Here is a 57,671-nt window from a genome sequence, read left to right as displayed (position 1 = left end):
GCCAATCGTGCTTCGGCAGATACCGAAGCCAAAAGAGAAAGACCGTGAGCGGCACCAGCACCCAGGCGAACACGATCGAGATCCCCACCTGGAGCCACCAGAGGGGCGGGCGATTTTCAGTGAGGCGGAACACATAGAGACGCACCAGGCTGTTCAAAAGCCAGGGATAGGCCTTTTCATCCAGTGAGAAGGCGTCGGGAAAGATGGCGGGCAGCTTGGCCAGGCCACGCCAGAGACGCTGCAGATACATATGCAGATATACATAGAGGCCCAGGAGCAAGACAGGCGCGGCCAAAAAGAACCCGGCGATCGGAACCTCTGTCTGAATGATCGGCAGAGGCGTCGAAACGGCGTTCACCACTAACGCCAGATCGGAGGTCGTCGCGAGCGCCAGCCATGCATAAACGCAGCCACCTACCACACCCAGAAAAACGCCGCGGGCATGCTTGGAGATTTCCGCAACATGCGCGAGCCCCTCGAACTTCGCGACCTGTGGTTCGAGTGACGCATCGGTCAGATCCGCGCCCGCGAGCTGTTGCACCTGAAGGCCCTTGACCGGGGCGAGGGTCGCGCCGCGCAGGTCGGCACCACGGAGATCAGCCCCCGTGAGATCCGCATTAAGGAGGTTGGCGTCGCTTAACAGCGCGCGCCGCAGATCAGCCCCGACAAGGCTGACCTCGGGCAGCCACGCATTGCTGAGCTTCGCCCGCTCTCCTTCACGGCCATCGGTTTCGAGCCAGCGCTTGTGAGACGCAAGGATTTGACCCAGTTCTTCGGCGGAAAACTGGATCTCCTGATCCCCTTGCCGCGCGGCGGCAGGAGATTGATCTGCTGCGGCTTCACCCGGTCGATGAAGTTGTTCGGCCACTCTTCGCCCCCCGATGAAAGAGACTGACAAGACCTCTCGACGGTACAAAGACTAGACTATCCCGGCAAAACCCGCAGCAATCTTCGTGTTACGCGTGACGGAGGAGCGTAATTTCGAGCGCTAGCGCTGCGCCAGATCCGGCATCACCTGCCCCATACGTGCGAAGGGCGATGTGTCCCCTGCAAGCTTCAGATCCCCTGCACGCCGCAAGCCGTCACGTCCGAAGCGTTCACGGACCGCAGCCCGCAGCCAGAGTTCGGCCTGCGCGTGACGCGCCGCTTTCAACCGCCCCGTCTCCTCCAGCCAGGCCATGTGCCGATCCAGGGTCTCGATAAAGCTGGTGATACCCTCGCGTTCCGTCGCGGCGACCGACATGACCGCCACCGGCCAGTGCTCCTTCGCCTGTTCCGTAAGCGACAAAGCGCCCTTCAAGTCTGCGAGGGCACGCTGTGCCGCTTTGCCCATATCGGCCTTGGTCACGAGGGCAATATGCGGAATCTCGACGATCCCGGCCTTCATGAATTGCAGAGAGTCGCCGGAGCCTGGCTGGACACAGAAAACCACCGTATCGGCCACACTGGCCACGTCGGTTTCCGATTGCCCCACGCCTACCGTTTCGATCAGAACCACGTCGAACACCGCGCGCATCAGAACCATGGCTGCAATGGTCAGATCGGCTAGTCCGCCAAGACGGTCACGGGCGGCCATGGAACGCACGAAGACACCGTCATCGACGGTTTCACGCGACAGCCGGACCCGGTCGCCCAGCAGCGCCCCGCCTGAGCGCGCCGAGGAAGGATCGACAGCGATGACGCCCAGCGTTCTCCCCTCCGCGCGCAGGGCGTCGATGAGAGCCCCCATGAGGGTTGACTTTCCAACACCCGGCGGTCCCGTCAAACCAATAACATGGGCCCGGGGCGCCCGATAGGCATCACTCAAGAGAGCCAGCGTTTCAGGTGCGTCGGGTCGCCGCTCAAGCTGCGACAGGGCGCGGGCCAGGGCAGCCTTCCCGCCCGACGCGACCTCTCGTAGAGACAAGGTTCCAGCACTTGAATTCATAGGGCCTGATCGTTTTTCGAAAACCAAAGACAACGGCGAATCAGGTCTTCATTCAGCACCGGAAGATGCGCGGTTTCAATCGCCAAGCACAAGCCCCTCACGTCTGGGGTCCGCGCCGCCGGTCAATTTGTCCTTTGCGATGACAATACCATGCAGACCGCTGTTCAGATCCCGAACCGCGACTTCGTGACCAAGCGCCTCGAGTGCCGCTTGATAGCCAGCAGCCTCAGTGCCTTGTTCCAGATCCGTCGCGCCGTTCCGGTTGACGAAGTGGCCGAGATCAATGGCTTTTTGGATATCCATCTCCCAATCCAGCACCGCGACCAAGGTCTTGGCGACGTAGTTGATGATCCGGCTGCCGCCGGGTGATCCGATCAGCAGAACCGGTTCACCCTGACCATCGAAAACAATCGTCGGCGCCATGGAGCTGCGCGGACGTTTACCGCCTTCCACACGGTTCGCAATGGGCTTGCCGTCCTTCTCGGGCACACGGGAAAAATCGGTCAGCTCGTTGTTGAGCAAAAAGCCGTTGACCATGACGCGGCTGCCGAACCCGGTCTCGATGGTCGTGGTCATGGAGACCGCGTTTCCATAGCTGTCGCGGATCACGAAGTGACTGGTCCCCGGCCGCTCCAGATCCTCGTCCGGCGAGCGCAGCGCGGCGTCTTTCCAGGGTGGCGTTCCTGGCTCGGCTTTGCCCATCGCACCATCGCGCTTGATCAGACTTGCGCGTTCGGAGAGGTAATCCCCGTCCAGCAAACCTTTGGTCGGCATGCGCACGAAATCGCTATCGGCCATGTATAGCCCACGGTCGGCATAGGCGAGCTTAGCGGCCTCGGCGAAAAGATGCGCGGCCTCCGGCCCCGGCCCCATGGCCGGCAGGTCGAAATGGCTGAGCACACTGAGGATCTGCCCCACAGTGAGACCGCCAGAGGTCGGTGGCCCCATGCCGCAGACCCTGTGCGACCGATAGTTCATGCAAACCGGTTCACGCTCTTTAACCTCGTAGTTCGCGAAGTCCTCGAGCGTCAGAATCCCAGGGTTTTCGGTCGTGGCACGAACCGCCTCGACGATGTTCTTTGCAACATCGCCTTTGTAGAAGACGTCGGCGCCGCCCTCAGCAATCGCACGCAGCGTGGCTGCAAATTCGGGGTTCTTCAGAACCGTGCCTGCCGCTTTTGGCGTGCCGTCCGCATTGAAGAAGTAGGCCCTAGCTGCCGGGAATTTATCCAGTCCCCGTTCCTGGGCTCCCGCAATCGATTTGGCCATGCGCGGCGAAATCTCGAAACCGGCATCTGCCAGGCTGATCGCCGGTTGGAAGAGATCGCTCCAGTTGGACGTCCCGTGCTTGCCGTGCGCGACTTCTAACAGGCGCAGGGTCCCCGGAACGCCGACAGACCGGCCGCCGACCACAGCTTCCCAGAAACCCTTCGGCGTGCCGTCTTCCTTCAGAAAATACCCGGGCGTCGCAGCAGCCGGCGCGGTCTCACGACCGTCGTAGGTTTCCAGTATCTTCGAGTCAGCATCCCAGTACAGCAGGAAAGCGCCGCCGCCGATTCCCGAGGACTGGGGTTCGACCAGATTGAGCAACATCTGCACGGCAACCGCTGCGTCGATCGCTGTACCGCCGGCCTTGAGCACATCGTAACCGGCCTGAGCCGCGAGCGGATTGGCAGCGGAGACCATGAAAGTCTCGGAACTCACCGACTCTTTGGAGAGGCGTCCCGTGCCGCTCTCGGGCTGTGGATCCTGAGCAAGAGCGTTCCCAAAACCCAGAGAGGCAACAAGGCCAAGCGCGACGATGGCCCGGCAACCAGACGACCAGCGCGCAGAGATCGTGAAGTGGTGTTCCGTCATAGTCATCACCTCCAGAGAACAGCCGCTTTTTGCGGCCTTTTGACGCCGAAGCGTCAGTTTTTCATAGTTGAGCGAACTTGTCAGTTTAAGGTTTCGCCCGGCGCGTGCAGCAACTTAAAGAACCACCGCCGCCCCGCCGCGGCGGGGGTCGCCAGCCGCGGACAGAACCCCATTGGCCGCAAGGGAAACCGAATGAACGCCGCCAAAAAAGAGGTTGTGCGCCGGCCAGTTCAGCATCTCTCCAGCCGCCTCTCCGATCGCGGACGCGTCGGGAACTGCGGAACCGCCTTCGATGTTGAGCACGCCACCCTCGACATGAATGCGCGCGGCTTCGACCGCTTCTCTCAAATCCAGACTACGATCGATCAGGTTCAATAGAACCTGCAGGATCGCCGTGCGGATACGGTTGGACCCTCCTGAGCCAAGCCCGATCAGGCTGCCGTCTATCCGGCAGGCCACGGTAGGGGCCATCATGGATGACATTCTCACACCTTCGCGCCACCCGGTCATGCCACCGGGGTTAAGATCCTCTTCCCCCAACATATTGTTAGGCATCACCCCCGTCCCCGGAAGGACATGGCCACAGCCCTCCCCGTTCGAGAGCGACATGGCGGCGACATTGCCCTGTGCATCCACCACGCTGATATGCGTGGTGCCCCGGTCGGCGCGTGGCGCATGCGCGACTTCATCGCGATAGCGCGCAAGCAACTCCGGCGCGTAAAGCCGCGCCGCCGCTTCATCGTCTTTATCCAGACTTTGATCGAGTGCCACTTCGACTCTGGCGCGATTGGTGAGAGCCATCACCCGCCCCAAGGCGGTGAGCCTGGAGCTGTCATCTCTGTTGTCTGCGTCAATAGATGCCATGAGTTCGAGCGCAAAGCCGATCAGGATTCCACCGGCAGAGGGCGGCGGGTTCGTGAAGATCTCGGTGTCGCGGTAACGCCGCAATATCGGCTTGCGCTTTCTAACTTCGTAACTCTGCAGATCCTCTCGGGTCAGATGCCCGCCCCGGTCCCGGCAAGCCGACAGCAAGAGTTCGCCCAATGCACCGCCTCCGTAAAGCAGGCGCTCGCCCTCCCTCTGCAAAGCTTCGAAACTGTTGGCCAGGTGTGGTTGGTGCAGACGGTCTCCGGCACCAAGGAGCGTTCCGTCGGACCGGCTGTAAACCGCCTTCGCTTCCGGGCCGGCCGTCAGGATCGGTGACACGACCTCGATCAGATAGGCGTCAACCGGGCGTAAGACGACGCCATCACGGGCGAGCCGGATGGCCGGGGCCATAATGCGCTCGAGCGGCAAGCTGCAGAGATCCTTGTGGATTCGGAACAAACCCTTGATTTGCCCTGGCACCGCCGAAGCGCCGAGCCCGATATGGAATTCCTGCGTCGCTGTCCCGAAGTCCGCATGGATGGGATAGAAGGAGGTCTCATCGACCGGGCGCCGCCGTTTCGGTGTATCGACAAAGAAGTCGTACACCGTTGCATCGCCGTCAGCGTCTCTCGCCAAGAGAAACCCGCCGCCACCGAGAGATGACAGGATGGGTTCGGCGACACAGGACGCGCAGAGACCTGCGAGAACTGCGTCAAATGCATTGCCGCCGTCACGCAGAATTTCCTCGACCGCGGCAGCCGTGGCTGGATGTCCGCAGGCGACGGCACCGTGATTCTTCATACTTCAACCCTGTTTCCCGATCACTCAGGCTCTACACCCGGCCTGAGGTGGGCGGTTTTCTGGCATGTCCGACTGTGGATGTCGAGCCTTCGGCGCCTCTTTCCATCGTCCGTAACCGGGGCAGATAGGGGAAACTACTGACCTTGACGCCCCAATACTGCCATGTTTGATAGCTATCTGTAGTTCACGGTTCAGTCTGGCGTAAAAGCTGAACCGCAATCGGCTCTCATTCAGGAAAGGGTGTCTTCGCCATGCGTCGCGGACTTTTTGTACTCGGTTTGACGGCTTGCATGCTCCTGACCGCAACACCGTCGCTAAAGGCGGAAGAAGAAAACGGCGATCCGGGCGAACTCGCGCGCGAGAGCATTGAATTGATGATGCGCTCGCTGAACCTGCTGATGGACAGCATTCCGCAGTATGAACTTCCGGAAATCAACGAAGACGGGGACATCATCATCCGTCGCAAACGCAATACCGTTGAGCCGGAGGACGAGCCCGAAGAAAAACCCGACACCGAACTTGAAAAAACGCGCACTTAAAGCGAGCTGACGGTGCGTCGGTCATCTTGAAATACGGATTTCCGCCGTCAATTCGGCACGTCGATCAGCGGCTTGGGCCGGCATACGTCAGGCCTTGACAGTGATCGCGAAAGTCCCAAGCTGTCGCCCTTGCACACGGCAAGACCCTCTTACACCTCAAAAAAGAGCGGGATATGATCGATAGTCTGGGCGCTTTTATTCCTGAGAGCGACGTCAACATCGCTGGCGCGGCGGACGGTCCGCTGCGCGGTGTCACCTTCGCGGCAAAGGACATTTACGACATCGCCGGCCATGTTACGGGCTGCGGCAACCCCGACTGGGCACGCAGTCATGAGGCGGCGACTGCAACTGCACCGACCGTGCAACGCCTTCTGGATGCAGGCGCCTATCTGGTCGGGAAGACGATCACCGACGAGCTGGCTTATAGTCTGAACGGCCAGAACCATCACTATGGCACCCCCTCGAACATTAACGCGCCCGGCCGGATCCCAGGGGGGTCCTCAAGTGGGTCCGCTTCTGCCGTTGCCGGCGGATTGGTCGATACGGCTCTGGGAAGCGATACGGGCGGATCGATCCGAACCCCCGCCAGCTACTGCGGGCTCTTCGGACTTCGTCCAACGCACGGCCGGATCAGCCTTGAGAACGTGATGCCCTTGGCACCGAGTTTCGACACGGTCGGCTGGTTCGCCCGCGACGCCGAGTTACTGCGCAGAGTTGGCGAGGTGCTGTTCCAGGAATCCGCCGCCCACAGCCCGCCGCCGACAAAACTCGTCATTGTGGAGGATGCCTTCGAGCTTGCTGAAGATGCGGTTCGGTCCGCACTGGCACCCTTTGTCACAAGGCTTGAGGCCCGCCTGACAGCTGGAGATCCTGTTCTGGCCGGCGAGCCCGGCGGAGGCTTGAGCGAATGGATGTGGCGCTTTCGCAAGATTCAGGCGAGCGAAATCTGGAAGGTGCATGGCGCGTGGATCGAGGCACAGAGCCCGGCCTTCGGCGCGGAAGTCGCTGAACGCTTCGCCTGGGCGAAAGACGTTGACCCCGGCGAAGTCGAGGAAGCCAGCGCGGCCCGGATCGACTACACCAGGCGCCTCGAAGCATTGGTACCTGAGGGTACGCTGCTCTGTTTGCCCAGCACCCCTGGGATCGCGCCTCTGGTTTCTGCAAGCGCCGAGTCCCTGTTGGAGCACCGCGGAAGTGTCCTCAGCCTGAACTCCATCGCGGGTCTGAGCGGGCTGCCGCAGATCACCATGCCTCTGGCAACGGTCTCGGGTTGCCCGGTCGGCCTTTCGTTGATCGCCGGGCGCAACGCGGATATGGCACTGCTCGCTTTTGCGGAGAGCTTCACCCGCGAGGCAGCGGATGGCGCTTTCGAGTCGCAGTTCGGGATCTAACTTTGGTGCCTGCGACGTTGCTGATCAGTCGTCGTACTGAATCAGTGTCGTAACGGGAATGTCCAGGCCTTCCCTCCCCTTCAGGAAGGTCAGTTCAATGATGCAGGCGGCGGCCCGCACGTCGGCACCGCTCTGGCGCAACAGCTCAGCCGCCGCCTTCATGGTGCCACCTGTTGCCAGGAGGTCGTCGAGCAAAACCACCCGCTGCCCCTCGTGAAAAGCATCCGCCTGAACTTCAATGGTGTCCGAACCGTATTCGAGGTCGTAAGTGTAGGGAATGGTCTTGCCGGGCAGCTTGCCCTTTTTGCGAACCATTGCGAAGCCCAGACCAAGTTTCAGCGCAAGCGGCGCGGCAACCAGGAACCCCCGGGACTCGATCCCGGCGAGAATATCCGGCTTGTGTTCCATGACAGCCTCCGCGAGGCGATCGACCGTCGCCTGCCAGGCCTGGGGATGGGCGAGCAAGGTAGAAATGTCGTAGAACAGAATGCCGGGTTTCGGAAAATCCGGGATAGAGCGGATGTGTTGTTTAAGATCCATAGTATGAGTTAGCCCCCTGTACCCCTTATCGAAAACCGCGGTGTAACCTGTGTTGCACAGTGAATGACCATATCGCTGTCGCCCCCCGCCGACGATCATGCCAATTGCAAATACCTCCGGCAGCCTCCGCAAGACGCCGCTCGCCATACCTACAGAGGAGCCTCTTGACTGGCAATGGCGACGTTACCCCTGGCGCAAAAATGCCCGGAAAGGATGCGCTTTCGCATGAGGCGAAAAAATCGCTACGGAAAATCATTCAGGTAGCACAACGATCCCAGGTAGGCCGAATGCACCGCAGCATACTTAAGGCTAGCGTCCCGACGGGTAAGTATGTTCAAATCGGCGGCTAAGCGCACCGAAACAAGATGCGCTACAAACCAAAACGGTTCAGGGAATGCAGAAAAATCAAGAACTTGCCCAGGCTCGAAATCCGTCCAGTGGTGACGCGATTCAGCATGGCGATTCTGCAGGTCTGGGCAGGCACAATCAAACTACAAGGTCATAAACGGGAGAAAGACTCCATGAAGAAGTTTGCGTTAAGGACAGCCGTCACCGGCGTTGCTATGGGCGCGCTGCTCAGTCTTGGCATGGGCGCATCGACGGCATCCGCGGAAGACAAATTCGTCACTATCGGTACCGGCGGACAGACCGGCGTATATTACGTGGTCGGCGGTTCGATTTGCCGTCTGGTCAATCGCGGTACCAAGAACCACAACATCAAGTGCACCCACACAACGGGCGGGTCCGTGGCCAACATCAACGGCGTGCGTGCCGGCGATTTGAACATGGGCGTTGCACAGTCCGACTGGCAGTACCACGCCTACAACGGAACCGCTCCGGACAAGTTCCCCGACGGTGCCTTTAAAGAACTCCGGGCCGTCTTCTCGGTTCATCCGGAGCCCTTCACCGTCGTTGCCAGGGCCGACTCCGGCATCAAGACCTTTGAGGATCTCAAAGGCAAACGTGTCAATGTCGGCAACCCCGGCTCCGGGCAGCGCGGCACCATGGAAGTCGTCATGGAGAAAATGGGATGGACGATGGACGACTTTAAGCTTGCCTCCGAGTTGAAGTCCGCCGAGCAGTCTCAGGCCCTCTGCGACAACAAGATCGATGCGATGGTCTTCACGGTCGGCCACCCGAGCGGTTCGATCAAGGAAGCGACGACATCTTGCGAGTCCGTCATCGTGCCCGTGACCGGAACAGCCATCGATTCGCTGGTCAACGATAACGCTTACTACGCCACGGCAACGATTCCCGGCGGCATGTATACGGGTACCGACAGTGAAACGCAGACCTTCGGCGTCGGCGCGACCTTCGTTGCCTCCACGGCAACCGACGAAGAGACCGTTTATCAGATGGTCAAGGCTGTGTTCGACAACTTCGATCGTTTCAAGAAACTGCATCCGGCTTTCGCAAACCTGGAGCAGGAAAAGATGATCAAGAACAACCTCTCCGCACCGCTTCATGATGGCGCGGTCCGGTACTACAAGGAAAAGGGCTGGATGTAGTCCAACCCGAACGGGCGGAGCTTTGGCTCCGCCCGTTTTTTCTCTATCATAATAATTTGGCGCTTTTTCAAGCCATTACACTGTAAACGACAGAGCTATAAGCCTCATTCTCAGGCAAACAAAAACAGCTCGTCGAAATACGATAAAGAATACCGGGGGACGATATGAGCGATCAAAACACGGGAAAACCGGCTTCCGAGGCTGAGCTCCAGGATATGGTGGCTGCGGCGGATACCGGCGCCCGAAACCCGTCAGGCTACGCAGCCAGAACTATTCTCGGCGCGGCCCTGGTCTGGTCCCTGTTCCAACTCTGGATCGCATCTCCGCTGCCTTTCATTTTCGGCGGCGTATTCAACACCACGGAATCCAGAGCGATCCACCTGGCCCTCTCGGTCTTTCTGGCCTTCCTGGCCTATCCGGCCCTCAAGCGCTCGCCGCGCGACCACATTCCGATCCAGGACTGGATTCTCGCCATCGTCGCGGCTTTCGCGGCGGCCTACAACTTCCTGTTCTACACAGAGATCTCCAGTCGTCCCAACAATCCGAACACGATGGACATCATCATTGCCTGCATCGGCATCGTGACGCTGCTGGAAGCAACACGGCGCGCGCTCGGACCACCCCTGATGATCGTCGCAATCGTATTCCTGATCTACACTTTTGGCGGCCCGAACATGCCCGGGATCCTGGCGTGGAAAGGCGCGAGCTTCGGCGCCGTCGCCTACCATCAGTGGCTCTCTTCTGAAGGTGTCTTCGGCATCGCGCTGGGCGTCTCGACCAGCTTCGTATTCCTCTTCGTCCTCTTCGGTGCGCTGCTGGATAAGGCCGGCGCAGGCAATTACTTCATCAAGGTCGCTTTCTCTCTGCTTGGTCACTATCGCGGCGGCCCGGCGAAGGCCGCTGTCGTTGCATCCGCGATGACCGGTTTGATTTCCGGTTCCTCGATCGCCAACGTGGTGACGACCGGCACCTTTACGATCCCCATGATGAAACGTGTCGGGTTCTCACCGGAAAAGGCCGGCGCGGTCGAAGTCGCCTCATCGGTCAACGGCCAGATCATGCCACCGGTTATGGGCGCGGCAGCCTTTCTGATGGTCGAATACGTCGGCATCTCCTACTTCGAGGTCGTAAAACACGCCTTTATCCCGGCGCTGATCTCCTACATCGCGCTGGTTTACATCGTGCACCTCGAAGCCATGAAGGCTGACATGCAGGGCCTGCCCCGCCGCGGCGAACCCACACCTCTACTGAAGTTCCTAACCATGACGGCGTTCGGTATCGCCCTGGTCTGCGGCCTGTCCTTTGCGGTTTACTATGGGCTTGGCTGGATCAAACCCGCCGCAGGGGATGCGGCCGGTTTCGTGATTGCGGCCCTTCTGGCCGTCGTTTATCTCGGCCTGATCCGCTTTTGCGCGCGCTATCCGGAACTGGAACTGGACGATCCCAATTCACCAGTCGTGGAGCTTCCTGAAGTCGGTCCCACCGTAAAGTCGGGACTGCACTACATCCTGCCGGTGATCGTTTTGATCTGGTGCCTTATGGTCGAACGGCTCTCGCCGGGCCTCTCGGCCTTCTGGGCGACGGCCTTCATGATCTTCATCATGATCACCCAGCGCCCTCTGTTCGCCATGTTCCGGAGCTTGGGTAATGCGGGCGTGTATCTCAAGCAGGGCTGGGATGAGCTGATTGACGGCCTGATTGCCGGTGCGCGCAATATGATCGGTATCGGTATCGCCACCGCAACAGCTGGCATTATCGTCGGTGCCGTCTCGCAGACCGGCGTCGGTCTGGTGCTGGCGGAACTGGTGGAGATCCTATCACTCGGCAACATCATGCTGATGCTGCTGTTGACCGCCATTCTCAGCCTGATTCTCGGTATGGGACTTCCGACCACGGCCAACTACATCGTGGTCTCTTCCCTTCTGGCGCCGGTTATCGTCCAGCTCGGTCAGGATTCGGGTCTGATTGTCCCGCTTATTGCCGTGCACCTTTTCGTCTTCTATTTCGGCATCATGGCGGACGTAACCCCACCGGTCGGTCTTGCTTCCTTCGCGGCCGCGGCCGTCTCGGGTGGAGATCCCATCAAAACCGGCTTCGTGGCTTTCTTCTACAGCCTCCGGACGGCAGCCCTGCCGTTCCTCTTCATTTTCAACACAGATCTCCTTCTGATCGATGTGAGTCTGGTGGAGGGTATTATCGTCTTCATTGTCGCAACAGCGGCGATGCTGATTTTTGCAGCCGCAACACAGGGCTACTTCCTTGCGCGGAACCGGTCCTATGAAACGGTGTTGCTGCTGCTGATCGCCTTTACTCTGTTCCGCCCCGGTTTCTGGATGGACATGATTTCACCCCCGAGCATCGAAACGGCGCCGAATCAGATCGTTCAAGTTGCCGATGCCATGGAACCGGGACAGCAGCTGCGCCTGCGGATTGACGGTGAGGACGCGGTCGGAGAACCCCGCAGTTTCGTAGCACTGCTCGAACTGGGTGAAGGTGAAACGGGCGAAGACCGCCTCTTTAATGCCGGTCTTGAACTCCTGATCGACGGCGAAGACGTCGAGGTCGATAACGCTGGTTTCGACAGCCCGGCCCAGGCTGCTGGCCTTGATTTCGGCCAGAAGATCGTCATTGTTTTCGCCCCGGTCGAGCAGCCCGCCAAGCAACTGATGTATATCCCGGCATTGATCGTGCTGGGCCTGATCATCATGATGCAGCGCGGCCGCCGGAAGAAAGAACCTTCGCTGGCCGCGGCGTAACTGGAGTAGTTAGCTATGTTTAAAGACATCCTGTTGGCTGTCGACCTGAATAATGTCGAGAGCCAGGAAAAAGCCCTGAAAGCCGCTGTACAGCAGGCAGAGTCATCGGGCGGTACGCTCCATGTCATGACTGTGATTCCGGACTTCGGCATGAGCATGGTCGGCTCGTTCTTCCCTAAAGACTACGAGGCCAAGGCCCGAGAGACCATCACTGAAAAGCTCCACGCCTATGTCTCGGAAAAGGTGCCGAAAGACCTCACGGTCCAGCACATTGTCGGCCATGGGACAATCTACGAGGAAATTCTTCGGATTGCGGGCGAATGCAAAGCCGATCTGATCGTGATGTCGTCGCACCGTCCTGAGCTCAAGGACTACCTGCTCGGACCGAATGCGGCCCGGGTTGTCCGCCACGCAAAAATGTCGGTGATGGTGGTACGCGGCGAATAAGGGCACCGGCTCAGACCACATTGGAAAAATTTTAATAAAAACAAATGCATAGTTGTTAAAAATCAACTGTGCCGTGGCGTTTGTCAGATTTTCGTCGATTCGCCGGAAAACCTGAATGTGGTCACAGATCATAGGTTTAGAGGGTGAATCACACGCCCGACCACCGGCTCGAGGCGCAATCCTCCTCTGGTGTTAAACATGCCTTAACTGACCCATCGCTATAGTCAAACTGGATTTTCGCACCGAGGTACAGAACCGGTCGAGCGACCGCTTCCACTCACAAGCGAAGTGATGATTACAGGTATCGGGCCTATGACAAATAGCTTATCGCAAGCAGACGTCGCCAAGTTGATGGCGGATCCTTCTCCGAAGGTCCGTGCCGAGACGACTGAAAAAATCGCCAGCCAGTTCGCAAGCCAGGAACTTGGCGACGCGGAACGTGAGATCGCGGAAGAGATTTTCCGCTCGCTCGTAAAAGACGTCGAACTCTCGGTCCGTGAGACCTTGGCGAATCACCTGAAAACGAGCCGCGATCTGCCTCACGATGTCGCCCTGGCCATGGCCAACGATGTCGACTCGGTGGCCCTGCCGGTGCTGAAGTTCTCGGACGTGCTGACGGATGAAGACCTGGTTGAAATCGTTGCCAGCGACGACTCTTCCAAACAGATGGCGGTCGCCCAGCGTCCGACAGTGTCTTCCAAGGTCGCAGATGCCCTGATCGATACGGGCAACGAAAAGGCTGTGGCACGTCTGGTTTCGAACGAGGGCGCCGATCTCAACGAAAAAGCGCTTACCCGTGTCATGGACAATTACAAGAACAGCGACGCTGTTTCGGACTCCATGGCACGCCGCCCGACCCTGCCCGCCGCAATCGCGGAACAGCTCGTCTCGGCACTGACCGAGCAGCTTCAGGACTACATGGTCAAGAACCACGACCTGCCGTCGGATAAAGCTCACAATCTCATTCTGCAGGCCCGCGAGCGCGCTACCGTCACACTTCTGAAGGAAGGCTCCAGCGACGCCGAACTGATCCAACTGGTTCGACAGCTCCACCGGAGCCAGCGCCTGTCCTCCTCGCTCGTACTCCGAGCCCTCTGCACGGGTGACATCAAATTCTTCGAGTATGCCATGGCTGAGCTGGCCAACATACCGATCCAGAATGCCCGTCAGCTTATTCACGACGGCGGCAAACTGGGGCTGGAATCGATCCATAAGAAGGCCCAACTTCCCATCGTTCTTCTGCCTGCCGTTCGGGCCTGCGTCGAACTCGTAAATGAGACCGATTATGATGGCCTCAGCAACGACAGGTTCCGCTTTACCAACAAGATCCTCGAGCGGGTCCTCACACAGTTTGAAGATCCCTCGAGCCAGATGACCGAAGACGATCTCGAGTATCTCATGTCCAAACTGGACCAATTCGCGGCGTAACATCCCTCCTCTCGGTAAAACCTGGCGAAACGGAAACGGCGCAACCCAAATAGGTTGCGCCGTTTTCTTTTGTCGTTAGATGAGCCTGTCGTCGACAGGCGCGCTCACGTGATGCCGCTATGACGGAGGTCCGTGACACCTTCCCGATCGTTCAATTCAACATGACCCTCGGCAGCCAGAGCGCCAGGTCCGGAAAGGCCATCACCAGCCCCAGACCTACCAATTGAATCATCACGAAGGGGATAATGCCGCGGTAGATATTCTGAATTTTGATGCTCGGAGGCGCGACCCCTTTCATGTAGAACAGCGCAAAACCGAAGGGTGGGGTCAGGAACGAGGTTTGCAAATTGACCGCCAGTAAGATGGCGAACCAGTAAACCACCTCGAACTTGTCGACATGATCGCCGAATTCGAGCGCCGCGATGATGGGGGAGAAAACCGGTAATACGATCAGGGTGATTTCGATCCAGTCGAAGAAGAACCCCAGGAAGAAGGTGAGCGCCATCAAAAGCAGCAGGAGCCCCCAGGACCCCAGACCCAGGCTATCAACCAGCGAGACAACCAGGTGGTCTCCACCAAGCTGCCGGAAGACGTAGGAAAAACAGGTCGCGCCCAGGAAAATCCCGAAGATCATTCCTCCAGTCAGCGCCGAACGTTCGACGACGTCTTTAAGGACGCCGAAACTCAACTTTCGGTTCAGCAAGGCGAGGAAGACGGCGCCGCCTGCCCCTACACCAGCCGCCTCCGTCGGCGTGGCCCAGCCGAAAACGATGGATCCCAGAACCAGAAACACCAGGAACAGCGGCGGAATAAAGGAGCGCGCGACCATAAAGGCGAGACCGCTGGCCGATTCCGGTCCCTGATCATGGGACAGAGGCGGCGCCAGGGAGGGTTTCAGGCCGCAACGCACGAGGATGTAAAGCACGTACATCCCGGCCAACATGAAACCGGGCACGATCGCGGCCACAAAAAGATTGCCAACGGACCTCGCGAGAAGGTCTGCCATAATGACCAGCATGATCGAGGGTGGAATTAGAATTCCCAGCGTGCCGGATGCCGCAATCGTTCCTGTCGCCAGGGCCTTGTCGTATTTCTGATCCAACATGACCCCGAGCGCGAGCAGGGTCATCATCACCACAGACGCGCCGATGATGCCGGTCGTCGCCGCCATAATCGTGCCCATCAACGTCACCGAAAGAGCAAGGCCGCCCGGGACCCGGCGTAGCAAGACCTGGAGACAATGCAAGAGATCGGCGGCAACGCCACTGCGCTCCAACATGGTGCCCATGAAGATGAACATGGGCACAGCTGTCAGGATGAGATTTTCGGCAATCCCGCCCCAGATTCGCGGTACGATATTGAAGTAGTTGATGAACTCGAAAACTTCCCAGTACATCCCGATCAGACCGAACGCCAGCCCGATCCCGCCCAAGGTGAAGGCCACCGGATAACCAAGGAACAGCAGACAAGCCAAAGCCACGAACATGAACAGGGGCAGATAGTCTTCAAAATAAAAGTATTCCATGGCCGCTTATCCGCCCGATCCGGCTGTGCCCGCCGGCCCGGCCGGCCGTGGAATGTCAGTCATGTCGTCCAAGTGTTCGACCTCTTGCTCTTCGGTGTCGTGCACCTTCTTCCGCAAGTCAGGCGGCCCGAAGAGTTCAACGATTTTTCTGAGGGTAATCACGATGCCGCTGAGCCCCAGCAGCGCGAAGCCGATGGGAATGGCGCTCTTGATGATCCAGCGGTGGCTCAACCCGGTCGCAGAGGCGGAGATCTCGCCGATCTGGAACGAGCGCACCGTAAAGTCGTACGCGAAGTAAGTCACCAGCGCACAGTAGGGCAGCAGGAAGAAGAGACACCCAGAGAGCTCAATCCACCATTGGGTCCGCTCGCTTAAGCGTTCCCGCACGATGTCGATGCGGACGTGCGAGTCCTTGAGGTAGGCAAAACCAAGGCAAAAGGCGAAGAGAATGGTGTGGAAGTGCCACTCAAGCTCCTGCAGCTTGGTCGATCCCAAGACAAAGAACCGGCGTGTCACGACGTCAAAAATAGTGACAAGGATCAAGGCGACGCCCGCCCAGGCCGCGACCTTCGCTATCTTCGTAATGACTTTGTCGAGAAAATCGCTGATTTTAACCAGCTGTTCCATTCCGCGTAACGCTCCCCTCGGAAACGGCTTCACGCACTTCATGCATCAGTTGAAATACGCGTGCCGGTCTCACGGCACGTAATCTGCCGCATTACCAAAACCTGCCCCTAATCAGATCCGCTCTTTCAGAGCGTCCTGTCTTTCCCGGCTGGAAGAGCACGCCGGAGACGCGGGTCTGCATCTCCGGCATTTCACTCTTCAGAAAAGCGGCTCGGTTCTAGTTCAAATAACCGAGGTCTTTCCAGATCTTGTAGTTCTCACGGAACTCCGACAGAGAGGCCCAGACTTTCTTGAAATCGGGATTGCTGGCCGAGAGATCGTTCGCCACCTCGTTCCAGGCCGCGCGAAGTTCGTCCAGAACGGCGGGGTCCCAACGATGGATGGTCACGCCTTTGCTCTGCAGTTCCTGAAGCGCTTTAAATTGGATCGCTTCACCTTCGAGCATACCTTCGCGGAAGTTGTCGCCGCAGGCCGTCTCGATCTGCGCTTTTTGCAGATCCGACAGGGCATCCCACTTTTCGCGGTTCATCATCAGCTCGAACAGCGTGGACTGCTGATGCCAACCCGGGAAATAGTAGTGCTTGGCAACCTGATAGAAGCCGAGGTTCAGATCGATTGCCGGCATGGAGAATTCGGTCGCGTCGATCGAACCGCGCTCCAGTGCCGGGAAGATATCGCCGCCGGCGAGAAGCTGGGTGGAGACCCCCATTTTCTCCATTACTTTGGCACCAAGACCAAAGAACCGCATCTTCAGACCCTTGAGATCTTCCGTGCTCGTGATCTCCTTGCGGAACCAGCCGGAGGCTTCAGGGGCGATCACGCCACAGGTGATCGATTTGATCCCGTGCGGCGCATAGAGTTCGTCCATCAGCTCCTTGCCGCCGCCGTAATAGATCCAGGCACCGTATTCACCCGCACTCGGCCCGAAGGGCACGGCGGAGAACATCGCAAAGGCTTCGTTCTTGCCCACCCAATAGCCCGATGTCGACCAGGCGGCATCCAAAGAACCGGCGGAGATGGCGTCGAACATTTCAAGTGGCGGGACCAGCGCATTTGGCTCAAAGAATTTCAGACGGATATTGCCACCCGAGATTCTTTGGACCTTTTCCGAAAGGCTGACACCCAGAGTGCCGAGCTGGGTCAGCTTACTCCCGAATGCACTGCCCATTTTCCAATTGACCCGTTTGTCGGCAGCTGCCGCAGAGTTCACCGACGCGGCAACAAGAAATCCCCCAAGCGCTAAAACGGACGCAGTGGTGGTAAGTAGACTTCGAACATGCATGATTATTCACTCCCTATTTTCATTTTTTTGGCCGCCCCCAATACAATGGTGTGCGGACTTTTATGTGGTCCGTCATCACCAGTCGGCTGTATCATTTGATTGATACTTTTTTCCTTGGCGCAAACGCTATCTTACTGCGATGGCGCAGCACAAGCCCAAAACGGCTCACTGCTTCATGCGAGCGGTAAAGCGACGCCTGTTAACAATTGAAATCCCGTCCTAATTTCGGCGACGTTCCTTTTTGGAACCACACGCATCCGAATCTGCGCGGCTCGTGGCGCCACAGGCTCGAAGTCTTTGCGATCGGAGGCTCGAATCCTGCTGAAAACTCTGAATTGCGGCGTTGCCAAATGAAATGCGGCAAGCTATAACCGCCGCGGCTCCGGGGAGTAGCTCAGCCTGGTAGAGCACTACGTTCGGGACGTAGGGGCCGGAGGTTCGAATCCTCTCTCCCCGACCAAAAAAGCGTGAGAACCCTGCGAGTTTTGCCGTTTCTGGCTTTCTGGCTCCTGGGACAGTTTCGCAAACTGGTTTGCGATACCTTCGGGTGGAGCCAAGCTTTTTGCCACTGGCGCAAGGTATCCAGGGTCGAACTTTCGATAAACAGTTATGATGGTCTCGCGCGTGGTCGCCGTCATATCCGAAATCTCGTCCACCGTGAACCCATCCATCGCGAGCCAGGAAATTACCGAGTGCTTCAGCGTGTGCGGAGTTACGTTCTTCAGCTTTGCGCTCTCGCAAGCCCTTTGGAAAGATTTCTTCACATCCTTTACGGGCTTGCCCAAAAACTCGATTACGAAAGGCGTTTGAGCACACCGCCTGAGGTATTCCAAGGCCTCTGCTGTGGTTGTTGCTATCGGAACCACGGTACGCCTTTTCTTGGTCATCCGGCGTTCCGGATCGTGAAAGTCGATTCGGCAATTCTCCAAATCCACGCGGTCCCATGTCAGCCCCAAGATAGCGCCCTTGCGGGCACCGGTAGTCATGGCGATCAGTATAAAGGCCCGGAGATGAGGCAGGTCTGCCGCATACAGAAGCGAAGCGGCTTCTTCTCTCGTGATAAAGCGGTAGCGAGGTGGTCTCTTCGCAGGGATATCGATCCGAGGCACCCTGTTGATCCAACCACTGTCCAATGCGAATTTTAAAGTCGTCCGCAATTCGATCAATTCGTCTCGCAACGCGGCCGGCCGCTTTTCGCGTAGTTTCCAATAAGCATGTACGTGGACACTGGTGATCTGATCGGGTCTCAGCTTTCCAAAGTGCCCACACAAATGCTTGTGATAGGATCTGGTGTTGTCGGCGCGAGCGACTTCCCGGCCTCGCATATCCTCCATTCGCTTGTCTAGGAGCTCCCAAATCGACGCAGTTCTGGCCGGTGCAGCCTTGTGGTTGTTGTAGTCGATCAAGCATTGCTCGGCCTCCGTCCGATCCGTCGCGCCAGTCGAAACGACTTCGCGACCGTCTCGGATGTACCAGTTTTCCCGACCTTTGATTTCGACGAGACGTGGAGGCTGTTTTGGGCGGGGCATGCGTTATGTTCCAGAAAATCGTTAATGGCAGTCAATGGGACCCGAACCCAACCTGACCGGCGGATGCTTGCTATCTCGCCACGCTTGACCATCAGACGCGCTGTCTCATAGCAAACGCTAAGGCGCTCCGCGACTTGTTGGAGCGTCAGTAACGGATCGGCAGCTTGCGCATTCGCATCTTCAACGCTATTTTCTTGACTGCTAAGATCACTCATGAAGATTCCTTTCGTTCCTTTAGAGGGGTTGTCTTCGAAGCTGCGCCAACAGCTTTACGGGTGGCTTGAGATGGGCGGCTCGGGTCTTTTTGATCCGGGCCGCTTTCCATTTTCGCTTCGAGCCTTTCCAGACGATCTGCAATTTGAGAAAGCCCATCGGTGATTCGACGTTCGACGGCCGAGGTGACAACACCATCCGGCACCTCACCGACTTGGAAGCAAGCGAAGTCTTGTTGCCAAAAATAATTACGAAACGTAAACCCAGTATCTGCTTCAAAATCACTATGAAAAAGCATACTATCAAAGATTGTTCTGGGGTCTAAGTCGAGTAGATAACAGAGCTTTATTGCATTTTGCATGGGCGGATACTTCCCACCATCCTGACCCGCCAGCTCGTATCTAGCAATTGAGTTCACATTAATTCCTGAAAACTCAGAAAGCCGGGTCCGTTGCATACCTTTCTGCTCACGGGCTCGTCGCAAAACTTGGCCCAATGTTGGCTCAGGAGTCGCAGTCTTATCTGGATCAGTCATCGCTTCTCAATTCAAAAATGGGTACGATAAACCGTACCCAATAAGGCATTCGTAGCCTATATGACTTACTCTTGCAACCTTCAATCGGCATGATATCGATAAAGCACGTTAGGTCGCGCGCTGCCTAACGTGCTTTATACTGCAACACCAATGGACTACTCAGACTGGCCAAACTCCCAAAAAGCGAACGGGTTTTTCTCGGATGCGATCTCTACTTTCGATTCAGCGCGAAACTCAGTGTCCGAAGCAATATTAGCAAGCATGGGAGCGCGACCGGTCAACGCCAACTGACGAAGCCTCTTTCGAACAAGAGGAACAAAAACCGCGTGGCCGTCCTGGTGACTTGTCAGCCCGGAAGCATTTTCAATGTGATCTTCGCGCTCGAAGTGGTCGGCAAGATCTTTGATGAGGTCAATGTCAACCTGATAAAGGTCGTACCCGAAAACCGCCGTATCGATGATTCGATTAATCAACTCATCACGCTGTGCGATCGCTGTATCAAAGTCTTCTTCAAACGCATCTTCTAGCTCAATCGGAGTTGGAAGACTCTTCCTGGACAGCTGTGCGTCGTGTGCAATGCTCAACAGTCCAGGTGGTTCCAACATCTCAAGCATGTTGAAAGCGTGATCCATTGACACCAAAGCTCGACAGATCAAGCCTTCAAACCCCTCGGCTCGAAAGCGGTCCAATCTATCAATGATAGCGCCCGCCTCTTCGAGCATCGCATGCTCATCCGAGTTTTCAGGGTCCGGGTTACTGGATACTAGAACCGGATAAGATTCGTTTCCATCCTGCCCAGGCGAGGCGAGCGAACCTGTTTCGAGATCAGCCATTAAATGATCGAACGAAATTCCAAGACACTTGCAAATCGAGATAGCCCTGAACACAGACACTTCCTGTTCTCCGCGTTCGAATTTCTCAATTGCTTTGACTGGAATATTCGTCTTTTTGTGGATATCTGCTCGCGAGAGTTTCGCAGCTTCACGCGCTTTTCTGAGGTGCACGCCAAACTCTTTTGGATCAATGACTACATCGCTATTTAAGGTATTCATCGTGTTGTCCTTCGGTTTAAACACAGTTGAGGAAGAAAACCCTTTGATTTCAAAGGGCGGGGACACTCCCCGGGCGGTTCCCGGGAAATGAAGGGAACCCAGCGTTCAGGCTCCGGAGATGGCCCCGGGGAGGCCTTGCATCGAACGCCCAGAGTGGCCAAAAGAGTGAAAACACCAGGAGCCCCAGAGTCACCGGGAACAGGGCGAGCCCGATGGTCGTTTTTGTGATCATCGTGGCCGCTTCAAGCTGTGAATTGCCGGTCTGAAGCGCATCGAGTGCGCTCCGCGCCAATGATTGGCGGTCCGTGAGTGCCATTTTCGATCCTTTCTGATGCCGGGATGGCCCCGGTCTCTGGACAGTTACTGTGCTCGTGTGAACTATAAAGGTCCGTACTGTCGCCGAACCTCGCTTGATGAAACGAGTTTGCCAGCGCCTCAGAGGCCTCCTGGAGCGCGACGCGGGGATCCGGCGCACCATTGGCGCGCCAGTGTTCGAGAGCCTCGAGGTGGTGCTTGAAAAGCTCTCCGGAGCCTTCGCCCCAGAGCCGGTCGAGATTCGGGTTCGCGATCAGCGCCACCGGCTCCTTGAAGCGGCTAAATCGGGCGCTCGGCAGGCTGATGGAAATTACCTGGTTCTCGCCGCCTTCCATCGACCTGCAGCTTTCATCGTCCTTGCGCTTGCGGTCAATCACGACGAGCCGCCGGTTGCCTTCCCGGTCATGGATCGCGACCACCTTTTTGCGGTCGGCCTTAAGCTCGCTGCGCCATTCGCGGAACGCGCCCATGGGCTGCACCAGGTGCAAGCCGCGCGTGTACACGTAAGCGTTCGCCAAGGCGTTCGGATCCTCCCGGCACATCTTCATGAGATCGTCGCCCTTAATGCAGTATTTGACTGCCTCCCGGACGTCGCTTAAGCGGCCGTTGTCCCGCCACCAGGAACCGAAGTAGTGCCGCGTTCGCTCGAAGAAATCGGCCCAATCGCCCTTGGAAAGCCTAGAACGCGGTACGAGGATGACATTTGAATGAACGTGGAACCCCTTCCCCTTTTCCCAAGGAAACTCTAAGGCCCGCAACAGAACGTCGATGCCGAAGGCCTTACAGACTGTCGCGCGCCATTTCGAGATTTTCCGGTTAAAACTCTGGATCCTCCAACGCAGATCAGGCGCGATACATCGCTGCCCGGATGTGATGACGACATAGCGCGCGTACCTGCCCTTGGGATCGCGCTTCAGGAAGTGTTCGAGCTCATCCACCATCTCGCGCCGGATCGAAGCCGCGACAGACGGCAGGAACACGCTGCGCTGATAGCCCTCAACAGCCGATGACACCGCACCAGTCACGAGACCGACCTGGATCAGGGTTTGATCCTTGCGGCGCATGTCCATGCCGTAGCGCCGGAGCGTGTCGGCAACGAGCCGAGTATCCGAATCGATCTTGGCGCGGCGCTGTTGCGCTTCGGCCCAGGCAACCGCATCGCGAGCACTGAGGCCGGTTTGACTGGCAACAACCGCCTGTGTTTCATCGGCCAGGGAGGAAACACTACTTGCGTGTCTATCAAGGGCTGGGGCGGTCCTGAAGCTAGGACGGCCGACATCAGAGCACGCGGAAAGACCGATTTCACCTGAAGGCGAAGTAGCAAGCGCTTTGGAAGCGCAGGCAGTTTCGTGAACAACGGTGCCTGGCGAGCTAACACCGGGATCGTTCGATGAACCACCAGGGCGGAAGAGACGGGCCGAGGGCGGGATAGACCCCGAAGCCTCAGCACCGCGCTCCCAAAGTCCCGCAGGGGCTACTACCTCCCCACGGGCGAAACTCTTGCAATGCAGCGAGCCAGACGGAACCTGGGTCATCGACCCCTCCCTCCCAGCTTGCGCTTCTTGTTGATTGGGGCCTTTGGTTTGATTCCAGCCCTTCTCGCGATATTTCCGACTGTGCTTCGAGAAACACACATTTCGTCGGATATCTGACGGTAACTCAGGCCTCTTTCGACAGCATCAACAACGGCTTGTTCTCTGTTTTTCCTGCTCTGAATACGGTGCAGGCGGAGATAGGTCCGCACATCATCAACTGAAAGGCCATGCGTATCAGCAACCTGAGCGAGAGCGAAAGTGCGCAGCATACCGCAGCGCTGTAGTTCCTGTGCCTGCTCTTCGAGCTTAGGGCCGAGTTCACGAGCGGCTCGCAATCGTTCGCGGCGATCAGCTTCAGTCCTGGCCTGGTTATACGCCTTACGTGACTGGCTAGTGTCGGTAAGAAGACCGAGGTCCCCAAGAAGGGAAGCAAGATCCTCAGCTTCAAACTCAAGAACGAGACTGATTTTCCCCGTCCTGAGACGCTTCACGTTCACACGCGTTAAAATGTCGCGACGCTCGCTGTCAGTCATGACAACGGCCCTCGCCGAAGCGCAAACCTGTTTGCGGAACTCTTAGGACAAGAATGGTAAGGTTTTGAAAGGATTGAACATAGCGATTGGCAAGATTGGCTGCTATTTGCCTGTTTTGCGCGACTTCCCTGTCATTCGGGACGTAGGGGCCGGAGGTTCGAATCCTCTCTCCCCGACCAATATGTCGAAAATCCAGTAAAGCCTTAAAGTTAAGCCGTCATATTCACGACGCGGTTTAGGTTTAATACGTCACGAACGACCGAACCACGGTGACCTGACGCTTTTACCCGCCAGGCCAACGACATCCCTGGCACCCTTCATCCGGCCTGCTTCCTATCCAGCTGCTCCCTGGCCACCTGCTCCCTGGCCACCTGCTCCCTGGCCAAATGAGCGCGCGCCCGCCAACCAACGCCTCTGCGACGATTGGCGTCGCGATCAGTGCCTCTGTTACACCCACTGGCTCAAGCGGCCCCTGCGTCAGGCATCACCACCAGTAAGCGCTCTCGTCCGTTACCCGGCTGAGAAAGCTTATACTTTTTGCCTCCTGATCTTCAGCCCTGCCCCAAAACCTTCATATTTTGATTATTGACATAAAGATATCTTTATATCTACATTATCACAATATTAACCCCTAGCAGCGAAGATCGCCGATATGGATACGCTTCTCTCCGCTCTCAAAGCCGCTGGCGAAGCAACCAGATTGCGCCTGCTCGCTCTTTGCGCGCACAGCGATCTGACTGTTTCGGACCTGACGTCGATTCTCGGGCAAAGTCAGCCCCGGGTCTCACGCCATCTCAAGCTTCTGTGCGACGGCGGTCTCATGGACCGCTCGCGCGAGGGAAGTTGGGTCTATTTCAGGCTCACCACCCACGGCACCGGGGCGGAGCTCGCCCGGACGCTGGTAGACGCCATTCCATCGAACGACCCCACCCTCACCCGCGATCTCGAGCGCCTGGAACGCATCCGCCGGGCACGCAGCGAGCGCGCATCCGACTACTTTCGCCGTAATGCCGAGCAATGGGACCGGATCCGCTCTCTCTATGTCGACGAGCAGGAGGTCGAGCAAAAGCTTCTGGAAATGCTGCCGGGCGATCAGATCGGCGACCTGCTCGACGTGGGGACCGGTACAGGCCGCGTGATGGAACTGCTCGCGCCCCGGGCCACCAAAGCGGTCGGCGTCGATCTCTCGCGCGAAATGCTGATGGTAGCACGCGCCAATATCGAGCAGGCCGCCCTGCGCAACTGCACCGTCAAGCAAGGCGATATGTACCAGTTGCCGGTTCAGGGCGGCAGCTTCGACGCCGTGACCCTGCATCAGGTTCTGCATTTCGCGGAAACGCCGACCGAGGTTCTGGCCGAAGCCGCCCGCGCGCTGCGTCCTGGCGGCAAGCTTATCCTCGTGGATTTCCAGGCCCATGACCTGGACTACCTGCGGGAGCAACACTCCCACCGCTGGCTTGGTTTCAAAGATGAAGACATCAAAACATGGTGCGCAGACGCCGGATTGATCTCCAGCCAGCACGTCGAACTTCCGGGGGATCCCCTGACTGTGGGGATCTGGACGGCAGAACGCCCCGCGGAAGACCAACTCCACTAACCGGACTCCACTAACCGGACGGCGGCAGGCCCGCTGTCCGAAAGACGCACGACAACCCGTACCGTTATACACAAGGACCCTGGATCCATGAGCGCCTCGACCCAGCCGCAGAATTCAGCAACGAGCGACAATGAGCGCATCATCTTTGCGCCTGCCGATAAGATCGCCAAAGTCTCCTTCGAATTCTTCCCGCCCAAAACGCCGGCGATGGAGCAAAAGCTCTGGAGCACGATTGAGCACCTGCGCCCATTGGCACCCTGCTTCGTTTCGGTGACCTATGGCGCGGGCGGCGGTACGCAGGCGCAGACGCTGGAAACCGTGAAGCGTATCCGTAACAAAACCGACCTGGAACCCGCGGCGCATCTGACCTGCGTTGGCGCAAGCCGCGGCGAAATCGATGATGTTGCGCGCGCCTATTGGGACGCTGGAATCCGGCATATCGTGGCCCTTCGTGGTGACCCGCCCAAGACAGACGGCCGCTATCATCCTCATCCGGACGGCTATGCCTATGCATCGGACCTTGTTGCCGGATTGAAACGTGTCGCGAACTTCAAAGTCTCTGTCGCAGCCTATCCGGAAGTCCATCCTCAAGCAGATTCAGCCGCCGCGGATCTGGACAATCTGAAGCGCAAACTGGACGCAGGCGCTCATCAGGCCATTACGCAGTTCTTTTTCAATCCCGATGACTATCTGCGGTTTCTGGACCGCGCGCGGGCCGCAGGCATCTCACAGCCGATCATTCCGGGTATTCTGCCGATAACGAACTTCGAGCGGACTGTTGAATTCGCGAAGATGTGCGGCGCCAAGGTCCCGGACTGGCTCGCTGCGCTCTTCAATGATCTGAACGACGAACCGGTCGCGCGCGGTTTTGTCGCCGCCGCGACGGCTGTGGAGCAGTGCCGTTACCTGCAGACCCGGGGCGTCGAGGAGTTCCATTTCTATACTCTGAACCGCTACGAACTGACGGCGGCCATTTGCCGGATGCTGCGCACGCCCGGGCTTGATCGGGTCACGGAAGCGAAAAAGAACACCCAAGACGAGGCACGACTGTAATCCTATGAGTACTTTTATTGAAGCTCTTCAAGACCGCGTTTTGCTGTGCGACGGCGCCATGGGGAGCCGCGTGCAGGCCATGGACCTGCACATCGAACGGGATTACTGGGACAAGGAGAACTGTACCGAAGTTCTCAACCTCTCCCGCCCGGATGTGGTGATCGAGATCCACAAAGGCTACTACGCCGCCGGTTCGGATATCGTGCAGACCAACAGCTTTGGCGGATCGCCGCTTACCCTCGGTGAATTCGATTTGCAGGACCGCGCCTTTGAAATCAATCGCCGGGCAGGTGAGCTCGCACGCGAAGCCGCCGAGACCTTCGGTCCTGACGGCCGTGAGCGTTTTGTGCTGGGCTCAGTCGGTCCTGGAACCCGCCTGCCCTCCCTCGGTCACGTCGGCTACGACGAACTGGAAACCGCACTGCAGATTCAGTGCGCCGGACTGATCGACGGCAACGTCGACGGCATCCTCATCGAGACCTGTCAGGACCCCCTGCAGATCAAAGCCGCGGTGAATGCGGCGAAGTTTGCGCGTGAAAAAGCGGGCCGGTTCGACCTGCCGATCATGGTGCAGGTTACGGTCGAGACCACCGGCACCCTGCTTGTCGGAACCGACATCGCGGCGGCGGCAACGATCATCGATTCCCTGGACATCCCGATCCTGGGCCTGAACTGCGCGACCGGACCGCAAGAGATGGCGGCCCATGTGCGCTGGCTGTCCGAGAACTGGAAGGGCCTGCTGTCCCTGCAGCCGAATGCCGGCCTGCCGGAACTGGTCGACGGCCATACTCATTATCCGCTGACACCGGACGAGTTGGCGAAATGGCTGGAGCGCTTCATCACCGAAGACGGCCTGAACATGGTCGGCGGCTGTTGCGGTTCCACGCCCGAACACATTACTGCCGTAGACGCCATGCTGCGTAATCTCTCCGGCTCGAGTGACGTCTTAGGTGCGCGTCCGAAACCTATTGAACGCAAGCCCTTTTGGGTCCCCTCCATCGCCTCCCTCTACAGCCCGGTTTCCTTGCGGCAGGAGAATGCCTACCTCTCGATCGGCGAGCGCTGCAACGCCAACGGAAGCCGCAAGTTCCGCCAGTTGCAGGAAGAAGGCGACTGGGAAGGCTGTGTCGCCATGGGGGTCGAACAGGTCAAGGAAGGTTCACACGCGCTCGATGTCTGCACCGCTTTTGTCGGCCGGGACGAGTCGGCCGAGATGGAAGAGGTCGTGACCCGCATGCGCGGATCGGTGACGGCCCCGCTGGTGCTGGACTCCACAGAACTGTCGGTTCTGGAGCAGGCTCTCAAACTCTACGGCGGCAAGGGCATCCTCAATTCGATCAACTTCGAGGACGGAGAGGAGCCGGCCGAGAAGCGGGTCAAGCTGGCCCGCAAGTTCGGTGCAGCCGTGATTGCCCTGACCATCGACGAAGACGGCATGGCCAAAGACGTCGAGAAAAAAGTGGAGATCGCAAAACGACTTCACGACTTCGCCTGTGTGCAACACGGTCTGCCATCGGAAGACCTGATCTTCGATCCCCTCACCTTCACCATCTGTACCGGCAACGAAGACGACCGCAAGCTGGGTCTCTGGACGCTGGACGCCATTGAGCGGATTTCGCAGGAGCTCCCCGACTGCCAGATCGTGCTGGGCCTCTCCAACATTTCCTTCGGCCTGAACCCGGCGGCACGGCATGTGCTCAACTCGGTTTATCTGGATCACGCCATCAAGCGCGGTCTGACCGGTGCCATCGTGCATCTCTCTAAGATCATGCCCCTGCACAAAATCCCCGAGGAAGAGGTTAAGATCGCCGAGGACCTGATCTTCGACCGGCGCGCCACACTGGAGAACGGCGAGACCTATGATCCTCTGCAGGCCTACCTCGCGCTTTTCGAGGGTCGGACCGCCGCCAAAGCGGAAAAGAAGGAACGGGCCGAGGATGTGGAAACCCGCCTTCAGGAGCGCATCGTGGACGGGGACAAACAGGGTCTCACGGAGGACCTGGATGAAGCCCTCGCCAAAATGCCGCCGTTGGACATCATCAACATTCACCTGCTGGCCGGCATGAAGGTCGTCGGCGAGCTCTTCGGCGCCGGCAAGATGCAACTTCCCTTCGTGCTGCAATCCGCCGAGACCATGAAGGCCGCCGTCGCCTACCTCGAGCCCTTCATGGAGAAGGAAGAAGGTCAGGAGAAAGGCATCATCGTCCTGGCCACCGTCAAAGGCGATGTGCACGACATCGGCAAGAACCTGGTCGACATCATTCTGACGAACAACGGCTACAAGGTCGTCAACCTGGGGATCAAACAGCCGATCGAGAGTATCGTCGCGGCGGTGCGTGAACACAACGCGGATGCAGTCGGCATGAGTGGGCTCCTGGTCAAATCGACTGTGGTCATGCGCGAAAATCTGGAGCGCCTTTCCAAGGACGACGTGGAGGTCCCCGTCATGCTCGGCGGCGCTGCACTGACCCGGCACTACGTCGAAACCGACTGTGTCGCGGCCTACGATTCCGGGCGTGTCGCTTATGCCCGCGATGCCTTCGACGGCCTCGACCTGATGCAGAAGATCGTGGCCAACGACTTCGACAGCCATGTCGCCGAGCGCAAGGCGAAGATCGAAGGCCGAAAGGTCAACACCAAGAAGCAACTGGGCCGACCCGCCGACGCCGACGAACGTCCGGTGGATCTGGAGGAAACCCGCCTGCGCCGCGAGGAACTGGCAGACGGCGTCGAAATTCCCGAGCCGCCCTTCTGGGGACCAAGGGTTATCGCCCGCGCACCGGTGGACGCTCTGCTGCCGTTCCTGAACGACCGTATGCTTTTCCAGTTCCAGTGGGGTTACCGCAAGGACGGCCGTTCGCTGCAAGACTACATGGTCTGGGCAAGACAGGAGCTGCGGCCGGTTCTCAAGCGTATGCTCGATGTCTGCAAACAGCAGGACGTGCTGCGGCCCCAGGCGGTCTATGGCTATTGGCCTGCGAATGCGGAAGGCAATGACGTGATCCTGTTCGATGCCGAGGATCACGATAAAGAGGTGGGGCGCTTCACTCTGCCCCGCCAGGCGCGCGCGGGCGGCTTATGTATCGCCGATTTCCTGCGTGACGTCTCGACGGGCCAGCGCGACGTGCTCGGCATGCAGATCGTGACCATGGGCCAGACGGTTGCCGATGTCGCCCGTGAGTGGTTCGCCGACAACCGCTATCAGGATTATCTCTACCTGCATGGCCTGGGCGTCGAGCTGACGGAAGCGCTTGCCGAATACGTCCACAAGCGGATCCGTGGCGAGCTGGGCTTCGGCCACGAGGATGACCGCGATATGTCGAAGATGCTGCAGCAGGGTTACCGCGGCTCGCGCTATTCCTTCGGCTACCCGGCCTGCCCGAACCTGGAAGATCAGCATCATCTTCTAAACCTGCTGAATGCGGAACAGATCGGTGTCGATTTCTCCGATGAGTTCCAGCTTCATCCTGAGCAGTCGACCAGCGCCATCGTGCTTCATCACCCGCAGGCAAAATACTTTTCGGTTTAAACGCAGCTTCTCCCGCGACACCGGACGCCGCGGTCATGAGAGGATAAAGGAGAGAGAAAATGAGCAGCCCCGCAACGATCCATGCACTGCCCTCCAGCAATCAGGGCGCAGATCTGGGCGCCGTCCCGGCCTGCACCCTCAAAGGCGTCGAAGAGGCCGAACGCGCCGAGCGCTGGTGGGAAGAGCAATGGTCCGCCTTTCCCACATACAGTGTCGATGCCGATGGCACGCCTCATTACTGGGACGTCGCGGAGGACAGCGGTGTTTATCAGGATGATTGGCCCCTCGGCGAAAAGCTCGCGGAAGACACAGTCCGCCAGATGCGCCGTTTCCCCGAAGGCAGCACGGTCCTGAGAAACATCCTGCGTGAGATCAACCGGGATTCGACTATTGCCCAGGGCTTTCTGAACCGGCTGGAAGACATCCTGATTTCACCCGATCTCTACGCGAAGCTGAGCGAGCCCAAGTAAATCCGCAAGCCGCCGGCCACGCTCCAGGCACTGCGCCGAGCGAATGAGCTACAGGGACTTCAGTAAGCCCGGTCGATCGAGAATTCGACGGCTTCCAGCAATGCGCTTTTGATCGGCGAGTCCGCGAAACCGTCAAGAGCCTCACAAGCATCGCGCCCATAGTTGCGGGCCCGTTCCATGGACTCTTCCAGGGCGTTGTGCTTGGTCATCAATGCGATCGCCTGTTCGAGATCGCCGGCTCGCTGCTCGAGATCCTCGAGGCACCGGCGCCAGAAGGTGCGTTCTTCCTCATTGCCGCGAGCGAAAGCAAGGACGACGGGCAGGGTAATCTTGCCCTCCCGAAAATCATCGCCGACGCTTTTGCCCAGTTCTGCCTGACGGGCAGAGAAATCCAGGACATCATCGACAAGCTGGAACGCAATGCCCAGGCTCCGGCCAAAACGATCCAGGGCTTCGGCGTCGGTTTCGGGACGCTCAGCCACCACAGCGCCGATCCGGCAGGCGGCCGCGAAGAGCGCGGCGGTCTTCGAGCTGATGACTTCCAGATAGGCTTCTTCCGTGGTCGTCGTATCGTTCGAGGTCAGCAGTTGGTGTACCTCGCCCTCCGCGATAATGGCGGATGCGTCGGAAAGAATTCGTAAGACCTCGAGCGATCCGTCCGCGACCATCAACTGAAAGGCGCGGCTGAACAGGAAGTCCCCGACCAGAACACTGGCTTTATTGCCGAACAGCGCGTTGGCGGTCGCGAGACCGCGGCGCAGGTCGCTCTCGTCCACAACATCGTCATGCAACAGGGTCGCGGTGTGGATGAACTCGACACAGGTCGCCAGCGCAAGGTGACGCTGACCTTCGTAGCCGCAGAGTTGGGCTGAAGCCAGCGTCAGCATGGGACGCAGACGTTTACCGCCGGCGGCGACGATATGTCCTGCAAGTTGAGGAATAAGAGCAACCGGGGAGTGCATACGCTCTACAATGAGCGCATTCACCGCCCGCATGTCCTGTTCAACAAGAGCTGAAATAGCTTCCAGCCCGGCTTTCGCAGGTGCTCGTGCAGTGTCGTTTATGTCGAGGGCGACAGCCAATTTTCCAGCCTCACTCTGTCCGTGGCCGACCTGGTATGCTTTACCGGGGCGAAACCAGCGGTCTATCTGTTGACCTCAGAATAGGTTTAACCGCAGGCCGGTCAAGCCCGACAGGATGTCGCAGAACAATTCCTAGGTGATTGGCAGGATCATGTTAGCGTAAAGTCAGGGCTGCTGTTTGGATCAGCAGGATAAGACCGAAACCCGATGAAACCGCGACGGGAAGCTTATGAAAGAGCTGTTTAGAAGCAACGACCCGGTGAAATTGTCCTGGCTCCAGGCCCTCCTGGCTGATTCCGGGATCGACTGTCTGATCCTGGACAATCACGCATCTGTGATAGAAGGCTCGATCGGCGCCATTCAACGGCGCCTCATGGTGGCCGACGACGATCTGGAAAGCGCCGTGCAACTGCTCAGCGAAACAGGCGAGGAGAGCGCCTGGTGAGCACGGCCGCTCCCCCTCCGGGCGGCTGCGCCGAAACCGCGGACACGACCGAAGATGCTCTGCTGGGTGGCCATATCATCCTCCAGCAGCCGAAAGACGGGTATCGTGCCGCCATTGATCCGGTGTTTCTGGCGGCTGCGGTCGCCGCCAAACCGGGCGAGCGCATCCTGGATCTGGGTAGCGGCGTCGGCGCCGCAGCTCTCTGCCTTCTCCGGCGGGTCCCGGACATCGAAGTGACCGGCCTTGAGATTCAGAGCGATCTGGTCGAACTATCGCGTCAAAATGCCGCAGGCAACGGCCTGGCTTCGCGCTTCGAGGCAATTCAGGGCGACGTTCTCTCTGTTCTCAGTCTATTGCCGCCCGACTCCTTCGATCATGTCATCTGCAACCCGCCCTATCTCGCCTCTGGCGCGGCGCGCCCCTCACCGAACCCCGCACGCACCGCCGCGAATCAGGAGGGCGATGCGCAATTAACCGACTGGATTGAGGCCGCCATCGCCCTGGTACATCGCAAAGGCAGCATCACCTTCATTCACCGCGCCGACCGGATCGACACGCTCATTCATGGATTGAGCGGTCCGGCCGGCGGTTTTCGCGTGTTTCCGCTTTGGCCTAAGGCCGGCAAAGCGGCAAAGCGGATTTTGCTGCAGTCACGCAAGGCCATTGCCAGTCCGGCCATCGTGGCACCGGGCCTCGTCCTTCATCGAGATGGCGGGCAATTTACCGAGGCCGCGGATGCGATTCTCAGGCGCGGGGCGGCCCTGGACCTCGCTGGCCCCTGACGGGCCAAAGCCCTCGCATTCCCGTTCTTGTCGCCAGCTTGCTATTGGCAGCGCCCGGATCGCTCCTTATGTTCCCTCTCATGACTGTAAAGAAACTGCTCTCCTTCCTGCCGATTAAGGCTTTCAAGGATCCCGATCCTGTTGTTGCGGTGATCCGCCTGAACGGCGTCATCGGCGCGGCAGGACCCCTGCGCGGCGGTATGACCCTGGCCGGGCTGGAAAAACGCCTGGATCAGGCCTTCAAGATGAAGAATCTCGAGGCCGTCGCGCTGGCAATCAATTCTCCCGGCGGCTCGCCGGTGCAGTCGGACCTGATTGCCAAGCGGGTTCGGGACCTGGCAGCTGAAAAATCCCTGCCGGTATACGGATTCTGCGAGGACGTCGCGGCATCAGGCGGCTATTGGCTCGCCTGCGCAGCCGACCATATCTACGCCCAGGAATCCTCGATTATCGGCTCGATCGGCGTCATTTCGTCGGGATTCGGTTTTCCGGCTGTCCTGGACCGTCTGGGGATCGAGCGCCGGGTACGCACCGCAGGCCATAAAAAGTCCACCCTGGATCCTTTCGAAAAAGAAGATCCGGAGGACATTGCCCGGCTCGAGGGAATCCTGAAAGAACTGCACGAGACCTTTAAATCCATGGTCATGGACCGGCGCAAGGACCGCCTGAAAGAAGATCCAGACGTTCTGTTCAGCGGTGAATTCTGGACCGGAAACAAAGCGGTTGAGTTGGGCCTGATCGACGGTATCGGCGAGATGCGCGCTACCTTAAAGGAGCGCTTCGGCGAGAAGGTCAAGCTCGTACCCCTGGAAGACGCGCGGCCCTGGTGGCGCAAGCGCCTTGGCTTTGGCGCTGCTTGCGGTCTGGGCGGGCTCCTCTCCGGTGAGGGCATAAGTGCCGTTGCAGAGCCCCATGAATGGGTTCAGGGGCTTGCCTCGGCAGCTGAAGAACGCGCACTCTGGTCCAGATTCGGATTATAAGTGACGCCAAATGCCGGAGCCTTCATTATAGTCCGGCGCGGCAGGCGGCACAGCCGGCGCGGAAGAATTTGGCGTAATTGAAGGACTGGTAATGTTCGGACTTCCCTCGATCGGAAAGCTTTTGGTACTGGCGGCCATTCTAGGCGCCGTTTGGTATGGCTTTAAGATGATCGGCCGAATGCAGCAGTCCCGGGACGCTCAAAACCGGCAGAACGCCGGTGGTTCGAACGGCAGCTCAACGCCCTCCAAGAAAGAGGCGGACGGCGCGCTGGACATGGTCCAGTGTCCGGCCTGCAAATCCTATATCCCGCCCGACAGCAAGTGTCACTGCGGCGCTCAGGGATAAGGAGCGCTCTGGAATTCAGGTTCATGTCACACCGAGCCCGATCCTCCTATATACTGTCAGCGAATTCAATTCGAGAACAACAAGAAACCACGGCCAGTCGTGCACTCTGGCATTGGTGTTTACTTGCACTAAGCTTGCGCCTTGATCAATGAGCAGGGCTGGGAAAGAATGTATTCTAGGCGTCGTCTATCGGATTCTTGATTTAGGGCAGTTCCGCCTGTGTCAGAAGCGCCTTTGAGTTCCGCCAACGGAAATGGATAAGGTGTGATAAAAACAGGGGTTCTGATGACGGTTGCCGTTTCAGGAATACGCGGAGCGGGAATGTTGGGCACAGGAATACCCAGGGCAAGTCAGGCCGCTGCACAAGACCTTGCCAGCGGCGAAAAACTCTACAAGAAGGAAGGTCTGCCGCTCCTGTCACGGCCCGACGGCGAAGGGCATGGCCAGTTTTCCGAAGTTTCTTCCTGATGACCAGAAATAAGGCCACAGTATTTCTGATCTACTCTGCGCTAACAGCCATCGTGGCGAGTGGGGCGTCGGCTACCGGCGATGGAGAGGGCGAGTGGCGCAAGTACTCCCAGGAACTGAATGGTGATGTCTACTTTTTTGATACTTCACGCGTAGAAAGGGTCGAAAACTTACATAGAGTTTGGAGCCGGATCCGCTACAAAACCTCCGTCATGGGGGCTTCAAGTTATCAAAGCCTATTGGAGATCGACTGCTCTGAGCGTACGGAGAGAATACTGCAGAATACTTTTTTCTCGGATAAACACTGGAAAAATCCTGCGATGAACACTGACATGACGGAAAAGCCAAAGCGTCAAATACCACAGGACTCAGCAACGGAGCGCCTTTCCGGAATCCTGTGCGATCAGTAGTAGCTGAGTCTTCACCACCGAGATTTCGCACTAAACTTACTCAAAAAAAACACCCGCGCCACGTCTGTGGCACGGGTGTTCATATTGCCGAGCGGCAGCAGAATTACTTCATGCTTTCCGCTGTCACTCTGTAGATTTCGCCTGCATCGACAGAAACGTACAGCGCGTTATCCGGCCCCATGACCAGGCCCCGGAATCTCTTCGAGAATCCGAGAGGCATTCGTGTGATGCCATTGATTCCCAAACCATCAGGCGTAAGGCTGATCATGTCGATTCTCGAGCCTGCTGGTGTGCCACCAAAACCGATACCCATGATACCGACGGCCAAGCGGCCCTCGTAGATGCCCCAGTTGTCACCTTTGAGGAAAGCAGCAGAGCCGGTTCCTTGAGAGAACCCGTTATTGTTCCATGAAGGCGGCATCAAGTCTTCGAAGCGCGTGTCGCTCATCGGGGTGTAGGCAGCACGCAGTGCGGGATCCATTTCGCCCTTCTGATTTGGCTCGTAACCACAGTATTCGTCCGGGCACTCTCCCCTGCCGCCTCTGTTCTGCGCGGGGTCCCAGCCGGCATTGCCGCCATTCACAAGAGCGGTGATTTCATCGTTATGCCACGGGCCATGTTCAGCCGTGAAGGCTTTGCCGTCGCTTGGGCGGAAATCTATGCCCTGAACGTTTCTGTGGCCATAGGTGTATATGCGCTTGTCAAAGCCTTCGGGAGGATTGTTGTCCGGGTGAGCATTCCCGTCCATGTCGATCCGCAGAACCTTACCGCACAGGAGCTGTCCATCCTGAGGACAAACTCCCCTGTGACGGTCGCCACCAGCGACCCAAAGATAGCCGCCAGGTCCGACACGGAGTCTGCCGCCATTGTGAGCGCCCGGATCACCAAAAGGCTGATCGGAACTGAAGGGTTTATACTGAATATCAGTTACGATATCCGTCCGGTCAGAGACGCTCTTGAGGTCATCGCTGACCTTGAACCTCATCACGATGTTGCCGTCGCATTTCTCAAAGTTGGTTTTGCAGCCGTCGCCGCGATACTTCATCGAAGATGAGTAGAGATAGAGGATGCGGTTCTTCGCGAAATGCCTGTCCGGGACCACGCCAAGCACACCTGCTTGTGCTTCACAAAAAAGATCATCGCCGACATCGGCGAAGCCCGAGGAACCCTTCACTCCATACAATGCGTTCACGGTTCCATCAGCGGTTCTCACCGAGAGACCTTTACATTTTTCAGTGAAGAACATCGTGCCGTCCGGCAGGAAAGCCATGTCCCAAGGATTCTCCAGTCCTTGCAACACGACTTCAGCTTTGATCATGGGCACGTCCATGGCGCCCTCGTGACCGTCGGCCTGAGCCGCCGAAGAAACGCCGAAAACCATGGCAGACACCATGACTCCCGATAACAAACCACCAGTTATCTTTTTCATTTTTTCCTCCCTATTCGACTATATGCTCCCTACTCAACAACGTGCTCGCTATTCAACAACGTATTGCGCATCTTTCAAATACGCCGCCAGATTTGCAATTTCCTCATCAGTCAATGGCTTGGCCATCGGGATCATGAGGAATGAGTTCGAGCCTTGTTCTATGCCGTTTCTGTAGGCTTCTAGTTTGGCAGTCGTATATGAGATCTCTTTGCCGGAAATTTTTGGAAAACTGGCTGCGCCTTTTCCGGCCGGTCCGTGGCAGTTGATACAAGTTTCCTTATATCTGCTTTCCCCCAATGCTTTGTCCGCACTGTGCGCAGTATGAGGAGATATTAATGCTGTTAAAACCAATAGTGTGCTGGAAAATCTCAACAAGACGCGCTCCCAAAAATTAGTAACCATTGTAAGTGCTTGAAATAGGCGAAGAAAAACTCAGCGCAATTTCTCACCGAAACGGACCAGCAGGCCTTGCAGGCTGAAAGATTCGGGCAATTGAGTCAAGGTGCCTCACGTTTGTACTTTGGTCCCAAATCTTTTCACTCAGCCGATAGTGTCAGGTGATACGAGCGTCGAAGTTAGAGCATGTTGCCGCCATTCGCCCAGCAGCAGCTTTATTTGGTTAACTATGCACTGCAATCGCTGTCTGCAGATCATCTTCAGAACAGTCAGTGTCTCTGCACACTTCGCTTCCCAACTCCGTTGCTGAGTCGCAGGATTGGGCTCTCCTGTTCCAGCCTTCAGTCCCCCGCCTCCCGCCGCTTGATTCCCGCGCCTGCCGGGGATAAGGTGCGCCCCGTTTCGCAGCGCAACAAAAATGGGGCTTTAAGTCCGTGGCCGGTACAGTTCGTCCCGCAAATCCCGAAACCTGTTTTCAACGTCTGATCCTAAAACTGCAGGATTACTGGGCACGCCAAGGTTGCGTGATCCTGCAACCCTACGACCTTGAAGTCGGCGCGGGCACTTTTCACCCGGCAACAACCCTGCGCGCACTGGGCCCTGGCACCTGGAATACGGCCTACGTCCAGCCATCACGGCGCCCCACTGACGGGCGCTACGGCGAGAATCCGAACCGGCTTCAGCACTACTACCAGTTTCAAGTCCTGATGAAGCCCTGCCCGCCGAACAGCCAGGAACTCTACCTGGGCTCCCTCGATGTTCTGGGCATTGACCCAAAACTACACGATATCCGCTTCGTCGAGGACGACTGGGAGAGCCCGACGCTTGGCGCCTGGGGCCTGGGCTGGGAAGTCTGGTGCGACGGCATGGAGGTCAGCCAGTACACCTACTTCCAGCAGGTCGGCGGCATCGACTGCGACCCGGTCCCTGTCGAACTGACCTATGGGCTGGAGCGGCTGATCATGTACGTTCAGGGCGTCGAAAATGTGTATGATCTGGATTGGGACGGCATTCCCAAGGACCAGGGCGGCAAGACCTACGGCGATGTATTCCTACAGGCGGAAAAAGAGTTTTCGACCTTCAATTTCGAGATCGCAACCACCGACATTCTCTTTCAGCATTTCGCGGACGCTCAGAAGGAATGCCGGCACATCCTGGAGTTCGGCCGTGAGAACGGCCGCCTCATGCCCCTTCCCGCCTACGATCAATGCATGAAAGCCAGTCACATTTTCAATCTGCTCGACGCCCGGGGCGTGATTTCGGTCACCGAGCGACAAGCTTACATCGGACGCGTCAGAGAGCTTGCGAAAGCCTGTTGCGAGGCCTGGTACGAGACTCAAATGGGGCACGACACCCAGAAGGATAAGGCGTAAAGCCATGGCCGAGTTGCTTTTCGAGCTCCTCAGCGAGGAAATCCCCGCCCGCATGCAAGCCAAGGCGGCGGCGGACCTGAAACGTCTGGTAACCGACCGCCTTAAAAGCGCGGGTCTCTCGGTATCGTCGGTGGAGACTTACGCAACGCCGCGACGCATTGCGCTGGCCGCCGAGGGCCTGCCCGACAAGCAGCCGGACGTCTCCGAAGAAAAGAAGGGCCCCAAGGTCGGCGCGCCGGAACAGGCCATCGGCGGCTTCCTGAAAGCCAACGGCCTGAGTTCCGTTGACGAAGCCGAGGTCCGTGAAACGCCAAAGGGCAATTTCTACTTTCTGGTCAAGGAGATTGCCGGTCAGCCGACCTCCGCTGTCCTGCCAGGCATTCTGATCGAATCGGTTCAGGCCTTGCCCTGGGCCAAGTCCATGCGCTGGGCCCGCACCGGATTCCGCTGGGTTCGGCCTCTGCATTCCATCATTGCCCTCTTCGACAGCAAACTGCTCGATGGGACGCTGGACCTGGGCAACGGCATGAGCCTGCCCTTCGGCGACAGCACGCTCGGGCACCGCTTCATGAGCGACGGCGCGCCCATAACGGTCACCGGTTTCGCCGACTACAAAAGCAAGCTGGCCGCAGCCAAAGTGATGCTCGATCCGGCGGAACGCCGCCGGACCATCGCCGAGGCCGCCGCAAAAATCACGTCTGCAGAGGGACTATCCCTCAAGGCGGATGATGCCTTACTGGACGAAGTCAGCGGGCTGATCGAATGGCCGGTGGTCATGATGGGACAGATCGACGAGGACTTCATGTCCCTACCGCCGGAAGTCCTTTCCACCTCCATGCGCAGTCATCAGAAGTACTTCTCGGTTCAGAATGGCGATGTCCTCGCCAACCGCTTCGTCTTCGTCGCCAACATGGAAGCCTCGGACGGCGGCGCGACCATTATCGAGGGTAACCAGAGGGTCCTGAGCGCCCGCCTCTCAGATGCCCGCTTCTTCTGGGACCAGGACCGGAAAGACCCTCTCGCCAGCCGCACGACCGCGCTATCGGATATCGTGTTCCACGCCAAACTGGGCACCCTCGACCAGAAGGTGGACCGGGTGGAAGCGCTGGCTGCCGAGCTCAGCGCCTACATTCCCGGCGCAGATAAGGACCGTGCCCGCTCCGCTGCGCGCCTCGCCAAGGCCGATCTGGTCACCGGTATGGTAGGTGAGTTCCCGGAACTGCAGGGCATCATGGGCCGCTACTACGCACTGCAGGACGGGGAGCATACCGAGGTTGCTCAGGCTATCGCAGAGCACTATGCCCCGCTCGGTCCCGGTGACGCCTGCCCTTCAGCGCCGGTTTCCGTGGCCGTGGCTCTGGCCGACAAGATTGACATCCTGACCGGTTTCTTCGCGATCGATGAAAAACCAACCGGCTCCAAGGACCCCTACGCCCTGCGCCGCGCTGCGCTTGGTGTCGTGCGCCTGATCCTGGAGAACGGTCTGCGGCTGCCCTTGACGAAAGTCTTCGACGCGGCGCAGAAACTCTATCCCCATCTTGAGGCCACATCAGTCGGCCCGGACCTCATGGCATTCTTCGCCGACCGCCTGAAGGTGGTCCTGAAAGACAAGGGCGTGCGCCATGATCTGGTCACGGCGGTTTTCGCCCTGGGTGGCGAGGACGACCTTGTGCGCCTGCTGGCACGGGTTGACGCGCTGGGATCCTTCATCGACAGCGAGGACGGTGCGAACCTCTTGATCGCGTTCCGGCGTGCCGCCAACATTGTGCGCATCGAGGAGAAGAAAGACGGAACCCTCTACGATGGAGCCGTCGCGCCGGAGGCGTTTGCCCAGGACGAGGAACGCGCACTTTTTGAAGCACTTGAGCAAGGTTCCGCGACTGCAGCAGCGGCCTTAAGCCAGGAAGACTTCACCGCAGCCATGGCTGCGCTCGCCAAGCTGCGCAAGCCGGTCGACAGCTATTTTGACGAGGTCACGGTCAATGCGGATGACGCCGGCCTCAGAGCCAACAGATTAAGACTTCTTTCCCGTATTGGTGCGACCTTGGGTCAGGTCGCTGATTTCTCCAAAATTGAAGGGTAATCGAATTCAATGACTAAGTGGGTCTATAGTTTCGGTGCCGGTACCGCAGATGGCAGCGCCGACATGAAAAACCTTCTGGGTGGCAAGGGCGCCAATCTGGCCGAGATGTCGTCGCTGGGGCTCCCGGTTCCCGCCGGTTTTACCATCACGACCGAGGTCTGCACGGCCTACTACGACAACGACCGCCGTTATCCCGACGAACTCTCCGGCCAGCTTGACGAAGCCCTGGCGAAGATCGAGGCGCAGGTCGGTGTCAAGTTTGGCGATGCGAAAGATCCCCTGTTGGTTTCAGTCCGCTCCGGCGCCCGGGCCTCCATGCCCGGCATGATGGATACCGTCCTCAACCTGGGCCTAAACGACGAAACCGTGCGCGGCCTTGCAACGGCCTCGGGCGACGAACGCTTTGCCTACGACAGCTACCGGCGTTTCATCCAGATGTTCGGGGATGTGGTTCTGGAAGTCGACCACCATCACTTCGAGGAAATCCTTGAACTGCATAAAGAAGATCGCGGTTATTCCATGGACACCGACCTGAACGCCGAGGATTGGCGCAAGGTAATCGAAGGGTTCAAAGCGAAGATCGTCGAGGAAACCGGTGAGCCCTTCCCGCAGAATCCGAAGGATCAGCTCTGGGCCGCGGTTTCGGCTGTCTTCGGCTCCTGGATGAACCAGCGCGCCATCACCTACCGGCGGCTCCACGCCATCCCGGCCTCCTGGGGCACAGCCGTCAACGTACAGGCGATGGTGTTCGGCAACATGGGAGACGATTGCGCGACCGGCGTCGCCTTCACCCGTGACCCCTCGACCGGCGAGAACATCTTTTACGGCGAATATCTGGTCAACGCCCAGGGCGAAGACGTCGTTGCCGGCATCCGCACACCACAGCACCTGACCATTCAGGGCAAGGTAGCCAACGGTTCCGACCTGCCCGCCATGGAAGAGGTCATGCCGGAGGTCTTCGGGCAGCTCAACGACGTGCGCCTGCGTCTCGAGAAACACTACCGTGATATCCAGGACGTTGAATTCACCGTGCAGCGGGGCACGCTCTATATGCTGCAGACCCGTGCCGGGAAGCGCACCGCGCCCGCCGCCCTGAAAATCGCCGTTGATTTCGTGAACGAGGGTCTGATCACGAAAGAAGAAGCGATCAGCCGGGTTGATCCGGCTTCGCTGGACCAGCTGCTGCATCCGACACTGGATCCGGACGCACCACGCCACGTTCTCACCCGCGGTCTGCCGGCTTCTCCCGGAGCCGCCTCCGGAAAAATCGTCTTCAGCGCCGATGCCGCCGAGAAGCAGGCCGCCGCCGGTGATACCGTCATACTTTGCCGGATCGAGACCTCGCCGGACGACATTCACGGTATGCATGCCGCCAAGGGCATTCTGACGACGCGCGGCGGGATGACCAGCCATGCTGCCGTGGTTGCCCGCGGCATGGGCCGCGCCTGTGTGGCCGGCGCCGGTGAGCTTCGCATCGACTACAAAACAGGCGTGCTGCGCACCCGGACCGATGAACTCCGCGAAGGTGATCTGATCACCATCGACGGCGGCAGCGGCGAGGTCATGAAAGGCGAGGTTCCAACACTTCAACCCGAACTCTCCGGTGACTTCGGCATCCTCATGGGATGGGCGGACTCAATCCGTCAGATGGAAGTGCGTGCCAACGCCGACACTCCGACGGACTGCCGGACAGCACGCGATTTCGGCGCCGAAGGCGTCGGGCTTTGCCGTACCGAGCACATGTTCTTCGAGGGCGAACGGATTGTCGCAGTCCGCGAGATGATCATGGCGGACAATGAGCGCGAGCGCCGCGCCGCGCTGGCCAAGATCCTGCCCATGCAGCGTCAGGATTTCATCGAGATCTTTGAAATCATGGACGGCTTACCAGTCACCATTCGCTTGTTGGACCCGCCTCTCCATGAATTTTTACCTCATGGTGAAGCTGAACTGGCGGAGTTTGCAGAGGCCTCGAACATGCCGCTCGATATCGTGCGAAGCCGGGCCGGCAAGCTGAACGAAAACAACCCCATGCTGGGTCATCGCGGGTGCCGCCTCGGCATCTCCTACCCGGAAATCTATGAGATGCAGGTTCGGGCGATCTTCGAAGCCGCCGCCCATGTTTCAAAGGAACTGGATAAATCGGTCGAGCCGGAAGTCATGATCCCGCTGATTGCGGTCAAACGGGAAATCGAGATCCTGAAAGAGCTGGTCGACCGGGTCGCACAGGAAGTCATGGATGCTGAAAAGACCGAGATCAAATATCTCGTCGGTACCATGATCGAGTTGCCGCGTGCCGCTCTGCGTGCCAGCGAAATCGCGGAAGAGGCCGAGTTCTTCAGCTTCGGCACCAACGACCTGACCCAGACCACCTACGGCCTGTCACGCGATGATGCGGGCAGTTTCCTCGGCACCTACGAGCATCGCGGAATCATTGAGCAGGATCCCTTTATCTCGCTCGATGACGAAGGCGTGGGTGAACTCGTAAGTATCGCTACGGAGCGCGGCCAGGCGCAGCGGCCGGATATCAAGTTGGGGATCTGCGGCGAGCACGGCGGTGATCCCTCATCGATCCACTTCTGTCAGAAAGTCGGGCTCGACTACGTTTCCTGCTCCCCCTACCGGGTGCCGATCGCCCGACTGGCAGCCGCCCAGGCAGCCTTGACCGCAAAGAGGCAGTAGGCTGAAGCGGCCGTTCTAACCAATACAAAAAAAGCGGGCCAGACGTCGCATCTGACCCGCTTTTTTCTCGAAGACTTCTCCTGTGGTCCTACATCAGGACCCCACCCTGTGCGGATGCCTCGGAAGCTTGAGGTGCGGCGGCTTGGGGCGTGGGGGCAACTTGCGGTGACGGTGCTGCCGCAACAGGCGCACTGATCTTTGGCGCAGGATCATTGCCTGCCTGCGGCTGAGCGGATTCGCCGCCGAGCGCAGCGCGTGCGGAATGACTGCGCGATGTCAGGCGTTCCGCCTGATCGGTCAGGGTCTTCAGGGTTTCACTGATTTCAGACGTCGCGGCAGAGGTTTGATTGGCGAGCTGTTTGACCTCGCCGGCAACCACAGCAAAGCCTTTTCCGGCCTCGCCGGCGCGCGCCGCCTCGATGGTGGCGTTGAGCGCGAGCAGATTGGTCTGCTTTGCGATCGCGTCGATCTGCTGAGCAACCTTGCCGACCTTCTGAATTTCCTCGCTCAGAATACGCGATTCTTCCTCGATGCTCTCAATGACATCGACGACTTTGTCGAAACCTTCATTCGCTGCAGTATTCATATTAACGGACCGGCCGGCTCCCATAGCTTTGCTGATTGTAAGACGGCGACAAGCATCGCGCACGTCGGAGGGCCTGAGAGATACCAGTTCCGACTTAACAGCCTATTAAGCACACATATGAAGTACCGAGTGTCTGCTCGTATTCCGTCTTCTGGCCCGAATCCGGACCAGCATGATAAGCAAGGTGCCGTGAAAACTTCAGGCGTGGTCATCCAGCCGTGAATGGTATCTTCTTCGCGATCGTTGTTATCGCTTTCACTGTCGCAGGCATCCGCCAATTCACTTGGGATCCACGGGCTGGTGGCTCCAGCCCCATGGAAGTGCTCTCTATCGGCATGATTGATGCCGCCGGTGGTGCCGTTACCCTGGCCATCGGCCTGGTGGGCGCAATGGCGCTGTTTCTAGGCTTGATGAAGGTTGCCGAAGCCGGCGGCCTCCTGACAATCATTGCAAAAACTCTTCGCCCCCTGATGATCCGGCTGTTCCCGGAGGTACCTGCTGACCATCCGGCCATGGGCGCGATCGTCATGAACCTGTCGGCCAACGCCCTTGGCCTCGGGAATGCGGCAACTCCGTTTGGCATCCGTGCCATGGAGGAACTGGATAAACTCAATCCCAATCCCGGTACGGCAACCAATGCCATGGCGCTGTTTCTCGCGATCAACACCTCCAGCGTCACGCTTTTGCCCACAGGTGTCATTGCCCTGCGGGCCGCCGCAGGTTCACAAGACCCCGCGGGTATCCTGCCAACCACGCTCTTTGCCACGATCTGCTCAACGACGATTGCTATCCTGGTCGCCAAGCTCTGCCAGAACCTCTGGCCTGCGAGCCCCGGTTCCGCCAACGCCGATCAGCCCGCCGCCGAAGCTCGCAGAGAAGAGCGGGTTCAGCAGGAATATGCGCAGGATGTCAGGGCCATGGCTGAGCGGGCCGAAAAGAGCACCTATCCCTTTTGGGTTTCCGCCCTCGCCCTGGCGACGATCCTGTGCCTCGTGCCGGTGACGATTTTGTTCGGACAATCCATCTCGCCCTGGATTATCCCCGGCCTGATGGTTGCGCTGCTGGGGTTTGGGGTGGCGCGCCGCGTCGCGATCTATGAGGTTTTCGTTGAGGGCGCAAAGGACGGTTTCCAGGTGGCGCTTCGCATCATCCCGTATCTGGTCGCAATCCTGGTCGCGGTCGGCATGTTCCGCGCGAGCGGCGCCATGGAACTGATGATCGAGCCTTTAGGCCAGGTCACGCAGTTGTTTGGCTTGCCGCCGGAAGCCCTGCCGATGGCCCTGCTTCGCCCCCTGTCCGGCTCTGGAGCTTACGGGATACTGGCTTCGATCATTGAAAACCCGGCCATCGGTCCGGATAGCTACACAGGCTATCTCGTCAGTACTTTCCAGGGATCGACCGAGACGACGTTTTATGTCCTGGCCGTCTACTTTGGTGCGGTTCAGATCCGCCGGATCCGTCATGCGCTGGTCGCTGCACTGGCTGCAGACGCCACCGGGGTCGCCGCCGCGATCGTCATCTGCACCTTGCTCTATGCCTAGATCAATCCAGTTTGGATCGCTTAAGGTGATTCGCGTCAGGGCGCGCCGGTAGACTGCAGGTTTTCGACAAGCCGAGGCTTAAGCCTTTTCCGGCTTGGCGAGGGAAATACAGCCCTTTTCGCAGTACCGGTAATTCTCCTCAAAGGACGGGAACTCCCTGCGCCAGGCCGCAAGCGTGGCCTCTTCCTCCATCCGATTCGCATCGTCCGCAAACACGGTTCCACCCTCCGATAATCGTGTGAATAGCCGCGCACCGGCGGGATAGCGAGCCATATCGCCAACGAGATGTGGAGGTCCATCAACGACCACCATGTCGATCTCGCCCTCAGGCAAACCGCTGTCGTCGTACCATGAGAATTGCCGGCCGTTGATGCTGTGGCTGGTCAGAGGCGCGTGCACAACTGTCGCCCACTCGCTCAGGCCTTCGCGCTCAAGATTTCCGCGCGTAATGTCGGCGAAAGCCCCATCGTGTTCCAGGCTGTAGACATGTCCTTTACCGTTATCCCGCATGCAGGATGCAAGCACGAGCGTCGAGACCCCTGAACTGCATTCCACGATCGTGACGGGCTTCTGCTCACGCGCATGACGCGCCACGATCAACAGGAAATCAGGCGACGCCGCCCAGCCGCGGGTTGGCGGCAGGTGATGTTTCAGTGACAGCTCGCTTTCAAGTGTGTCGAGATTCTGGCGTTGCTGAAAAAGATCGATCAGATCTGTTTGTTGGATTTTTCGGACCAGAAACAGCAATTCACTGACGTTATTGTCGATACGCCGGACTTTGTAGAAGCAGTAAGACAGCAAACCCAGTACGGCCAGAAGCACAAGAAAAATCACGGCAAACAATTGATACTGCATACAAAAACACTTTCCCAACCACCAAGAAGGATATCCTAGGAGCGCCGTGAAAGATCGGCACAATCGATCTCAACAGAGCAAAAATAGCATACTAAGAGTATGACTTATTTATATTATTTCAGAGTACTACAATAACTTTTTACAATCATTAATCGGAGCTGCATGCCGCTTCACAGTGATCCAGACAACGAGCTGACTTGCAGGTGATTAGCCCTGCGTTCCTGGATGCGTTCCCGAATTTTCTAACGCACTACATAACGTCTGTCCCCTAGTCAATAAGCCGCATAGACTATCTTGAAGGGGAATAGCAATCAGAGGAGATCTGGGCTATGGCAACATCATTGGTTTTAACCATTCTAGGAGACGACAAACCTGGTTTTGTTGAAGTCCTGGCCAGCGCCGTCACAGCCAACGGCGCAAACTGGCTCGAAAGCCGTATGACCCATCTGGCAGGCAAGTTTGCCGGGATCGTGCACATCGAAGCCCCTGAGCAGGAACTGAGCGCAGTCTCCGCCGCTTTGAAGGCTCTCAGCAGCCAGGATCTCCAGATTGTCGTCGAACAGAGCGGGACAGTCTCTGCGACAGGCAATCACAGTACGCACGTACTCGAGCTCACAGGATCCGATCACCCGGGTATCGTTCACGATTTCACCCGGGTTCTTGCCGGCAGGAAAATCAGCATCGAGGAGCTGATAACAGATACGGACAGTGCCTCCATGGCGGGCGGCAAGGTTTTCCGCGCAACTGCCGTCATCCGCGTGCCCGAAACCGTTGACGTTACCGATCTGCAGAACGATCTGGAAGAACTCGCGAATGACCTCATGGTTGATATTTCTCTTGGGGAGGACCCGTAATTCGGCATAGAAGCTATGACAATCCTGCATGGCAGCAATTCACAAGATTAACGGAATATTATCATATTTCTAGATACTTAGGTGTTGATAATAATCAGCCGAGTTGCTAAATATGTTGCACCGCAATAATAATAGGTCCGAGAACGGGCCCTCCGGGATGAGAAACGCCTCTGACATAAATTCGGAGGTTACCATGTCAATGCATGAAGATTTTACGGCGCCGGTATCGCGCTATGATGACCTGTCACCTGACACGATCCAGTATCACATCGCCCGCGCCCGCGTGTTAAGAAGCCAAGCCTTCACCGCGCACATCGCAGCTATCGCAAAGTTCGTCATGAAGCTGTTCACACGCCACGCCGACAAGGCGGAGACTGTCCCCGGTTCTAACGGTTTGGCTGCAAACCAGAGCTGATTCCCGGTCAGACACAGATCTTGAAGAGGCCTCCGTTCGACGGGGGCCTTTTTTTTGCAAAAAAACCGAAGCCGAAAACCAAGCTTCGATCTGATCCAACACACTTCCGGCAAGAATTGTTTTTTAAATTTCCCGCTAACACAAAACAAAATTAACGCTACTTCTTCAATTCACTTAGCCAACCCAAATCATTGCAAGATATTTTAGTGAAAAATACAATCCTAGGTCACTTGACGATTCATAGACGTTAGTTCGAATATCGCCGCCCGACAGTGACAACACTGTTTGCGGTACGAATTCAGATAATCGGACATGTCTTGGTCAAGCCATCAACAGGTAGACTTCTTGAAGAAATGACCTGGCCGGAAGCTGCTGAGCGCTTCGCGGCAGGCGCAGTCGTGGTCATTCCGGTTGGTGCCGTTGCCAAGGAACACGGACATCATCTGCCGCTGAATGCCGAATACCTGATTGTGAAAGAACTTGTGGACGGCCTCACAGTCACTCTTCCGATTGTCGCGGCGCCGGTGGTTTCTGTGACCTATGCACCTGTTTTCAAAGGCTACCCAGGCAGTCAGCATATTGCCGCCGATACCTTTATCGCAATGATGACCGAGCTCTTGGCGAACTTGGTCGCACAAGGGGCGAGACACATTGCGATCGTTAACAGCGGTGATTCGACGGAAGGTCCTCTTCGGCTTGTGATCAATCAGTTCTTCGACCAGACATCTGTTCGGGTTGGCCTTTCGAACCTGCGGCTTCTTGGTCGCGACCTCGACGGCATTTTAGAGCAGGACCAGGGCGGGCACGCCGACGAGCGGATGACCTCGATGATGCTCGCCATTGCCCCCGAGACTGTTCGCATGGAACGCACGCGCCCTGACTACGGCCGGCGACCTACCGCCAATCGCGCTTTTACGCAGCCTGTCCGCTTCTCAAGTGACAAGGATGCGGAAGATATCGATTTCAGCGAGACAGGCATTATCGGCGACCCGACGCTAGCCACAGCGAAAAAGGGCAAGCGCCTGCTTAATGAGATCACGGAACAACTGAGCGAAGGCCTTCGGGACCTCTTTCCGGACATCGACAAGGTTTGATGGCTGCCGGTTGGTTGGACCAACTGCCTGAGACGCACGCTCGTCTTCAAATCGCTTTCGGTCTGGCAAGCAAAGCAGCCAGCAATGCCAACAGCATCGCACCCGCCGCCGCATAAAAAATCCAGGGCGTCTGCCCCTGGTCGAGGATCCAGCCGAAAAGCAGCGGCGCAATGGCTCCACCGACATTCATTCCTGAGGTCACAAACCCGAATACCTTGCCAACTGAGCCTGCGGGCGCTGCAGCACGTACCATGATGTCGCGCGACGGGCGGATGGCGCCATTCATGAGACCGGCCAAGGCAATCGAGGCTGAGACCGCCAGGATCGGCAACCAGCTACTCCCGACCAACACCAAAGCGGCGGCGGCGATGCAAAAGCCGGCAACAATGACCAGGTCGTGCCGTTTGGTCCGGTCCGCGATCAAGCCCCCCAACAGTACACCCCCCGCACTGCAGGACAGAAAGACCGTCAGGACAAGATTCGCGGAGTCGAGAGAGGTGTCGTAGAGATCGACAAGCGCGACGACCGTAAAACTGTTCAGGCCGATGGCGGCAACGGACGCCATGATCATGTAGCAGAAAAGCAATAGCATCGGCGCCGTAAAGAGAAGCCGGATGTTCCGGTGGTTTCCGCCCGCATCCTTTTCGGCCTTCATACTCGGGTCCGGCTGACCGCCGCTCCCACCTGAGGAGGAACCGGTCTCCAAAACACGTCCGAAAAGCAGTATCGCCCCGAGCACAAGGAGGCCGCAAAGACCGACCGCGACAAGCGCCGGTCGCCAACCCCAGAGCGCCGTCAAGGTGATCATAATGGTTGGCGCAATCGCCCAGCCCAGATGTCCGCTAAAGGTATGCAGACTGAAGGCCCGGCCCAAGACCGTGTGTTCGACACGCGCAGAGAGTATGGAGTAGTCCGCCGGATGAAAAACGCTGTTGCCGCCCCCCAGAAGCAGCATCATCGCCAAAAGTGCGGAATAGCTCGAGGTCAGGCCGCTCAGAATAACCGCAGCACTCATACAGCCGAGTCCCGTCAGCAGAAGCAGACGTGGTCCGAAGCGATCGACCAGGAACCCGACCGGAACCTGTACAAGACCCGTCGTGACGCTCGAGACCGTCAGCAGAAGTCCCAGCGCTGAGTAGGAAACCCCAAATTCACGCTGCAGAAGCGGAAAGAGCGGTGGCAGGACGATCACGTAGAAGTGCGCCAGAAAATGACCGGATGAAACCAGGCCGATTACCTTTGTCCGATCCGATAGCCTGCGCTTACGCTCCGCCGCGGCAAGGGTCATACCAGTTCCATTCCGTCATTTACTCTACAAATCCGCGGTCCCCACAACCGCTACCAGCGCGCTCTCTGTTGAAGCCCCGCAACAACAGCCAAGGGAAGAGGTTGCAGGTAAACAACGAAACCGAAAATTGCATCAAAAAGATTTCCGTACCTACTTGACGGAGACGGGTCACATGTCATTTATGATCCCATGTAAACTACACAGTGTAGTTTAATAGATTAAGATCGAACGTTTGATCGTTTACCGACGACAGTCGATACGTCATGTTTGGGATTGAGACAAGAGCGCGGCGGTTCTTGACTGAAGCAATCGAGGGCGTAAAGCGTCCGCGAACCAGAGTTAGTGAGCTTGAGTATCTGCCTCTTCCTCGAACGGAGAGCCCTCAGGTTCACATGAAGCGAGAGGGTAGCTTATGCCAGCGCAACCTGGAGACCAGGAACCGCAAACCGGATCAGCAGAAAAGTCTACAAACGCAACTTTCAACACCGCCGAAGATGCCCTCTCCCTGGCCAGAAGCCGCGCCAAAACCGGCTTTGATCGCAGCATCATCACCTATGCCGCCTGGGTCCTGCGCTGGCGCTGGGCAGCTCTCATTTTTTGCATTCTCGTCGCTGTCGCAGCCGCATCCGGCGCGCGTCACCTCGGCTTTACCAGCGATTACCGTGTCTTCTTCGGTGATGATAACCCACAGCTTCTGACCTACGAAGCCCTTCAAAGAACCTACAGCAAGGATGACAATGTCAGCTTCGTTCTCAAACCTGACAACGGGCAGGTCTTTTCACCTGATTTCCTGACCGCCTTGCGGGATTTGACGGATGAAGCCTGGCAGGTCCCTTACAGTACGCGCGTCGACAGCATCACCAATTACCAGCACAGCTTTGCAGACGGCGATGATCTGACGGTTCAGGATCTGGTCGGCGCGAATCTCGAGCTCAACCCGGCTGAGATCCAGAACATTCGCACGGTGGCGCTGGGAGAACCCCTTCTGGTGGACAAGGTCATATCCGGGGACGCGCAGACCACCAGCGTCAACGTCACGATCACCTTGCCGCAAAAGAGCGAAGACGAGACCGCCGAGGTGATGGCCTACGCCAATCAGATGGCCGAAAAATTCCGGGCGGCGCACCCCAACGTGAAGCTGGTTATGACCGGTGTCATACCACTCAACAACGCCTTCAACCAGTCCGCGAAGAGTGATCTGAGGACCCTGATTCCGGCCATGTACGGGGTCATTTTGCTGGTCATGGTGGTTCTGATCCGATCTGCCACCGGAACCTTTACCGCCTTGCTGGTGATCGGTCTCTCGGTCGTGACCGCCATGGGAGTCGGCGGCTATATGGGCATTAAGCTGACCCCGCCCTCTGCCATCGCGCCGAACGTCATTCTGACCATCGCCGTTGCGGACTCGGTCCACCTGCTGGTCACCATGCTGCGCGAGATGCGCAAGGGCGCGTCGAAAAATGCCGCGATTGTCGAGAGCCTGAGAGTTAACTTTGGTCCGGTGTTCCTGACCAGTCTCACCACGGTTATCGGGTTCCTGAGCCTGAATTTCAGTGACGCACCGCCGTTCCACGACCTGGGCAATATCTCTTCTATCGGCGTTGCCGCGGCCTGGCTCTATTCGATCCTGCTTCTTCCCGCGCTGATCTCGATCCTGCCGGTCAAAGTCAAGTCCGGACAGGGCGGGGCCGAGAAAGCAGCCGGCATGGATCAGTTGGCGAACTTCGTCATCGACAACCGCAAACCGGTTCTGATCGTGATGACGCTGATCGTCGTCGGCCTCGGCGCGATGATTCCGCGGATTGAGCTCAACGATCAGTTCGTGAAGTATTTCGACACCTCGCTGGAATTCCGCGCCGACACGGACTTCGCAACCGAGCATCTTTCCGGTGTCTATCAGGTTAACTGGTCCCTTCCCTCGGGTGACTCCGGTGGCATAAGTGATCCGGGATACCTGGCAAAAGCCGAGGCCTTTTCGCGTTGGCTCAAAACCCAGGGCGGCGTCGCCCATGTTCAGTCTCTGACGGATACCTTCAAACGCTTGAACATGAACATGCACGGCGACGACCCCGCCTTCTACAAGCTGCCTGAAGAAAGGGACCTCGCGGCGCAGTATCTCCTGCTGTTCGAACTCTCACTGCCCTACGGCCTGGATCTCAACAACCAGATCAATGTCGACAAGTCGGCCATGCGTGTGATCGTCACCACCGACGATATCAGCACAAACCAGCTGCGAACCCTGGAGTACGCGGCGGCAGCCTGGCTGGAGACCAACTTCCCGGAAGGCAAAACCGAAGCCAGCAGCCCCTTCGTCATGTTCGCCTATATATCCCAGCGCAACATCATCGGTATGCTGACCGGCACGGTCACGGCCTTCATTCTGATCTCCCTGTCGCTGATGTTCGCGCTGCGTAATTTCCGCCTCGGCGTCATCAGCCTGGTTCCCAACCTGGTGCCGATTGTCATGGCATTCGGCATCTGGTCGATCTTTGTCGGAGAAGTCGGCCTGGCGTCGTCAGTGGTCACCGCGACCAGCCTCGGCATTATCGTCGATGCCACCGTCCATTTCCTGTCCAAGTACCAGCGCGGCCGGCGGGACCGCAATGAGGACGCCGAAGGTGCGGTGCGTTACGCCTTCTCAACCGTCGGAACGGCGCTTTGGGTCACCTCTGCGATTCTCGTCGCCGGCTTCGGGGTCCTGGCTTTTTCGACTTTCAGAATCAACGAAGACATGGGCCTGCTCACCGCTATCGCGATTGCCGTGGCCCTGATCGCCGACTTCCTTCTCCTTCCCACGCTTTTGCTCACAGTCGACAAAGGACGCAAACAGCGCGGCGAGGCCAATATCGGCGCCCCTCAAATCGCAACCAAAGCTGCGGAGTAAGCATCGGCATGACATTTCATAAGAAGCATCACACTCGCACTCACAGCGGTCTGGCCGCAGTCATAGTGACCGGTCTCGCCATCACGGGCGCGCTGACCACAGCCCCTGCCCTTGCAGAAAGTCCTGAAGAAAAAGGGCTCGCCATCGCAGTCGAAGCGGACAAGCGCGACCTGGGCTGGGTGGATAGCGAAGCCGAGCTGAAGATGGTCCTGACCAACCGGAACGGGGAAACCAGCACGCGGGAACTCCGGATCAAAACGCTCGAGGTTCAGGATCCGGACGTGGGCGACAAGAGCCTCACGATCTTCGACCACCCAAGGGACATCGAGGGCACGGCTTTCCTATCCCACACCAAGATAGCCGAGCCGGACGATCAGTGGCTGTATCTGCCGGCCCTCAAACGCGTAAAGCGGATTTCCTCGGCGAACAAATCCGGTCCCTTCGTCGGCAGCGAGTTTGCCTATGAAGATCTGATCAGCCAAGAAGTGGCGAAGTACACCTACAAATGGTTGCGCGACGAAGCCTGCGGCGACCTCCAGTGCTTCGTGATCGAACGCTTCCCGGTTTATGAAAACTCCGGCTACACCAAACAGGTCGTTTGGATTGACCAGGAAGAATACCGTGCCATGAAGATCGACTTCTACGACCGGAAGGACAGCTTGCTGAAGACCCTCGTCAACGCGGACTATAAAGAGTATCTGGATCAGTATTGGCGCGCACACACTTTGCAGATGGACAATCACCAGACCGGCAAGTCAACGACCCTTACATTTGAAGACTATCAGTTTAAAGTAGGCAGCAACGAAGGGGACTTTACCTCGAACAGGCTTAAGCGGGCGCGTTAGTGAAATCCGGGTGGGACACAGTTCGTAACCTTGGGGGGTTGAGAACAATGAGGGCTTCAGCAAAGGCTGGAGCCCTTGCGCTTGCCATGCTTGGCGCGATGTTGAGCTCACGCGCCGCCGTACAGGCCGGTGAATGGGATTTCTCGGGCTCTATTGCGGGCGAACTGCGGGTCTTTCCAAATGCACCGGCATTCGATGAGCAGGATGATACCCGATTCTCCCCTTCAGTCGCGGTCGAACCCGAGGTGGTTTTCGAATGGAACGGCGGCGACGATCGAATCACCTTTGTTCCCTTCGGACGGCTGGATGCCCATGACGACAACCGCAGCCATGTCGATCTGCGGGAGTTGAACTGGCTGCATGTCGCCGATGACTGGGATTCGGTCGTTGGTGTCGACAAGGTCTTCTGGGGGGTCACGGAGTCGCGGCATCTGGTCGACATCATTAACCAGGACGATGCCGTCGAGGATGTGGACGGCGAGGACAAGCTCGGCCAGCCCATGATCAACCTCAACCTCTTTCGCGACTGGGGAACCGTCAGCGGGTTTGTTCTGCCGGGTTTCCGTGAGCGTCCCTTCCGGTCGAACGATGCCCGCCTGCGCGGCGCCTTGCCGGTTGACGACGACAATGCGTCCTACGAGTCCAGCGCCGAAGAATATCACGTCGATTTTGCGCTCCGCTGGGCCCATACATTTGACGATCTGGACGTCGGTATCGCCCACTTTCATGGGACCAGCCGGGAACCACGCCTCTTGCCGCGGGTGAATGACGACGGGCGCGTGGTTCTCGTGCCACGCTACGACCAGATCGATCAGACCAGCCTGGATGCGCAACTCACAAAGGATGCCTGGCTTTGGAAGCTCGAGGCCATCACCCGCAGTGGCCAGGGTGACCGCTTCTTTGCGACGGTCGCGGGTTTCGAATACACGATTTTCGGCATTCTCGACAGCAACGCCGATCTGGGATTGCTGGCGGAATATCTCTATGACGGACGGGACGAAGACGATGCGCCCGCGGTGATCACAGATGACGACCTTTTCCTTGGTGCACGGGCAACCCTCAACGACGAGCAGGACACAACTTTCCTGATCGGCGGTATCATCGATCGTGAAGACCAGTCGACGTCATTCTCTATCGAAGCTGAAAGGCGGCTCGGCGAATTCTGGAAGATGGAGCTCGAAGGACGCATCTTTGTAAATGTCGACGAGGACGACCTGATCCTCAACGGGATCCGGGACGACGATGTCATCACACTCCGGCTTACCCGTTTCTTTTAGAAGTAGCCAACAAGCGCTTGCGACCCAGGTCTAGGTCGAGGACTCTTCAGGTACCGGCGCGGGTTCAGTGTTCTCCAAAGTGAAGATCTCCCGGTCGTTTCTGACGCCCCGCAAGCTGTGACGTCCGAGTGAAACCGCGCCGCTGCAGAGATTCTGCGCAATCTCCGCCGAGAAGAGAATCTGCTGATCGAGATGCTTGCAGATGTTGCCGATACGCACGGCTTCATTGGCAGCGGGGCCGATCACCGTAAAATCGAGGCGTTGGTCAACCCCGACATTGCCATAGGTGACCTTGCCCTTGTGGATTGAGAGCGCGAAGCGCAGTGCCGCCTCGCCCCGCCCGGTCCGTTCGGCATTCAGCGCTTCCAGGCGGCGGCTGGAGTCCTTGGCCGCCTCGATGGCACGAAAACAGGCCGCGGAAATCGGGGTGCAATTCAGGCAACCGGGCACTGGATTCTCATCATCGATCGGGAAGATCGCCAGCACGGCGTCACCGATAAACTTCAGAACCTCACCGCCGCGTTCCAAGACCGCACTTGCGGTACATTCAAAAAAGCTGTTGAGCACATTGAGATATTCCGCCCGTGAGAGGTTTTCCGCCATCTGCGTCGAGTCGCGCAGATCGCAAAACCAGATCACCGCGTTGATGTCTTCCCCATCGCCTCGCTTCACACGTCCGTTCAGGACCCGGTCACCTGTGTAGGCACCGAGATAAGTATCCAGCAGCGACCTGGACATCTGATGCAGGGCGTGGACTTCAAACAAACGGCTCAGGAGGGGCAGAATCTCATAGATGTGCCCGAGATCCTTCGTCGAGAAACCGCCGGGCTCGTCGGTCGTCAGGGTCAGAGCGTTCGTCTGCCCATTGGAAAACGGCAGAGGCATGGCAACATAATCGGTGGCACCGTCCGCCTGGAGATCCCGCAGGATCGGGAAATCAAGCACCGGATTGTCCCCCTCCAGCCGCCGCCGGATACCGCCCACGCCGTCGAAGATCGGCACGAGCGGCGAATTGAGATAAGCAGACGAGGTTAAGGCTTCGTAGGGAACTTCCGTCTGGTTCGAGGTCTCGCTGCCCCGGTGCCAGCGATAGGCATTTCCGAGCAATTGCGGATGCAATGTCCGGACGATCAATGCCAGGCGCATCAGTGGAACCTGTTCTTCCACCAGCTTACGGCCAAGCCTCGCCACCAGTTCTGGCGTGGTCGCGGCCTCCCAGGCTTCACTCATCAGCCAGCCGGTAAAGGGATTTCCCCGCGTGTAGACAACGTTGTCAGGATCGATCGAGACTTCGGCATCCTCTTCATACCAGGCGTCCATCCGGTTCTGGTAGAATGCGATGTAGCCGCTGAGTTCCGCCATCTCGGGCAAGGGGTCTTCATAGCTCCAGACCACATTCTCGGCAGTCTTGTCACCGACACTCAGACTCCAGTAATTGGCATTGCCCTTGAAAGGACAATGCGTGTGGTGAGCCGTCCGCTGCATGAGGTCCATACGCACGTCTTCGCGCGGCAGGTAGTAAACCGGTGGATAGCGTGTTTCGCGCAGCAGGCGCGCGGAGGTGGTGTCGGCCACGACGATACCGTTGAACACGACCTTGACGCGCTTGCTGGAAGGCAGGATTTCGAGTTTGTAGTCGGGGTTGCCTTCAAGTTGCGCACGTTCGCCGGTTATTGCCATCACTTCACCCATGCCTGACCTTCATCTAACCATCATCATATTGCCACATACAAATGGGGTGAAATCACAAGAATTACCAACGAAACATCAAGAGTTTATGGAGATTCTCACGGACGGCATCCGAGCCCTTTCGTGCGGGCGCAACGCGAGAAGATCTTCCTCTATCAACCTCACGATCCCTTCGCGATCTTGTGACTTCCAGCCCCTGAAACCGGTGCTACATATTACCTATGGCCCCTGCCCCGCGTATCCTTCTGGTCGAAGACGACCCTGATTTCTCGAGCGCGGTCCGTAGCATTCTTGAGCGAGCCGGCTACGAAGTGTCAGGCATTGCGCGAACCTGTAGCGACGCTCTGGAACTGGCGGCTCAGCAAAGGCCGGACCTCGCCATATTGGATCTTAATCTTGAAGACTCCATTGACGGCGTAACTCTGGGATTTGAGCTCTCCGCCGGGGGTGTGCCAATCATCTATCTGACCGGCGACATCGCCGTCGCGATCGGGCGCGCCTACGAAATCGCTTCCGATTTTCTGGAAAAACCGCTCCGGCCGTCAGACCTGCTCGCGTCTATCGAGGCTATTCTCGCAAACAACCCGCCACTGCGGCGCGGCAAGGTCGTCACACACTAAAGACTGCTCGTCCCCGCCCGCAAGGCAGGTTGGAGAACGACGTTCGTTATTCTTGCAAACCAGCGCAGGGCTGGATTGGCTGGAATCTGTCGCCCGTTCCTGGCGATCAGAGGCGCCTACACGCTGGTCAAAAGCCCAAAGACGTAGGCGACGACCACGAAAACAACGACACCAACCACGACACCTTCCGCCCAGAACAGCAAACTGCGTTGCTCGTGTCGCGTGTCTCTGCTTTCCTTTACCGACCTATACATAACGCTCTCCCGACACAACTACGGTTTATAAATTTCGAGTGGTGCTTTTCGCGTTTGTTACAAAAGCAGTATAGCGCGACTCGTATTGATTTGCATGGAAACATTTATGACAGTCCCCGTGCTTTTTGCGGCACCGCTGCGGGCAGAAATGATTCTTTTGTTTTTCAACCGGTTAACCATATGCACCCGCGTTTTATTCGTGGTCTGCCGAGAGGCCGCATGATAGCATGGAAGTGAGAGCTTTTCTCGACGGTAGGCTCTGATTTCATAACGCTAGAGTTGTATGAGCACCTCACATGCTTTGGAGTTGAAAAGATGCGCACAGCTTTTATCGCCTCAGTTGCCCTTCTCGCGGCCCTCCCCCTGTCACAGAGCATGGCTCAATCGGACTGGTTGAAAAAAGGCACGGATCTGCTCAATTCATCCGGCGCGTCATCAGGATCCGGGAGCACCAGCGGGTCCGCGATAGGCAACCTCTCAGCGCAGGAGTTGAGCGACGGGCTTCGAGAAGCCCTGAAAGTCGGATCGGAGCGTGTTGTTGATCAGGTCGGTCAGGCCGACGGTTACAATGGGGACTCCAACATCCGCCTGCCGCTGCCGGACTCGCTCAAGAAAGTACAATCGGCTCTGGAATTGGCCGGCATGTCCTCGATGCTCGACGATCTGGAGCTGCGCCTGAACCGGGCGGCGGAAGCGGCCGCACCAAAGGCAAAGGCCCTGTTTCTGGACGCAATCAGCGAGATGTCCCTCGAAGACGCTGAGAAGATTTACAGCGGACCGGATGATGCGGCGACCCGCTACTTCCAGGGGAAGATGACCGGTCCGCTCGCCAAGGAAATGGAACCGGTGGTCAACCAGAGCCTGTCCGATGTCGGCGCAATTCAGTCTTATGACCAGGTCATGGGAGAGTACCGGAGCATTCCCTTCGTCCCGGATGCCAAAGCGGACCTGACCGACTACGTTGTCGATAAGGGCATGGACGGCATCTTCTACTATCTCGCACAGGAAGAAGCGGCGATCCGGAAAGACCCACTGAAGCGAAGCACTGCGTTGCTGCAGAAAGTCTTCGGTGCCCAGTAACGACGTTTTCACACATGTCGGCTCGCCCGGGCAGAAGGAAGAGGCCGTCCGCGCCCACTT

51 protein-coding genes and 1 tRNA gene (2 of these 52 only partly in view) are annotated in these 57,671 nt (G+C 58.0%); 30 read left to right on the top strand and 22 right to left on the bottom strand.

The window, feature by feature from the left end:
• The 4 genes from FKG95_RS06705 to FKG95_RS06690 form a co-directional block, all read right to left on the bottom strand.
• A protein-coding gene (locus tag FKG95_RS06705) for a pentapeptide repeat-containing protein (RefSeq protein ID WP_218940096.1) crosses the window boundary here: on the bottom strand, window positions 1-868 show its 5' portion. Its footprint begins 644 nt before the window's first position; the window shows 868 of its 1,512 coding nt (coding positions 1-868); its start codon is at window positions 866-868; the stop codon falls past the left edge of the window.
• A gap of 120 nt (window positions 869-988) precedes the next feature.
• Window positions 989-1,927, bottom strand: a complete 939-nt coding sequence (gene meaB, locus FKG95_RS06700) for a methylmalonyl Co-A mutase-associated GTPase MeaB (protein ID WP_246116706.1) — start codon at window positions 1,925-1,927, stop codon at window positions 989-991.
• Window positions 1,928-2,002: 75 nt separating this feature from the next.
• Window positions 2,003-3,784: a gamma-glutamyltransferase gene (gene ggt / locus FKG95_RS06695; RefSeq protein ID WP_142895550.1), complete on the bottom strand. Its 1,782-nt coding sequence runs from the start codon at window positions 3,782-3,784 to the stop codon at window positions 2,003-2,005.
• Between the two features lie 114 nt (window positions 3,785-3,898).
• Window positions 3,899-5,452 (bottom strand): gamma-glutamyltransferase, encoded by a 1,554-nt coding sequence (locus FKG95_RS06690; protein WP_142895549.1) that lies wholly within the window; start codon window positions 5,450-5,452, stop codon window positions 3,899-3,901.
• Window positions 5,453-5,742: 290 nt separating this feature from the next.
• On the opposite strand from FKG95_RS06690, the gene FKG95_RS06685 reads away from it, so the two are divergent.
• Both FKG95_RS06685 and FKG95_RS06680 read left to right on the top strand, forming a co-directional pair.
• Entirely contained in the window at window positions 5,743-5,991 is a 249-nt protein-coding gene (locus tag FKG95_RS06685; RefSeq protein ID WP_142895548.1) for a hypothetical protein, read from the top strand.
• 173 nt (window positions 5,992-6,164) lie between these two features.
• A complete protein-coding gene (locus tag FKG95_RS06680) occupies window positions 6,165-7,382 on the top strand; it encodes an amidase (RefSeq protein WP_142895547.1) in 1,218 nt (405 codons plus the stop codon).
• A 24-nt stretch (window positions 7,383-7,406) separates the two neighbouring features.
• Here FKG95_RS06680 and FKG95_RS06675 read toward each other — a convergent pair whose 3' ends face one another.
• Complete coding sequence (locus FKG95_RS06675; protein ID WP_142895546.1) at window positions 7,407-7,922, bottom strand: adenine phosphoribosyltransferase; 516 nt, start codon at window positions 7,920-7,922, stop codon at window positions 7,407-7,409.
• A gap of 521 nt (window positions 7,923-8,443) precedes the next feature.
• On the opposite strand from FKG95_RS06675, the gene FKG95_RS06665 reads away from it, so the two are divergent.
• From FKG95_RS06665 to spbR, 4 genes are all read left to right on the top strand, one after another.
• Window positions 8,444-9,430 carry a TAXI family TRAP transporter solute-binding subunit gene (locus FKG95_RS06665; protein ID WP_142895545.1) on the top strand — a complete coding sequence of 329 codons (987 nt, stop codon included), beginning with the start codon at window positions 8,444-8,446 and terminating at the stop codon, window positions 9,428-9,430.
• Window positions 9,431-9,594: 164 nt separating this feature from the next.
• Entirely contained in the window at window positions 9,595-12,186 is a 2,592-nt protein-coding gene (locus FKG95_RS06660; RefSeq protein WP_142895544.1) for a TRAP transporter permease, read from the top strand.
• Between the two features lie 15 nt (window positions 12,187-12,201).
• Window positions 12,202-12,633, top strand: coding sequence for a universal stress protein (locus FKG95_RS06655; protein WP_142895543.1), 432 nt, complete (start codon window positions 12,202-12,204; stop codon window positions 12,631-12,633).
• Between the two features lie 312 nt (window positions 12,634-12,945).
• Window positions 12,946-14,061 (top strand): SpbR family protein, encoded by a 1,116-nt coding sequence (spbR, locus tag FKG95_RS06650; protein WP_142895542.1) that lies wholly within the window; start codon window positions 12,946-12,948, stop codon window positions 14,059-14,061.
• Between the two features lie 151 nt (window positions 14,062-14,212).
• Here the strand turns inward: spbR and FKG95_RS06645 are convergent, their stop codons facing one another.
• The 3 genes from FKG95_RS06645 to FKG95_RS06635 all read right to left on the bottom strand — a co-directional run bounded on the left by FKG95_RS06645 (window position 14,213) and on the right by FKG95_RS06635 (window position 17,495).
• The gene (locus FKG95_RS06645; RefSeq protein ID WP_142895541.1) at window positions 14,213-15,586 is read right to left on the bottom strand and encodes a TRAP transporter large permease; all 1,374 of its coding nucleotides are present in this window, start codon (window positions 15,584-15,586) and stop codon (window positions 14,213-14,215) included.
• A 6-nt stretch (window positions 15,587-15,592) separates the two neighbouring features.
• Window positions 15,593-16,213: a TRAP transporter small permease subunit gene (locus FKG95_RS06640; RefSeq protein ID WP_142895540.1), complete on the bottom strand. Its 621-nt coding sequence runs from the start codon at window positions 16,211-16,213 to the stop codon at window positions 15,593-15,595.
• Window positions 16,214-16,430: 217 nt separating this feature from the next.
• Entirely contained in the window at window positions 16,431-17,495 is a 1,065-nt protein-coding gene (locus FKG95_RS06635) for a TRAP transporter substrate-binding protein (protein WP_142895539.1), read from the bottom strand.
• 383 nt (window positions 17,496-17,878) lie between these two features.
• Here FKG95_RS06635 and FKG95_RS06630 point away from each other — a divergent pair.
• Window positions 17,879-17,955, top strand: a tRNA-Pro gene (locus FKG95_RS06630).
• On the opposite strand, the gene FKG95_RS30430 is transcribed toward FKG95_RS06630, so the two are convergent.
• The 6 genes from FKG95_RS30430 to FKG95_RS06600 form a co-directional block, all read right to left on the bottom strand.
• Entirely contained in the window at window positions 17,906-18,820 is a 915-nt protein-coding gene (locus FKG95_RS30430) for a tyrosine-type recombinase/integrase (protein ID WP_425456741.1), read from the bottom strand. The genes FKG95_RS06630 and FKG95_RS30430 overlap by 50 nt on opposite strands.
• Before the next feature lie 77 nt (window positions 18,821-18,897).
• Window positions 18,898-19,239 (bottom strand): helix-turn-helix domain-containing protein, encoded by a 342-nt coding sequence (locus FKG95_RS30425; protein WP_142895538.1) that lies wholly within the window; start codon window positions 19,237-19,239, stop codon window positions 18,898-18,900.
• Complete coding sequence (locus tag FKG95_RS06615) at window positions 19,236-19,772, bottom strand: helix-turn-helix domain-containing protein (RefSeq protein ID WP_142895537.1); 537 nt, start codon at window positions 19,770-19,772, stop codon at window positions 19,236-19,238. The genes FKG95_RS30425 and FKG95_RS06615 overlap by 4 nt, the downstream gene beginning before the upstream one ends.
• Window positions 19,773-19,927: 155 nt before the next feature.
• Complete coding sequence (locus tag FKG95_RS06610) at window positions 19,928-20,824, bottom strand: helix-turn-helix domain-containing protein (RefSeq protein ID WP_142895536.1); 897 nt, start codon at window positions 20,822-20,824, stop codon at window positions 19,928-19,930.
• Window positions 20,825-21,066: 242 nt separating this feature from the next.
• Window positions 21,067-22,674 carry a hypothetical protein gene (locus tag FKG95_RS06605; protein WP_142895535.1) on the bottom strand — a complete coding sequence of 536 codons (1,608 nt, stop codon included), beginning with the start codon at window positions 22,672-22,674 and terminating at the stop codon, window positions 21,067-21,069.
• Window positions 22,671-23,207 carry a helix-turn-helix domain-containing protein gene (locus FKG95_RS06600; RefSeq protein WP_142895534.1) on the bottom strand — a complete coding sequence of 179 codons (537 nt, stop codon included), beginning with the start codon at window positions 23,205-23,207 and terminating at the stop codon, window positions 22,671-22,673. The genes FKG95_RS06605 and FKG95_RS06600 overlap by 4 nt, the downstream gene beginning before the upstream one ends.
• A gap of 652 nt (window positions 23,208-23,859) precedes the next feature.
• On the opposite strand from FKG95_RS06600, the gene FKG95_RS06595 reads away from it, so the two are divergent.
• The 4 genes from FKG95_RS06595 to FKG95_RS06580 all read left to right on the top strand — a co-directional run bounded on the left by FKG95_RS06595 (window position 23,860) and on the right by FKG95_RS06580 (window position 29,856).
• Window positions 23,860-24,804: an ArsR/SmtB family transcription factor gene (locus tag FKG95_RS06595; RefSeq protein WP_142895533.1), complete on the top strand. Its 945-nt coding sequence runs from the start codon at window positions 23,860-23,862 to the stop codon at window positions 24,802-24,804.
• 87 nt (window positions 24,805-24,891) lie between these two features.
• Window positions 24,892-25,857, top strand: a complete 966-nt coding sequence (gene metF, locus FKG95_RS06590; protein ID WP_142895532.1) for a methylenetetrahydrofolate reductase [NAD(P)H] — start codon at window positions 24,892-24,894, stop codon at window positions 25,855-25,857.
• Window positions 25,858-25,861: 4 nt separating this feature from the next.
• Window positions 25,862-29,386 carry a methionine synthase gene (gene metH / locus FKG95_RS06585; protein WP_142895531.1) on the top strand — a complete coding sequence of 1,175 codons (3,525 nt, stop codon included), beginning with the start codon at window positions 25,862-25,864 and terminating at the stop codon, window positions 29,384-29,386.
• Between the two features lie 59 nt (window positions 29,387-29,445).
• Entirely contained in the window at window positions 29,446-29,856 is a 411-nt protein-coding gene (locus tag FKG95_RS06580) for a hypothetical protein (protein ID WP_142895530.1), read from the top strand.
• Window positions 29,857-29,915: 59 nt separating this feature from the next.
• Here FKG95_RS06580 and FKG95_RS06575 read toward each other — a convergent pair whose 3' ends face one another.
• Window positions 29,916-30,938 (bottom strand): polyprenyl synthetase family protein, encoded by a 1,023-nt coding sequence (locus FKG95_RS06575; RefSeq protein ID WP_246116705.1) that lies wholly within the window; start codon window positions 30,936-30,938, stop codon window positions 29,916-29,918.
• A 229-nt stretch (window positions 30,939-31,167) separates the two neighbouring features.
• Here FKG95_RS06575 and FKG95_RS06570 point away from each other — a divergent pair, with 229 nt between their 5' ends.
• The 6 genes from FKG95_RS06570 to FKG95_RS06550 all read left to right on the top strand — a co-directional run bounded on the left by FKG95_RS06570 (window position 31,168) and on the right by FKG95_RS06550 (window position 34,369).
• A complete protein-coding gene (locus FKG95_RS06570; RefSeq protein WP_142895529.1) occupies window positions 31,168-31,383 on the top strand; it encodes a putative signal transducing protein in 216 nt (71 codons plus the stop codon).
• On the top strand, window positions 31,380-32,165 hold the full coding sequence (locus FKG95_RS06565) for a tRNA1(Val) (adenine(37)-N6)-methyltransferase (RefSeq protein WP_142895528.1): 786 nt from the start codon (window positions 31,380-31,382) through the stop codon (window positions 32,163-32,165). The genes FKG95_RS06570 and FKG95_RS06565 overlap by 4 nt, the downstream gene beginning before the upstream one ends.
• Window positions 32,166-32,245: 80 nt before the next feature.
• On the top strand, window positions 32,246-33,145 hold the full coding sequence (locus tag FKG95_RS06560; protein ID WP_142895527.1) for a S49 family peptidase: 900 nt from the start codon (window positions 32,246-32,248) through the stop codon (window positions 33,143-33,145).
• 91 nt (window positions 33,146-33,236) lie between these two features.
• Complete coding sequence (locus tag FKG95_RS06555) at window positions 33,237-33,491, top strand: hypothetical protein (RefSeq protein ID WP_142895526.1); 255 nt, start codon at window positions 33,237-33,239, stop codon at window positions 33,489-33,491.
• Window positions 33,492-33,812: 321 nt separating this feature from the next.
• A complete protein-coding gene (locus tag FKG95_RS29550) occupies window positions 33,813-33,959 on the top strand; it encodes a hypothetical protein (RefSeq protein WP_179953954.1) in 147 nt (48 codons plus the stop codon).
• On the top strand, window positions 33,959-34,369 hold the full coding sequence (locus FKG95_RS06550; protein ID WP_142895525.1) for a surface-adhesin E family protein: 411 nt from the start codon (window positions 33,959-33,961) through the stop codon (window positions 34,367-34,369). The genes FKG95_RS29550 and FKG95_RS06550 overlap by 1 nt, the downstream gene beginning before the upstream one ends.
• 103 nt (window positions 34,370-34,472) lie before the next feature.
• Here FKG95_RS06550 and FKG95_RS06545 read toward each other — a convergent pair whose 3' ends face one another.
• Window positions 34,473-35,798 carry a PQQ-dependent sugar dehydrogenase gene (locus tag FKG95_RS06545; protein ID WP_218940095.1) on the bottom strand — a complete coding sequence of 442 codons (1,326 nt, stop codon included), beginning with the start codon at window positions 35,796-35,798 and terminating at the stop codon, window positions 34,473-34,475.
• A gap of 48 nt (window positions 35,799-35,846) precedes the next feature.
• Complete coding sequence (locus FKG95_RS06540; RefSeq protein ID WP_218940094.1) at window positions 35,847-36,173, bottom strand: c-type cytochrome; 327 nt, start codon at window positions 36,171-36,173, stop codon at window positions 35,847-35,849.
• 455 nt (window positions 36,174-36,628) lie between these two features.
• On the opposite strand from FKG95_RS06540, the gene FKG95_RS06535 reads away from it, so the two are divergent.
• The 3 genes from FKG95_RS06535 to ppdK are packed head-to-tail and all read left to right on the top strand — an operon-like array spanning window position 36,629 to window position 42,329.
• Complete coding sequence (locus tag FKG95_RS06535; RefSeq protein ID WP_142895523.1) at window positions 36,629-37,567, top strand: glycine--tRNA ligase subunit alpha; 939 nt, start codon at window positions 36,629-36,631, stop codon at window positions 37,565-37,567.
• A 4-nt stretch (window positions 37,568-37,571) separates the two neighbouring features.
• A complete protein-coding gene (gene glyS, locus FKG95_RS06530; protein WP_142895522.1) occupies window positions 37,572-39,650 on the top strand; it encodes a glycine--tRNA ligase subunit beta in 2,079 nt (692 codons plus the stop codon).
• A gap of 9 nt (window positions 39,651-39,659) precedes the next feature.
• The gene (ppdK, locus tag FKG95_RS06525; protein WP_142895521.1) at window positions 39,660-42,329 is read left to right on the top strand and encodes a pyruvate, phosphate dikinase; all 2,670 of its coding nucleotides are present in this window, start codon (window positions 39,660-39,662) and stop codon (window positions 42,327-42,329) included.
• An 88-nt stretch (window positions 42,330-42,417) separates the two neighbouring features.
• Here the strand turns inward: ppdK and FKG95_RS30380 are convergent, their stop codons facing one another.
• Entirely contained in the window at window positions 42,418-42,915 is a 498-nt protein-coding gene (locus tag FKG95_RS30380) for a methyl-accepting chemotaxis protein (RefSeq protein WP_142895520.1), read from the bottom strand.
• A gap of 218 nt (window positions 42,916-43,133) precedes the next feature.
• Here FKG95_RS30380 and FKG95_RS06515 point away from each other — a divergent pair, with 218 nt between their 5' ends.
• Window positions 43,134-44,456, top strand: a complete 1,323-nt coding sequence (locus FKG95_RS06515; RefSeq protein WP_142895519.1) for a nucleoside recognition domain-containing protein — start codon at window positions 43,134-43,136, stop codon at window positions 44,454-44,456.
• A 78-nt stretch (window positions 44,457-44,534) separates the two neighbouring features.
• Here the strand turns inward: FKG95_RS06515 and FKG95_RS06510 are convergent, their stop codons facing one another.
• Window positions 44,535-45,311 carry an O-methyltransferase gene (locus FKG95_RS06510; protein WP_218940093.1) on the bottom strand — a complete coding sequence of 259 codons (777 nt, stop codon included), beginning with the start codon at window positions 45,309-45,311 and terminating at the stop codon, window positions 44,535-44,537.
• Between the two features lie 329 nt (window positions 45,312-45,640).
• Between FKG95_RS06510 and FKG95_RS06505 the strand changes: the two genes are divergently transcribed.
• From FKG95_RS06505 to FKG95_RS06495, 3 genes are all read left to right on the top strand, one after another.
• Entirely contained in the window at window positions 45,641-46,165 is a 525-nt protein-coding gene (locus tag FKG95_RS06505; RefSeq protein ID WP_142895518.1) for a glycine cleavage system transcriptional repressor, read from the top strand.
• A 199-nt stretch (window positions 46,166-46,364) separates the two neighbouring features.
• On the top strand, window positions 46,365-46,580 hold the full coding sequence (locus tag FKG95_RS06500) for an RSP_7527 family protein (RefSeq protein WP_142895517.1): 216 nt from the start codon (window positions 46,365-46,367) through the stop codon (window positions 46,578-46,580).
• A 353-nt stretch (window positions 46,581-46,933) separates the two neighbouring features.
• The gene (locus FKG95_RS06495; RefSeq protein ID WP_142895516.1) at window positions 46,934-47,674 is read left to right on the top strand and encodes a creatininase family protein; all 741 of its coding nucleotides are present in this window, start codon (window positions 46,934-46,936) and stop codon (window positions 47,672-47,674) included.
• A gap of 46 nt (window positions 47,675-47,720) precedes the next feature.
• Here FKG95_RS06495 and FKG95_RS06490 read toward each other — a convergent pair whose 3' ends face one another.
• Window positions 47,721-48,962, bottom strand: a complete 1,242-nt coding sequence (locus FKG95_RS06490) for an MFS transporter (protein ID WP_142895515.1) — start codon at window positions 48,960-48,962, stop codon at window positions 47,721-47,723.
• A 412-nt stretch (window positions 48,963-49,374) separates the two neighbouring features.
• Between FKG95_RS06490 and FKG95_RS06485 the strand changes: the two genes are divergently transcribed.
• Genes FKG95_RS06485 through FKG95_RS06475 form a run of 3 tightly spaced genes read left to right on the top strand, consistent with a single transcriptional unit; the run spans window position 49,375 to window position 53,968 of the window.
• Entirely contained in the window at window positions 49,375-51,846 is a 2,472-nt protein-coding gene (locus FKG95_RS06485; protein ID WP_142895514.1) for an efflux RND transporter permease subunit, read from the top strand.
• A gap of 8 nt (window positions 51,847-51,854) precedes the next feature.
• Window positions 51,855-52,691, top strand: coding sequence for an outer membrane lipoprotein-sorting protein (locus tag FKG95_RS06480; protein WP_142895513.1), 837 nt, complete (start codon window positions 51,855-51,857; stop codon window positions 52,689-52,691).
• A 47-nt stretch (window positions 52,692-52,738) separates the two neighbouring features.
• Window positions 52,739-53,968, top strand: a complete 1,230-nt coding sequence (locus FKG95_RS06475) for a hypothetical protein (RefSeq protein WP_218940092.1) — start codon at window positions 52,739-52,741, stop codon at window positions 53,966-53,968.
• A 30-nt stretch (window positions 53,969-53,998) separates the two neighbouring features.
• Here the strand turns inward: FKG95_RS06475 and FKG95_RS06470 are convergent, their stop codons facing one another.
• Entirely contained in the window at window positions 53,999-55,660 is a 1,662-nt protein-coding gene (locus FKG95_RS06470) for a DUF427 domain-containing protein (protein WP_142895511.1), read from the bottom strand.
• A 218-nt stretch (window positions 55,661-55,878) separates the two neighbouring features.
• Here FKG95_RS06470 and FKG95_RS06465 point away from each other — a divergent pair, with 218 nt between their 5' ends.
• On the top strand, window positions 55,879-56,277 hold the full coding sequence (locus FKG95_RS06465; RefSeq protein ID WP_142895510.1) for a response regulator: 399 nt from the start codon (window positions 55,879-55,881) through the stop codon (window positions 56,275-56,277).
• A gap of 116 nt (window positions 56,278-56,393) precedes the next feature.
• Here FKG95_RS06465 and FKG95_RS29545 read toward each other — a convergent pair whose 3' ends face one another.
• A complete protein-coding gene (locus FKG95_RS29545) occupies window positions 56,394-56,531 on the bottom strand; it encodes a hypothetical protein (protein ID WP_179953953.1) in 138 nt (45 codons plus the stop codon).
• A gap of 315 nt (window positions 56,532-56,846) precedes the next feature.
• Here FKG95_RS29545 and FKG95_RS06460 point away from each other — a divergent pair, with 315 nt between their 5' ends.
• Together FKG95_RS06460 and FKG95_RS06455 are read left to right on the top strand one after the other, a co-directional pair.
• On the top strand, window positions 56,847-57,611 hold the full coding sequence (locus tag FKG95_RS06460) for a DUF4197 domain-containing protein (protein ID WP_142895509.1): 765 nt from the start codon (window positions 56,847-56,849) through the stop codon (window positions 57,609-57,611).
• Window positions 57,601-57,671, top strand: partial view of a DUF2332 domain-containing protein gene (locus FKG95_RS06455; RefSeq protein WP_142895508.1) — the start only. It continues 1,054 nt past the right edge of the window; the window shows 71 of its 1,125 coding nt (coding positions 1-71); the start codon lies at window positions 57,601-57,603; its stop codon lies off the right edge, out of view. Before FKG95_RS06460 ends, FKG95_RS06455 begins: the two co-directional genes overlap by 11 nt.

Source organism: Denitrobaculum tricleocarpae, from assembly GCF_007004665.1.
In the GTDB taxonomy this organism is placed as follows: domain Bacteria; phylum Pseudomonadota; class Alphaproteobacteria; order Kiloniellales; family Kiloniellaceae; genus Denitrobaculum; species Denitrobaculum tricleocarpae.
This window is presented reverse-complemented; position numbering and strand designations above follow the sequence as displayed.

Coding starts and splice junctions, on each gene's coding strand:
- FKG95_RS06690 (WP_142895549.1), bottom strand. CDS start 5,452: ATGAAGAATCACGGTGCCGTCGCCTGCGGACATCCAGCCACGGCTGCC.
- FKG95_RS06510 (WP_218940093.1), bottom strand. CDS start 45,311: ATGCAGTATCAATTGTTTGCCGTGATTTTTCTTGTGCTTCTGGCCGTA.
- FKG95_RS06570 (WP_142895529.1), top strand. CDS start 31,168: ATGAAAGAGCTGTTTAGAAGCAACGACCCGGTGAAATTGTCCTGGCTC.
- FKG95_RS30380 (WP_142895520.1), bottom strand. CDS start 42,915: ATGAATACTGCAGCGAATGAAGGTTTCGACAAAGTCGTCGATGTCATT.
- FKG95_RS06580 (WP_142895530.1), top strand. CDS start 29,446: ATGAGCAGCCCCGCAACGATCCATGCACTGCCCTCCAGCAATCAGGGC.
- glyS (WP_142895522.1), top strand. CDS start 37,572: ATGGCCGAGTTGCTTTTCGAGCTCCTCAGCGAGGAAATCCCCGCCCGC.
- FKG95_RS06560 (WP_142895527.1), top strand. CDS start 32,246: ATGACTGTAAAGAAACTGCTCTCCTTCCTGCCGATTAAGGCTTTCAAG.
- FKG95_RS06660 (WP_142895544.1), top strand. CDS start 9,595: ATGAGCGATCAAAACACGGGAAAACCGGCTTCCGAGGCTGAGCTCCAG.
- meaB (WP_246116706.1), bottom strand. CDS start 1,927: ATGAATTCAAGTGCTGGAACCTTGTCTCTACGAGAGGTCGCGTCGGGC.
- FKG95_RS06505 (WP_142895518.1), top strand. CDS start 45,641: ATGGCAACATCATTGGTTTTAACCATTCTAGGAGACGACAAACCTGGT.
- FKG95_RS06610 (WP_142895536.1), bottom strand. CDS start 20,824: ATGAATACCTTAAATAGCGATGTAGTCATTGATCCAAAAGAGTTTGGC.
- FKG95_RS06490 (WP_142895515.1), bottom strand. CDS start 48,962: ATGACCCTTGCCGCGGCGGAGCGTAAGCGCAGGCTATCGGATCGGACA.
- FKG95_RS06655 (WP_142895543.1), top strand. CDS start 12,202: ATGTTTAAAGACATCCTGTTGGCTGTCGACCTGAATAATGTCGAGAGC.
- FKG95_RS29550 (WP_179953954.1), top strand. CDS start 33,813: ATGTTGGGCACAGGAATACCCAGGGCAAGTCAGGCCGCTGCACAAGAC.
- FKG95_RS06605 (WP_142895535.1), bottom strand. CDS start 22,674: ATGACCCAGGTTCCGTCTGGCTCGCTGCATTGCAAGAGTTTCGCCCGT.
- FKG95_RS06615 (WP_142895537.1), bottom strand. CDS start 19,772: ATGACTGATCCAGATAAGACTGCGACTCCTGAGCCAACATTGGGCCAA.
- FKG95_RS06640 (WP_142895540.1), bottom strand. CDS start 16,213: ATGGAACAGCTGGTTAAAATCAGCGATTTTCTCGACAAAGTCATTACG.
- FKG95_RS06635 (WP_142895539.1), bottom strand. CDS start 17,495: ATGCATGTTCGAAGTCTACTTACCACCACTGCGTCCGTTTTAGCGCTT.
- FKG95_RS30425 (WP_142895538.1), bottom strand. CDS start 19,239: ATGAGTGATCTTAGCAGTCAAGAAAATAGCGTTGAAGATGCGAATGCG.
- FKG95_RS06545 (WP_218940095.1), bottom strand. CDS start 35,798: ATGAAAAAGATAACTGGTGGTTTGTTATCGGGAGTCATGGTGTCTGCC.
- FKG95_RS06470 (WP_142895511.1), bottom strand. CDS start 55,660: ATGGGTGAAGTGATGGCAATAACCGGCGAACGTGCGCAACTTGAAGGC.
- FKG95_RS06475 (WP_218940092.1), top strand. CDS start 52,739: ATGAGGGCTTCAGCAAAGGCTGGAGCCCTTGCGCTTGCCATGCTTGGC.
- spbR (WP_142895542.1), top strand. CDS start 12,946: ATGACAAATAGCTTATCGCAAGCAGACGTCGCCAAGTTGATGGCGGAT.
- FKG95_RS06465 (WP_142895510.1), top strand. CDS start 55,879: ATGGCCCCTGCCCCGCGTATCCTTCTGGTCGAAGACGACCCTGATTTC.
- ggt (WP_142895550.1), bottom strand. CDS start 3,784: ATGACGGAACACCACTTCACGATCTCTGCGCGCTGGTCGTCTGGTTGC.
- FKG95_RS29545 (WP_179953953.1), bottom strand. CDS start 56,531: ATGTATAGGTCGGTAAAGGAAAGCAGAGACACGCGACACGAGCAACGC.
- FKG95_RS06685 (WP_142895548.1), top strand. CDS start 5,743: ATGCTCCTGACCGCAACACCGTCGCTAAAGGCGGAAGAAGAAAACGGC.
- ppdK (WP_142895521.1), top strand. CDS start 39,660: ATGACTAAGTGGGTCTATAGTTTCGGTGCCGGTACCGCAGATGGCAGC.
- FKG95_RS06680 (WP_142895547.1), top strand. CDS start 6,165: ATGATCGATAGTCTGGGCGCTTTTATTCCTGAGAGCGACGTCAACATC.
- FKG95_RS06480 (WP_142895513.1), top strand. CDS start 51,855: ATGACATTTCATAAGAAGCATCACACTCGCACTCACAGCGGTCTGGCC.
- FKG95_RS06645 (WP_142895541.1), bottom strand. CDS start 15,586: ATGGAATACTTTTATTTTGAAGACTATCTGCCCCTGTTCATGTTCGTG.
- metF (WP_142895532.1), top strand. CDS start 24,892: ATGAGCGCCTCGACCCAGCCGCAGAATTCAGCAACGAGCGACAATGAG.
- FKG95_RS06600 (WP_142895534.1), bottom strand. CDS start 23,207: ATGACTGACAGCGAGCGTCGCGACATTTTAACGCGTGTGAACGTGAAG.
- FKG95_RS06500 (WP_142895517.1), top strand. CDS start 46,365: ATGCATGAAGATTTTACGGCGCCGGTATCGCGCTATGATGACCTGTCA.
- FKG95_RS30430 (WP_425456741.1), bottom strand. CDS start 18,820: ATGCGAGGCCGGGAAGTCGCTCGCGCCGACAACACCAGATCCTATCAC.
- FKG95_RS06555 (WP_142895526.1), top strand. CDS start 33,237: ATGTTCGGACTTCCCTCGATCGGAAAGCTTTTGGTACTGGCGGCCATT.
- FKG95_RS06485 (WP_142895514.1), top strand. CDS start 49,375: ATGCCAGCGCAACCTGGAGACCAGGAACCGCAAACCGGATCAGCAGAA.
- FKG95_RS06550 (WP_142895525.1), top strand. CDS start 33,959: ATGACCAGAAATAAGGCCACAGTATTTCTGATCTACTCTGCGCTAACA.
- FKG95_RS06460 (WP_142895509.1), top strand. CDS start 56,847: ATGCGCACAGCTTTTATCGCCTCAGTTGCCCTTCTCGCGGCCCTCCCC.
- metH (WP_142895531.1), top strand. CDS start 25,862: ATGAGTACTTTTATTGAAGCTCTTCAAGACCGCGTTTTGCTGTGCGAC.
- FKG95_RS06665 (WP_142895545.1), top strand. CDS start 8,444: ATGAAGAAGTTTGCGTTAAGGACAGCCGTCACCGGCGTTGCTATGGGC.
- FKG95_RS06675 (WP_142895546.1), bottom strand. CDS start 7,922: ATGGATCTTAAACAACACATCCGCTCTATCCCGGATTTTCCGAAACCC.
- FKG95_RS06595 (WP_142895533.1), top strand. CDS start 23,860: ATGGATACGCTTCTCTCCGCTCTCAAAGCCGCTGGCGAAGCAACCAGA.
- FKG95_RS06495 (WP_142895516.1), top strand. CDS start 46,934: ATGACCTGGCCGGAAGCTGCTGAGCGCTTCGCGGCAGGCGCAGTCGTG.